The organism is Acinetobacter sp. WC-743 (assembly GCF_000335555.1).
GTDB classification, from domain to species: Bacteria; Pseudomonadota; Gammaproteobacteria; order Pseudomonadales; family Moraxellaceae; genus Acinetobacter; species Acinetobacter bereziniae.
This window is the reverse complement of sequence record NZ_AMFQ01000046.1, coordinates 1-57,671: the sequence shown is the minus strand read 5'-3', so window position 1 is coordinate 57,671 and position 57,671 is coordinate 1. Positions and strand designations below refer to the sequence as shown.

Annotated in this window: 55 protein-coding genes and 1 pseudogene (1 of these 56 running past the window's edge); 35 read left to right on the top strand and 21 right to left on the bottom strand. The window is 35.5% G+C overall.

Going from position 1 to position 57,671, the window contains the following annotated elements:
* The 3 genes from ACINWC743_RS06810 to fabR all read right to left on the bottom strand — a co-directional run.
* On the bottom strand, positions 1-594 hold the 5' portion of the coding sequence (locus ACINWC743_RS06810; RefSeq protein ID WP_004831423.1) for an AI-2E family transporter. The gene continues 423 nt to the left of window position 1, outside the view; 594 of the gene's 1,017 nt are visible here — the first part of the coding sequence; its start codon is at positions 592-594; its stop codon lies off the left edge, out of view.
* Between the two features lie 261 nt (positions 595-855).
* Complete coding sequence (gene dapB, locus ACINWC743_RS06805) at positions 856-1,680, bottom strand: 4-hydroxy-tetrahydrodipicolinate reductase (RefSeq protein ID WP_035300531.1); 825 nt, start codon at positions 1,678-1,680, stop codon at positions 856-858.
* A 43-nt stretch (positions 1,681-1,723) separates the two neighbouring features.
* Positions 1,724-2,419 carry an HTH-type transcriptional repressor FabR gene (gene fabR, locus ACINWC743_RS06800; protein WP_005029927.1) on the bottom strand — a complete coding sequence of 232 codons (696 nt, stop codon included), beginning with the start codon at positions 2,417-2,419 and terminating at the stop codon, positions 1,724-1,726.
* 140 nt (positions 2,420-2,559) lie between these two features.
* Here fabR and ACINWC743_RS06795 point away from each other — a divergent pair, with 140 nt between their 5' ends.
* The 4 genes from ACINWC743_RS06795 (at position 2,560) to ACINWC743_RS06780 (ending at position 5,939) form a co-directional block, all read left to right on the top strand.
* Entirely contained in the window at positions 2,560-3,627 is a 1,068-nt protein-coding gene (locus tag ACINWC743_RS06795) for a ferredoxin reductase (protein WP_005029926.1), read from the top strand.
* Between the two features lie 12 nt (positions 3,628-3,639).
* Positions 3,640-4,734 (top strand): fatty acid desaturase family protein, encoded by a 1,095-nt coding sequence (locus ACINWC743_RS06790; protein WP_009584869.1) that lies wholly within the window; start codon positions 3,640-3,642, stop codon positions 4,732-4,734.
* A 98-nt stretch (positions 4,735-4,832) separates the two neighbouring features.
* Positions 4,833-5,474 (top strand): SMI1/KNR4 family protein, encoded by a 642-nt coding sequence (locus tag ACINWC743_RS06785; RefSeq protein WP_009584886.1) that lies wholly within the window; start codon positions 4,833-4,835, stop codon positions 5,472-5,474.
* Between the two features lie 36 nt (positions 5,475-5,510).
* A complete protein-coding gene (locus tag ACINWC743_RS06780; RefSeq protein WP_005029923.1) occupies positions 5,511-5,939 on the top strand; it encodes a hypothetical protein in 429 nt (142 codons plus the stop codon).
* Positions 5,940-5,965: 26 nt separating this feature from the next.
* Here the strand turns inward: ACINWC743_RS06780 and ACINWC743_RS06775 are convergent, their stop codons facing one another.
* The 3 genes from ACINWC743_RS06775 to ACINWC743_RS06765 form a co-directional block, all read right to left on the bottom strand.
* Complete coding sequence (locus ACINWC743_RS06775) at positions 5,966-6,733, bottom strand: sulfite exporter TauE/SafE family protein (RefSeq protein WP_009584887.1); 768 nt, start codon at positions 6,731-6,733, stop codon at positions 5,966-5,968.
* 142 nt (positions 6,734-6,875) lie between these two features.
* Positions 6,876-9,080 carry a TonB-dependent receptor family protein gene (locus tag ACINWC743_RS06770; protein WP_009584834.1) on the bottom strand — a complete coding sequence of 735 codons (2,205 nt, stop codon included), beginning with the start codon at positions 9,078-9,080 and terminating at the stop codon, positions 6,876-6,878.
* A gap of 218 nt (positions 9,081-9,298) precedes the next feature.
* Positions 9,299-10,003: an SIMPL domain-containing protein gene (locus ACINWC743_RS06765; RefSeq protein ID WP_004831412.1), complete on the bottom strand. Its 705-nt coding sequence runs from the start codon at positions 10,001-10,003 to the stop codon at positions 9,299-9,301.
* Positions 10,004-10,505: 502 nt separating this feature from the next.
* On the opposite strand from ACINWC743_RS06765, the gene ACINWC743_RS06760 reads away from it, so the two are divergent.
* Positions 10,506-11,879 carry a diaminobutyrate--2-oxoglutarate transaminase gene (locus ACINWC743_RS06760; RefSeq protein ID WP_004831411.1) on the top strand — a complete coding sequence of 458 codons (1,374 nt, stop codon included), beginning with the start codon at positions 10,506-10,508 and terminating at the stop codon, positions 11,877-11,879.
* Between the two features lie 3 nt (positions 11,880-11,882).
* On the top strand, positions 11,883-13,415 hold the full coding sequence (locus ACINWC743_RS06755; RefSeq protein WP_009584847.1) for a pyridoxal phosphate-dependent decarboxylase family protein: 1,533 nt from the start codon (positions 11,883-11,885) through the stop codon (positions 13,413-13,415).
* A 421-nt stretch (positions 13,416-13,836) separates the two neighbouring features.
* Here ACINWC743_RS06755 and ACINWC743_RS06750 read toward each other — a convergent pair whose 3' ends face one another.
* From ACINWC743_RS06750 to mutS, 4 genes are all read right to left on the bottom strand, one after another.
* On the bottom strand, positions 13,837-14,556 hold the full coding sequence (locus tag ACINWC743_RS06750) for a D-Ala-D-Ala carboxypeptidase family metallohydrolase (RefSeq protein WP_004831408.1): 720 nt from the start codon (positions 14,554-14,556) through the stop codon (positions 13,837-13,839).
* A 140-nt stretch (positions 14,557-14,696) separates the two neighbouring features.
* A complete protein-coding gene (gene fdxA, locus ACINWC743_RS06745; protein ID WP_004831407.1) occupies positions 14,697-15,020 on the bottom strand; it encodes a ferredoxin FdxA in 324 nt (107 codons plus the stop codon).
* A 339-nt stretch (positions 15,021-15,359) separates the two neighbouring features.
* Positions 15,360-15,896 carry a GNAT family N-acetyltransferase gene (locus ACINWC743_RS06740; protein WP_049044730.1) on the bottom strand — a complete coding sequence of 179 codons (537 nt, stop codon included), beginning with the start codon at positions 15,894-15,896 and terminating at the stop codon, positions 15,360-15,362.
* Between the two features lie 141 nt (positions 15,897-16,037).
* Positions 16,038-18,692, bottom strand: coding sequence for a DNA mismatch repair protein MutS (mutS, locus tag ACINWC743_RS06735; RefSeq protein WP_009584902.1), 2,655 nt, complete (start codon positions 18,690-18,692; stop codon positions 16,038-16,040).
* A 452-nt stretch (positions 18,693-19,144) separates the two neighbouring features.
* Here mutS and dctA point away from each other — a divergent pair, with 452 nt between their 5' ends.
* The 8 genes from dctA (at position 19,145) to ACINWC743_RS06695 (ending at position 28,469) form a co-directional block, all read left to right on the top strand.
* The gene (dctA, locus tag ACINWC743_RS06730) at positions 19,145-20,473 is read left to right on the top strand and encodes a C4-dicarboxylate transporter DctA (protein WP_009584901.1); all 1,329 of its coding nucleotides are present in this window, start codon (positions 19,145-19,147) and stop codon (positions 20,471-20,473) included.
* Between the two features lie 493 nt (positions 20,474-20,966).
* Positions 20,967-21,956: an acyl-CoA desaturase gene (locus tag ACINWC743_RS06725; RefSeq protein ID WP_009584894.1), complete on the top strand. Its 990-nt coding sequence runs from the start codon at positions 20,967-20,969 to the stop codon at positions 21,954-21,956.
* Complete coding sequence (locus ACINWC743_RS06720; RefSeq protein WP_009584889.1) at positions 21,953-23,227, top strand: NAD(P)/FAD-dependent oxidoreductase; 1,275 nt, start codon at positions 21,953-21,955, stop codon at positions 23,225-23,227. The genes ACINWC743_RS06725 and ACINWC743_RS06720 overlap by 4 nt, the downstream gene beginning before the upstream one ends.
* Positions 23,228-23,235: 8 nt before the next feature.
* The gene (locus ACINWC743_RS06715) at positions 23,236-24,030 is read left to right on the top strand and encodes a DUF1365 domain-containing protein (RefSeq protein ID WP_009584853.1); all 795 of its coding nucleotides are present in this window, start codon (positions 23,236-23,238) and stop codon (positions 24,028-24,030) included.
* Positions 24,027-25,223: an SAM-dependent methyltransferase gene (locus tag ACINWC743_RS06710; protein ID WP_009584841.1), complete on the top strand. Its 1,197-nt coding sequence runs from the start codon at positions 24,027-24,029 to the stop codon at positions 25,221-25,223. Before ACINWC743_RS06715 ends, ACINWC743_RS06710 begins: the two co-directional genes overlap by 4 nt.
* A gap of 38 nt (positions 25,224-25,261) precedes the next feature.
* Positions 25,262-26,041 (top strand): DUF1295 domain-containing protein, encoded by a 780-nt coding sequence (locus ACINWC743_RS06705; protein ID WP_009584906.1) that lies wholly within the window; start codon positions 25,262-25,264, stop codon positions 26,039-26,041.
* 8 nt (positions 26,042-26,049) lie between these two features.
* Positions 26,050-27,099 (top strand): SAM-dependent methyltransferase, encoded by a 1,050-nt coding sequence (locus ACINWC743_RS06700; protein ID WP_009584899.1) that lies wholly within the window; start codon positions 26,050-26,052, stop codon positions 27,097-27,099.
* A 47-nt stretch (positions 27,100-27,146) separates the two neighbouring features.
* On the top strand, positions 27,147-28,469 hold the full coding sequence (locus tag ACINWC743_RS06695) for a sensor histidine kinase (protein ID WP_009584880.1): 1,323 nt from the start codon (positions 27,147-27,149) through the stop codon (positions 28,467-28,469).
* Here the strand turns inward: ACINWC743_RS06695 and ACINWC743_RS06690 are convergent.
* The 5 genes and pseudogenes from ACINWC743_RS06690 to ACINWC743_RS23515 all read right to left on the bottom strand — a co-directional run bounded on the left by ACINWC743_RS06690 (position 28,462) and on the right by ACINWC743_RS23515 (position 31,453).
* The gene (locus tag ACINWC743_RS06690) at positions 28,462-29,160 is read right to left on the bottom strand and encodes a response regulator transcription factor (protein WP_004831333.1); all 699 of its coding nucleotides are present in this window, start codon (positions 29,158-29,160) and stop codon (positions 28,462-28,464) included. The genes ACINWC743_RS06695 and ACINWC743_RS06690 overlap by 8 nt on opposite strands.
* Positions 29,161-29,178: 18 nt before the next feature.
* Positions 29,179-29,682 carry a chalcone isomerase family protein gene (locus ACINWC743_RS06685; protein ID WP_009584891.1) on the bottom strand — a complete coding sequence of 168 codons (504 nt, stop codon included), beginning with the start codon at positions 29,680-29,682 and terminating at the stop codon, positions 29,179-29,181.
* Positions 29,652-30,230 carry a hypothetical protein gene (locus tag ACINWC743_RS06680; protein ID WP_004831331.1) on the bottom strand — a complete coding sequence of 193 codons (579 nt, stop codon included), beginning with the start codon at positions 30,228-30,230 and terminating at the stop codon, positions 29,652-29,654. Before ACINWC743_RS06680 ends, ACINWC743_RS06685 begins: the two co-directional genes overlap by 31 nt.
* A 173-nt stretch (positions 30,231-30,403) precedes the next feature.
* A pseudogene (locus tag ACINWC743_RS06675) lies at positions 30,404-30,834 on the bottom strand (DDE-type integrase/transposase/recombinase); the annotation flags it as partial.
* Between the two features lie 415 nt (positions 30,835-31,249).
* Positions 31,250-31,453, bottom strand: a complete 204-nt coding sequence (locus ACINWC743_RS23515; protein WP_052012576.1) for a hypothetical protein — start codon at positions 31,451-31,453, stop codon at positions 31,250-31,252.
* Between the two features lie 419 nt (positions 31,454-31,872).
* On the opposite strand from ACINWC743_RS23515, the gene fimA reads away from it, so the two are divergent.
* The 6 genes from fimA to ACINWC743_RS06640 are packed head-to-tail and all read left to right on the top strand — an operon-like array spanning position 31,873 to position 37,930.
* Complete coding sequence (gene fimA, locus ACINWC743_RS06665) at positions 31,873-32,421, top strand: type 1 fimbrial major subunit FimA (protein ID WP_009584851.1); 549 nt, start codon at positions 31,873-31,875, stop codon at positions 32,419-32,421.
* A 52-nt stretch (positions 32,422-32,473) separates the two neighbouring features.
* The gene (locus tag ACINWC743_RS06660) at positions 32,474-32,944 is read left to right on the top strand and encodes a hypothetical protein (RefSeq protein ID WP_009584897.1); all 471 of its coding nucleotides are present in this window, start codon (positions 32,474-32,476) and stop codon (positions 32,942-32,944) included.
* Between the two features lie 20 nt (positions 32,945-32,964).
* Positions 32,965-33,669, top strand: coding sequence for a fimbria/pilus periplasmic chaperone (locus tag ACINWC743_RS06655; RefSeq protein WP_009584905.1), 705 nt, complete (start codon positions 32,965-32,967; stop codon positions 33,667-33,669).
* A gap of 24 nt (positions 33,670-33,693) precedes the next feature.
* On the top strand, positions 33,694-36,306 hold the full coding sequence (locus ACINWC743_RS06650) for a fimbria/pilus outer membrane usher protein (RefSeq protein WP_035300525.1): 2,613 nt from the start codon (positions 33,694-33,696) through the stop codon (positions 36,304-36,306).
* A gap of 13 nt (positions 36,307-36,319) precedes the next feature.
* Positions 36,320-37,351: a fimbrial protein gene (locus ACINWC743_RS06645; RefSeq protein WP_009584868.1), complete on the top strand. Its 1,032-nt coding sequence runs from the start codon at positions 36,320-36,322 to the stop codon at positions 37,349-37,351.
* A 15-nt stretch (positions 37,352-37,366) separates the two neighbouring features.
* Positions 37,367-37,930: a fimbrial protein gene (locus ACINWC743_RS06640; protein WP_009584904.1), complete on the top strand. Its 564-nt coding sequence runs from the start codon at positions 37,367-37,369 to the stop codon at positions 37,928-37,930.
* Between the two features lie 595 nt (positions 37,931-38,525).
* Here the strand turns inward: ACINWC743_RS06640 and ACINWC743_RS06635 are convergent.
* Entirely contained in the window at positions 38,526-39,275 is a 750-nt protein-coding gene (locus ACINWC743_RS06635; RefSeq protein WP_009584865.1) for a hypothetical protein, read from the bottom strand.
* Positions 39,276-39,515: 240 nt separating this feature from the next.
* Positions 39,516-40,337, bottom strand: coding sequence for a LysR family transcriptional regulator (locus tag ACINWC743_RS06630; protein WP_009584863.1), 822 nt, complete (start codon positions 40,335-40,337; stop codon positions 39,516-39,518).
* 774 nt (positions 40,338-41,111) lie between these two features.
* Between ACINWC743_RS06630 and ACINWC743_RS06625 the strand changes: the two genes are divergently transcribed.
* The 11 genes from ACINWC743_RS06625 (at position 41,112) to ACINWC743_RS06575 (ending at position 49,957) form a co-directional block, all read left to right on the top strand.
* Positions 41,112-41,591: a hemerythrin domain-containing protein gene (locus ACINWC743_RS06625; protein WP_009584881.1), complete on the top strand. Its 480-nt coding sequence runs from the start codon at positions 41,112-41,114 to the stop codon at positions 41,589-41,591.
* Between the two features lie 368 nt (positions 41,592-41,959).
* Positions 41,960-42,610 (top strand): paraquat-inducible protein A, encoded by a 651-nt coding sequence (locus ACINWC743_RS06620; protein WP_004831328.1) that lies wholly within the window; start codon positions 41,960-41,962, stop codon positions 42,608-42,610.
* Complete coding sequence (locus ACINWC743_RS06615) at positions 42,607-43,386, top strand: paraquat-inducible protein A (RefSeq protein ID WP_004831327.1); 780 nt, start codon at positions 42,607-42,609, stop codon at positions 43,384-43,386. The genes ACINWC743_RS06620 and ACINWC743_RS06615 overlap by 4 nt, the downstream gene beginning before the upstream one ends.
* Positions 43,387-43,430: 44 nt before the next feature.
* Positions 43,431-45,083 (top strand): intermembrane transport protein PqiB, encoded by a 1,653-nt coding sequence (locus ACINWC743_RS06610; RefSeq protein ID WP_004831326.1) that lies wholly within the window; start codon positions 43,431-43,433, stop codon positions 45,081-45,083.
* Complete coding sequence (locus ACINWC743_RS06605; RefSeq protein WP_009584835.1) at positions 45,080-45,775, top strand: PqiC family protein; 696 nt, start codon at positions 45,080-45,082, stop codon at positions 45,773-45,775. The genes ACINWC743_RS06610 and ACINWC743_RS06605 overlap by 4 nt, the downstream gene beginning before the upstream one ends.
* A 559-nt stretch (positions 45,776-46,334) precedes the next feature.
* Entirely contained in the window at positions 46,335-46,721 is a 387-nt protein-coding gene (locus tag ACINWC743_RS06600) for a VOC family protein (protein WP_009584882.1), read from the top strand.
* 109 nt (positions 46,722-46,830) lie between these two features.
* Positions 46,831-47,367 carry a GNAT family N-acetyltransferase gene (locus ACINWC743_RS06595; protein ID WP_009584862.1) on the top strand — a complete coding sequence of 179 codons (537 nt, stop codon included), beginning with the start codon at positions 46,831-46,833 and terminating at the stop codon, positions 47,365-47,367.
* Between the two features lie 5 nt (positions 47,368-47,372).
* The gene (locus tag ACINWC743_RS06590) at positions 47,373-47,642 is read left to right on the top strand and encodes a hypothetical protein (protein ID WP_009584857.1); all 270 of its coding nucleotides are present in this window, start codon (positions 47,373-47,375) and stop codon (positions 47,640-47,642) included.
* The gene (locus tag ACINWC743_RS25260) at positions 47,624-47,755 is read left to right on the top strand and encodes a pyridoxine 5'-phosphate oxidase C-terminal domain-containing protein (protein WP_080633148.1); all 132 of its coding nucleotides are present in this window, start codon (positions 47,624-47,626) and stop codon (positions 47,753-47,755) included. Before ACINWC743_RS06590 ends, ACINWC743_RS25260 begins: the two co-directional genes overlap by 19 nt.
* 351 nt (positions 47,756-48,106) lie before the next feature.
* Entirely contained in the window at positions 48,107-48,646 is a 540-nt protein-coding gene (locus ACINWC743_RS06585; protein ID WP_009584877.1) for a type 1 glutamine amidotransferase domain-containing protein, read from the top strand.
* A gap of 822 nt (positions 48,647-49,468) precedes the next feature.
* Positions 49,469-49,957, top strand: coding sequence for a pyridoxamine 5'-phosphate oxidase family protein (locus ACINWC743_RS06575; protein WP_009584908.1), 489 nt, complete (start codon positions 49,469-49,471; stop codon positions 49,955-49,957).
* Positions 49,958-50,000: 43 nt separating this feature from the next.
* Here the strand turns inward: ACINWC743_RS06575 and ACINWC743_RS06570 are convergent, their stop codons facing one another.
* On the bottom strand, positions 50,001-50,468 hold the full coding sequence (locus tag ACINWC743_RS06570; protein WP_004831317.1) for a BLUF domain-containing protein: 468 nt from the start codon (positions 50,466-50,468) through the stop codon (positions 50,001-50,003).
* Positions 50,469-50,507: 39 nt separating this feature from the next.
* A complete protein-coding gene (locus tag ACINWC743_RS06565; protein ID WP_004831316.1) occupies positions 50,508-50,957 on the bottom strand; it encodes a BLUF domain-containing protein in 450 nt (149 codons plus the stop codon).
* Between the two features lie 1,035 nt (positions 50,958-51,992).
* On the opposite strand from ACINWC743_RS06565, the gene ACINWC743_RS23790 reads away from it, so the two are divergent.
* The 3 genes from ACINWC743_RS23790 to ACINWC743_RS06545 all read left to right on the top strand — a co-directional run bounded on the left by ACINWC743_RS23790 (position 51,993) and on the right by ACINWC743_RS06545 (position 53,742).
* Positions 51,993-52,151 carry a DUF1328 domain-containing protein gene (locus ACINWC743_RS23790; RefSeq protein WP_004831314.1) on the top strand — a complete coding sequence of 53 codons (159 nt, stop codon included), beginning with the start codon at positions 51,993-51,995 and terminating at the stop codon, positions 52,149-52,151.
* Between the two features lie 102 nt (positions 52,152-52,253).
* Entirely contained in the window at positions 52,254-52,523 is a 270-nt protein-coding gene (locus tag ACINWC743_RS06550; RefSeq protein ID WP_004831313.1) for a hypothetical protein, read from the top strand.
* Between the two features lie 655 nt (positions 52,524-53,178).
* Positions 53,179-53,742: a TetR/AcrR family transcriptional regulator gene (locus ACINWC743_RS06545; protein ID WP_004831312.1), complete on the top strand. Its 564-nt coding sequence runs from the start codon at positions 53,179-53,181 to the stop codon at positions 53,740-53,742.
* 23 nt (positions 53,743-53,765) lie between these two features.
* Here the strand turns inward: ACINWC743_RS06545 and ACINWC743_RS06540 are convergent, their stop codons facing one another.
* Positions 53,766-54,983: a multidrug effflux MFS transporter gene (locus tag ACINWC743_RS06540; protein WP_009584900.1), complete on the bottom strand. Its 1,218-nt coding sequence runs from the start codon at positions 54,981-54,983 to the stop codon at positions 53,766-53,768.
* 361 nt (positions 54,984-55,344) lie between these two features.
* Positions 55,345-56,163 (bottom strand): sulfite exporter TauE/SafE family protein, encoded by an 819-nt coding sequence (locus ACINWC743_RS06535; RefSeq protein WP_009584871.1) that lies wholly within the window; start codon positions 56,161-56,163, stop codon positions 55,345-55,347.
* A gap of 95 nt (positions 56,164-56,258) precedes the next feature.
* Between ACINWC743_RS06535 and ACINWC743_RS06530 the strand changes: the two genes are divergently transcribed.
* Positions 56,259-57,032: an AraC family transcriptional regulator gene (locus tag ACINWC743_RS06530; protein ID WP_009584907.1), complete on the top strand. Its 774-nt coding sequence runs from the start codon at positions 56,259-56,261 to the stop codon at positions 57,030-57,032.
* Positions 57,033-57,671 lie beyond the last annotated feature (639 nt).

Here is a 57,671-nt window from a genome sequence, read left to right as displayed (position 1 = left end):
ATTCTTAAAAGAGCTGGAAAGATTTTCAATCCGAGTGATCATGGCTCGTTTAAATGCAGGTTGGTCAGGTTGCGGATGTAGGCGATTTAATGAAACCAGTATTCCGACAATCATCCCGATGAGCATCGTGGCTAAGTTATGTAAAAAACCAGTTCCAGTATTTTTTAAAGTTGATAAATTATCTTTAATTAGATCAAAAGTTTGGTCTTTTAATTCAGTTAAAGAATAGGGAATAAAACTTGGGAAATACTGGGCAACTTCAAGTTGCAGTTTTTGTAGTGTTTGATCTACTTGATCGCTAATGGCATGGATTCCAGCACCTTGCAAATCATGTTGCACAAAACTGATAAGGCCGGTGATGCTCAATACAATCAGAGAAATAATAATGATCGCGAGTACAATACTGATGGTCAGTCGTGCTCGTTGACCATCAATATATTTTTCCGTGACCGTACCTAGACTGTTAATGATTTCAAAAACAACAAATCCTGCAAAAAAAGATGCGAGTAAATGTAGTGGAATGAGTAAAGACAAAAAGATCAGCATAAGCAAATAACTTGCAATAATGCTTTGACGATCATTTAACATTTTCATGTGAATTTGGCTCAATTATACAATTGATGTATGGGTCATAAAAACCGCAACTAAATTTAAACCGCTCTAGCTTTGGACGACAACAACTATTTTTATATATGAATCTTAATTCTATGTGAAATATTTTGCATCAATATTGAATGAAATATATTCTTTCACTATTGCTAAGTAATTAAAGTTATTCCGGCATAAAGATTTAAATGGCTTGAGTTCTCAATGAAAGCTCTAGATGGAAATTAAAAGTGAGTTGGCATTGAAATGCTAATCTGGATGAAAATGGATGACATCTTGCATATCATATAAACCAGATGGTTGAGTCATGCTCCACACTGCTGCGCGAACAGCACCCGTAGCAAAATTCATGCGATTGGTTGCAATATGTTTGATTTCAACTTGCTCACCATGACCAAAAAAAATCGTGCTGTGTTCACCCACGATATCTCCTCCCCGAATTGCTTGTAAACCAATACTTTGTGGATCTCGTTCAGCTTGATTGCCCGAGCGTTGATAAACGGCTAAATCAGAGAGAGATGTCTGCCTTACTTCGGAAATTGCATCAGCGTACATCAAGGCTGTCCCTGATGGGGCATCTATTTTATGGCGGTGGTGGGCTTCAATTATCTCAGCTTCAAAATCATGCCCGAGTAATTGTGCTGCTACACGTACCAAGTCGACTGATAAATTGACGCCTATGGAATAATTACCTGAATGTACAACAGTGATTGTTTGAGCTGCTTCTACAATACGCTGATTCAATGCTTCAGATAGACCTGTAATACCAATAATGATTGGTTTGTTTGCTTGTTGACAGGTTTCAAGGTGATGATACAAAGCTTCAGCTGTGGTGAAATCAATCACCACATCACAATTTTGAATAACTGCTGCTAAGTCTTCAGTAATGATGACATCTAAGGAGTCTCTATTGAAATATGTACCGAGTTCTTGACCAATACATGGACTTCCGGCTCTGCCTGTCGCAACCGTAATGTGTAATCCAGCTTGAATAGATGCTTGAACGAGCATTTGTCCCATTCTACCTGTCACACCAAGTATACCTACGCGGATATTCTGTTGATTTTTGCTCATTATTGGATGCTTATAATAGTATGAGGTCGTTGAAGTAAAGGGATTATTTAATTTGTGCTTCATCCAGATGACGAGAGCCTTCAAGTAACATCCGAATCATAATCATGGTTTGCTCCGCAACTTCCTTGCGTTCAGCGGCTGGCAAATCAATCACGTTCGCACCCATATTAAAGACCAACTGTGTAATGGCTTTAGCCACTAAATCAGGATGAGTCAGTTTACTGTGATTAATTCGCTCAATTCGAATCAAGTCTTCCTGTAATTCTTGTTGGAAGTAATTTAACTGTTTTTCAACAGCCAATTTATATTGTTTTGATCCAGTATAGCCTTCACGCAGTAATAAGCTTAGATTACCTTCATCGGCATCTAATTGTTCAATAAAAACTTCTACAGAACTACGAATAATACTGCTTTGTCTTACGGCCTTGATGCGTGCTTCATGCAAAATTTGACGCAATACCACACCTGAACGATCAATTAATTCAATCGCCAATTCATCGATGTCTTTAAAGTGTCGATAAAAGCTATTCGGCGCAATCCCAGCTTCACGAGCAACTTCTCTTAAGCTCAGTGAAGAAATACTTTTTTGTGGACCAATTAAATTTAATGCTGCTTGGAATAATTCTTCTTTGGTAATGGTTGCTTTGCGTCCAACGGTACGTACAGAAACTTTTTCAAGCTCATGAATTTGATCTTGAACAGAAGAGGCGTTCTGAGGTAATGCTGACGTTGGATTCATAAATTATCAAATCTTTAAAATATTTTTCATTATAGCGGTTGCGATTACATAAGTGAAATGTCTAGATACAATACGGTTATATATACAAATATATATACATGTGTATAATAATTAAAATTCACTCAGATGGTGAGCTCAACATGCACGCTATTGAAAAGCAAAAATCTCCTGTAACGTCTATATTTGATATGGTATTGGGGAATGATACTGCCAATTTTTGGCTACAAAAAATTAATCCTTTGTGGTCTGTTCAACAAGCATTAGGGGAAATTGTTGAAAAGAAACAATCAGCTGCAGACACTGTAAGTCTAAAAATTAAAACGAATCGTCATTTTAAAATGGGGCAGGCAGGTCAACATCATCCAGTCGTGGTTGAAGTCAACGGTCGACGCTATGAGCGTACATATAGTCTGACACAACTGGATCAACAACATGTCTTGCTTACTGTAAAAAAAGTTGAAAAAGGTGTTGTTAGTCAATGGTTGATTGATCATATCCAAATCGGTGACATCATTGAGTTTGGTCAACCTTATGGCGATATGCTGCTTCCTGAAACGGTACATCCACTGATTTTATTGGCAGCGGGCAGTGGCATCACACCGATGTACAGTTTGATTCAGGCTTTATTATCGAAACATCAAATGGATCAACAGCCTGTACATCTACTGTATTGGGTTAAAAAGCAAAGTGATGTGGTGTTTCAGCAATATTTTGAACAATTGTCACAGCAATATCCGCAATTTAAATTCGATGTATTTTATACACAAGAAGCACCAGCGGATACACGTTTGAATACAGAGTATCTCTACCTGATTAAAAACTTAGAACTGAGTACAGTCTATGCCTGTGGACCATCAGGTTTTGTCGCAACAGCAGAACAGTTGTTTGAAAATGCCAAACAATTTAGAAGTGAGGCATTTAGTTTAAGCCCTGTAAAATCAGATGATACAGGCTTTGTAAATGTTACTTTAACTAAATCCAATAAAGTGATAGCAATTCCAAAAGGGCAGGCAATTTTAGTCGGTCTAGAACAGCAAAATGTTAAACCAGAGCATGGCTGTCGAATGGGAATCTGCAATAAATGTGCATGCAATAAAGTGCAGGGCGCAACGCAAAACTTGGTAAATGGTCAAGAGAATGCGGAACCAAATAATTTACTGAGAATCTGTGTAAATACAGCTCAGACTGATTTAGTGATTGATATTTAAGCGAGTTTTACCATGAATATGCCAGTTAAAATTCAATATTTTAAAAATACCAAAAATCGTGAACTGAGTCAGACTGAGTTGGATGAACTTGCACGAGAGTTGGATGCGATTAAGCAAGAAGTGCTGGATGATATTGGCGAGAAAGATGCCAAATACATTAAAAAAGTATATGCCGCTATTCGTTATAGCAGTATTTTAGGACGCGCCTGTTTGTTTGCAGGTTGGTTCCCACCCGCGTGGTTATTAGGGACAGGTTTACTCAGCTTTGCAAAGATCATGGAAAATATGGAACTTGGTCATAATGTCATGCATGGGCAATATGATTGGATGAATGATCCACGTTTTAAAGGAACAACTTACGAATGGGATATTGTGGGGACGTCTGACAATTGGCGTCAAACCCATAACTATAAACATCATACCTATACCAATATTAAAGGCATGGATGATGACATTGGTTATGGCTTGCTACGCCTGTTTCCAGAACAACGTTGGAAGCCGGGTTTTCTGCTTCAGCCTTTATACGCAATTCCTTTCTGCTTATTGTTTCAGTGGGGGGTTGCGATCCAAAACCTGGAAATCGGAAGATTAATCTATAAGCGAAAAACATGGGCGCAATTTAAAGAAGAATGGAAACCAACACAGAAAAAAATCGGTAAGCAGTTTTTTAAAGATTACCTATTTTTTCCTTTGATTGCTGGTCCAGCTGCTTTGCCAGTATTTACTGGTAATTTAGTGGCAAATGGTATTCGTAATATTTGGACATTTAGTATCATTTTTTGTGGTCACTTTACCAAAGATGTTGAAGTTTTTCCTAAGACTGTTTTACAGGATGAAAGCCGTGGTCATTGGTATATGCGTCAGATTCGGGGTTCTTCAAATCTCACAGGGTCTGAAGCATTCCATATTTTAACAGGGCATTTGAGCCATCAGATTGAGCATCATTTATTTCCAGAAGTACCTGCGCGCCGTTATCGTAAAATGGCACCTAAAGTGGAAGCCGTATGTAAAAAATATGGTTTGAACTACAACAATGCCAGTTTGCTTAAGCAGTATGGTCAGGTACTCGGACGTATCGTGAAATATGCTTTTCCATTTAAAAAATAATGAATGCTTTAATATGAAAGCCACTTTTGAGTGGCTTTTTTATTGTCATTGTTTGATTTTTTTGAGTAAACTCTAGTCAAAGGTTATTTCTGCGAATAATGAAAATGATTCAAAAACAATTAGAAGATATACAAAGCTGGTTAGAACAGCATGCGCCACAAATTGCCAAGCAATCATTGAATCCTGCGGCAAACAGTGTCGAGATTGAAGGCTTTGAACATCAGATTTCAAGAACATTGCCAGAAGGTTTTAAAGCACTCTACCGTTGGCATAATGGTATGAATGAAGAAGAGAACCTTGGAAGTTTGTTTTATGGTATGGCGTTTTTATCTCTTGCCACAATTGAAAATAGACGACTAGAGCTTGCAGATCTTGTGGATGAGCTTTTTGTGTTAGAACATGCCGATCCGCAAATTAACCCAAGTAATGCTTATCATCGAGATTGGATTCAGTTTGCACATGACGGTGGAAGAACTGGTTTATATTTGGACTTAGCACCGACAGCTTTAGGTGTCAGTGGGCAGGTCATTTTTATTGATCATGATTATAACGTGGGGATTTTGGTTGCCAATTCGATTGATGACTTACTCCAACAGTTTTGTCAGGATTTACAAGCTGACTTATATCAGTTGAATGAAGAGGCATTAGAAGATGAAAATGAATTTCTAGAAACTGATCCAACGATTGATATCATTAATTGGCATATGAGTGAACGATGGGCACGCCCTGATTTTGAGTAAGTTTTAATTGTGTTGTAAGCACTGTGAGAGAGGTGAATGATTAAATTTCCTAAACTTCAAGATTTCCAGTATGTGTCTGAATTCCAGCATTGGTTTGCCAGCATTGAAAATCAATGGGTTGATGTATTGATTCCAAATGAATATGCCGAGATATTTCCTGAGCAACAGTTTGACTTTTTAAAACTTGCTGAACCTTTGGTTACAGACTTGGTGCAATTTGGAGAACAGTATATTCAGCAATTTTCTGCCTTGGATTTAAGCAATGGTGAATTAAACTCAATCCGATATCATGCATTTAATCATATCTCTTGTATTGAACTTTGTTATATCTTTGAACAAGATCCAAATTTTTTATGGAGTGTCGCCTTTGAACAAAACCCTCAAAGGGGGGATAGGCTTGATGTCGAGTGTTCAAGTTTAGATTATGGCTATAACGCTATTATTTTACATCGGGAACCGATCTAAACGCAGATCTGAATGGTTGGTTTGGATTAAAGAAATAAATCATATCCCATCCGTCCAATTAGAAAGATCAAAAGAATCAGAAAGAAAATTCGAATAAAACCACTCCCATATTTAAAGGCGAGGGCGGTTCCTGCGAGAGAGCCGAGTACATTACATACGGCTAAAATAATTCCTGCCATCCATAAAATATGCCCTGCGGGAATAAAGAAAAACATTGCGGAAATATTGGTGGCAACATTGACCAATTTTGCAGAAGCTGAGGCATTTAGAAAATCAAAAGCAAATACTTTAACAAACAAAAACAGCAAGAAGCTACCTGTACCTGGTCCAAAAATTCCATCATAAAAACCAATCAATGCACCAAAAAATAGACCAAGTGCAATTTCTTTTTTTCCAGTTTGTAAAACTGTGTGGATCTTACCTAAATCTTTTTTGGCAAAAGTGTAGATTGCAATCAAGATAAGCAAAAAGAATACGATATAGCGCATCAATTCTTTTGGAATTAAGGAAACAGACATCGCACCGAAGAATGAAAATATAAATGCTGCCAACATGGTCGGCAAGATAAGTTTCCAATTGATAGTCACTTTCTTAAAGTAAGCAAATGCAGATGACACTGTACCTGCCATAGCAATAATTTTATTGGTTCCAAAAACAGTGGCTAAACTTCGAGTCGGAAAAGCATGCATTAACGCAGGTAGGAGTACTAATCCACCACCACCCACGGCAGCATCAATTAAACCCGCGCAAAACGCAAAGAACCCCAAACTCAGCAGTATTGTTTCGTATTCCATTACAGAAGTTCTAACTTTTTTTAAGAAAACAATCATAAAAGATATTCGAATAAAAGTAATTAAAAAAGCACAAATCTCATGTTTTGAGATTTGTGCTTAAATTAAAAACAATTTGAAATTCTAAACTGATTTGCCAACCTGATTAGAAATTAACTGAAGTTTGCAAATAGAAAGTGCGTGGTTGCCCTACATACTTTCCACCTGTTGAATCAGAGGAACGAGTAAAATATTCTTTATCAAATACATTTTTAATACCAGCTGCGATTTTTAAACCATAAAAATCTTGACCAAAATCATAGCCTGTACGCACAGCAAAAGTCGAATATCCAGGTATGTTCCCGATACGACCATCTGCACTTTCTACAGTTTGATAAATATTACCTGAGCCAGGTGCATGTTGTTTAGATTGAGCAAACATATCAGCATTGACTGACCATTTTTCAAATGTATAGCCCAGACCTAAATTCCCTACATGACGTGAATAGTAAGGGAGATCTTTGCCTTCAAATTTGCCAGCCTCTGAGACAGCTTTGGTAAAGGTATAATTACTATAGACTTTCAGACCTTCAAGCATGTCATAGAGATGCCCAAAATCGTAATTTAAGCCCAACTCTATACCTTTATGACTGGTTGCACCAAGATTGGTCCAGATCCCTGTACCAATATTATCAGGACGTTCTAATATCAGTTCTTTGTCAAAGTCCAAGTAGAATACAGTGAGTTCTGCGTTTAAACCATTGCCAAGGTATTTGGTACCAATTTCATAGTTATTAGATTTTTCGGGGTGTAATCCATCTAGTGTCGTAACGGCTTGTCCTGCATCAACTTTTGCTAACTGATTATATTGTTGAGGACCAAAGGAAACAGCTGCATTGGCAAAGATATTCCATTGATCATTGAAATTGTATTGCAATGCTAAGCTTGGTAGAAATTCATCCGATTTGATTTTTGGATGTACTGTATTGATGAATTTTCCACTTTGATAAGCGCTATAATCATTATGTGTTTTAATCGATTCAAAACGTACACCCGGGGTAATGGTGAATGCGCCTAATCCAAAACGGTTATCTATATAGAGTGCATGGGCTTTGGTTCCACCTTCACTGATTGTATTGGCTAAACGTTCGCCTGGTATACCTGTTGCCGTGTTATATGGTGTTGTACGACCTGAAAATTCAGAACTGTCTTCTTGTAAATAACGATAGCCTACAGTCACCTCATTATTCATATTACCCAAGCTATAGGCACGTGAATAACGTGGCTCAATTCCAAAGTATTTATAATCACGTGGAGAGTTGCTAATTCGACTATTTGCAGTACCTTCAATGGCAGACTCTAGATCACTGGTACGGAAAGAATCGACGTAATAGCCTAACACTTCAAAATTATTCAGTTCGTCTTTATGGCTATATTTCACAGAAACATCAGAACGTCGACCTGCAAAATAATTTCGAAATTGATTGGATTGGTAAGGATTTTTTGCATAGTCAGCGGTGGTTAAACCCTCAGGCATTTCACCGCGACCTTCATAATGATGCAGATTGACCGCCAAAGCATCTTGGTCATTAAACTGATATGAAGATTTCAACATCACATCATCAATATCAATGTCATTATTGGCTTCACGATAACCATTCCCTTTGGTTCCAGAATAGAGTAAGGCAAGCCCTAAACCATTCTCCATTGTTCCGCCAACAAATAGGTTTGGGCTGTACTTCAGTTGGTCTGTTCCTGTAGCAAACTCAGTTGTTAAGCCAACTGAACCTGATAATTTCTCAGGAATTGCACGCGTATTGAAGTTGATGATGCCTCCGACATTTTGAGGTCCGAAGCGAACTGTACCTGCACCACGAACGACATCAATAGATTCAATATTACCCATTGACACAGGTGCCATAGATAATTGTGGTTGTCCATAAGGTGCAAAGGATAATGGAACACCATCCATCAAAACTGTAGAGCGTGGCGAGAGACGAGAGGTGAGACCGCGTACACCTAAATTGAGTGATACATCACTTCCACCAGTACCATTACTGTCTTGAACTTGCACACCAGGAACTTGCTTTAGTGCATCACGAATGGAGGTCACCGCAGATTCATCCATTTTTTTACGATCAACAATGCTACGTGCACCAGCATGTTTATGCACTTTTTCAGCATTGGCCTCTTCAAGCCAATTTCCTTCAGCTTGGACGGTAATTGTTTTAAGGGCTTTAGGCGTATCTTCTTGGATATCCTCTGCATAAGATGCTACGGATATAAAACTGAATGAAACTGCAATCGCAAGACTCAGAGGGCTTGGTTTGAACGCTGAGTGACAGCGTGTGTTGTGAATCGAAATATTCATATGCGCTTAAAAATTTGGAATTGTGCGTATCTTAATCTGTTCAATATTATTTTTAAATCATGATGATTATCATTTAAAACTATGGTTTGGTTAAAATAAGTGGAATTTGTAATAAACAATCAAATTGTTAGGCATAAAGACTTAAAAACCGTGCCTAAGCACGGTTTCTATCAATCTGATTTTTTCTATGAATCTGATTTAAAGTTAAATCAACGAGATTATTTAAACTGGATAGAACCATTGGCATTTACTGTGATCTTCGACTCACCAGCAGCCATATTTTGTCCACCAGCATCGGCAGCTTCAAACTTAGCCATAGATGCACGTGCGGCATAAATCGGTTGTGGATAAGAGTTGCTGGTATTGATGTTGATATTCACCAAGTTATAAGACGATTTGTTCCATGCTTGCGTTAAAATTTGCGCACGTTGCTGGAAGTTTTTCGAAGCTTCAACCATTAATTCATTTTCAACTTTTTTACGTTGTTCATCAGACACTGTGAAATTAATTGACTGGGTTTGGAAGCTGTTTTGCAATTCATTGATTAGTTGGCTTGCTGCTTTAAAGTCTTTACTTTCGATTTGGATTTCAGCACGACCACGCCAATCTTTTAACTTTTGATTGTCATTGTCATATACAGGATAGGTGGTTTGTGAACCTGTTTCGACTTTAACTTGTGGATATTTTTTAGAGATCGCAATGGCTTGATTCATTAATTGAGTGATTTGTGCGGAAAGCTCGGCAGGCTGTTTGTTGGTTTTTTCAATAAACAGTACGGCATGCATTTCATCATTAGACACTTGACGTGTCGCATCTGCTTGAACATTTACGATGTTGTAGTTTAGCGGATCATTATCAGCTGCCATTGTCATTGTGCTCAGTGTAGTTCCCAGAAGTAAAGTGGTTAAGGCTAAGTAACGCATAAGTCATCCTTAAAAATTGTTTGATTAAATTTTATGACCAAAAGATATATTGTATAAATTGAATCTGTTTTTGATGATAATGGTAGTTTGTGGAAAAACTATGGCGGATTTTGTGGTGCATTTGTAATAATTTACATAGAAATTGCAATAATGTTTTATTTAAAAATTTTTTAAAATGAATTATTTACGCACTTATAGAATATTGGATTTGTATAAGATCGTGTCTTATAGGTAAAGTGATTTTAATTGTCTACTTTTCTTTGCTTTGTCACATAGTATGATAATAATACTTGAACTGGATTGAGCTAAATGTTTTTTTCGATAAATGGAGAGTAGATAAGTACATAAAAGTTATTTATTTTCTTGTAAAAAACTGTATTATCGCGCTCCTAGTTATGAATATTAAAAGCTCTCTAACTAGATTTCTATAAAGCACCGAGTCAAAGGACCACAAGTCACCCGACTTATTTCTTTCAACCCATATCAGAGATGGTAATTCGATATGAGCGTTACTTCTGTAAATCCTGCTGCCACTTCCACAAACGAATACTACTTGACTCGCCAAAGTCAGATGGAATCGAATGTTCGTAGTTATCCACGTAAATTACCGTTAGCGATAGCGGAAGCACATGGTTGTTGGGTTACCGATGTTGAAGGTACAAAGTACCTCGATTGTTTAGCTGGGGCAGGAACATTGGCTTTAGGCCATAACCATCCTGCGGTGATTAAAAGTATTCAAGACACTTTAGCAAGTGGTTTACCTTTACATACTTTAGATTTAACAACGCCTTTAAAAGATGCTTTTACTGAAGCACTACTTGAACAACTCCCAGGTGGAAAAGAAGAGTATTGTCTACAGTTCTGTGGTCCATCTGGTGCAGATGGTACAGAAGCAGCGATTAAGTTGGCAAAAACATATACTGGTCGTAGTACTGTGATCAGTTTCTCTGGTGGTTACCATGGTATGACACATGGTGCACTAGCGATGACAGGTAACTTATCTGCTAAAAATGCGGTGAATGGCTTAATGCCAGGCGTACAATTTATGCCATATCCGCATGAATACCGTTGTCCACTAGGGATCGGCGGTGAAGCAGGTGTAGATGCTCTTACCTATTATTTCGAGAACTTCATTGAAGATGTCGAAAGCGGTGTGACCAAACCTGCTGCTGTAATCCTTGAAGCGATTCAAGGTGAAGGTGGTGTTGTGTCTGCACCTGCAAAATGGTTGCAAAAAATCCGTGAAGTGACTGAACGTCATAATATCGTGTTGATTTTAGACGAAGTCCAAGCTGGCTTTGCACGTTCAGGTAAAATGTTTGCCTTTGAACATGCAGGTATTGAACCTGATGTTGTGGTGATGTCAAAAGCAGTGGGTGGTAGCCTACCATTGGCTGTATTAGGGATTAAACGTAAGTTTGATGCTTGGCAGCCAGCAGGTCATACGGGGACTTTCCGTGGTAACCAACTTGCTATGGGTACTGGTCTTGCAACGATTAAAACAATCAAAGAGCAAAATCTGGCGAAAAATGCACAAGAACGTGGTGATTTCTTACAAGCTGAATTGAAAAAATTAGCCCAAGAATTCCCATGTATCGGTAATGTTCGTGGTCGCGGTTTGATGATCGGTGTTGAAATTGTGGATGAGCGTAAGCAAGCAGATCATATGGGTTCGCTTCCTGCTGATTCACAATTGGCAGCTGCAATTCAAACAGCATGTTTTAACAATAAACTATTGTTAGAAAAAGGCGGTCGCAGTGGTACGGTGATCCGTCTACTTTGTCCGTTGATCATTACTCAAGAAGAGTGTGAAGATGCAATTGCGCGCTTTAAGAAAGCTGTTGCAGAAGCTCTTGTTGCAGTTCGAGGCGCTTGATTTATGGTAGATTTTGCAGAACATCGTAAAGCGTTACTCTGCAATGATGCTCAATCTATTGCTGACTATGAGTCAGCAATGGCTGAGGCGACTAAAGCAGTCGCAGCATGGTTGCAAAACGATAAAATGTACACAGGCGGAAGTATCAAAGAACTTCGTGAAGCGATTTCTTTTGCGCCGTCTAAACAAGGTTTAGGACTTCACCAGTCGCTTGAGCGTATGGTTGAACTTTTCCTTAATAAAAGTTTAAAAGTACATCACCCACATTCTTTAGCACATTTGCACTGTCCAACGATGGTGACCAGTCAAATTGCTGAAGTGTTGATTAATGCCACAAACCAGTCAATGGACTCTTGGGATCAAAGCCCAGCAGGCTCATTGATGGAAGTTCAATTAATCGATTGGTTGCGTCAAAAAGTAGGTTATGGTTCAGGTCAAGCAGGGGTGTTCACTTCTGGCGGTACACAGTCTAATTTGATGGGTGTACTGTTGGCGCGTGACTGGTGCATTGCCAAGAATTGGAAAGATGAGGATGGTCGTCCTTGGTCTGTTCAACGTGACGGTGTTCCAAACGAAGCGATGCGTAATGTCAAAGTGATTTGCTCTGAAAATGCACATTTCTCTGTTCAAAAGAACATGGCGATGATGGGCATGGGCTTTCAGTCGGTTGTGACTGTACCAGTCAATGAAAATGCACAGATGGATGTCGATGCACTAGAAAAAACTATGGCGCATTTACAGGCTGAAGGCAAAATTGTTGCTTGTGTTGTTGCGACTGCTGGGACAACCGACGCTGGTGCGATTGATCCATTGAAAAAAATCCGCGCAATCACCAATAAATATGGCGCGTGGATGCATATCGACGCAGCATGGGGTGGTGCACTGATCTTATCAAATGATTACCGTTCAATGCTTGATGGCATTGAATTGTCTGATTCGATCACCTTAGACTTCCATAAGCACTATTTCCAAAGCATTTCATGTGGCGCGTTCTTGTTGAAAGATGAAGCGAACTATCGTTTCATGCATTATGAAGCTGAATATTTAAATTCGGCTTATGATGAAGAACATGGCGTACCAAACCTTGTTTCGAAGTCTCTACAAACAACGCGTCGTTTCGATGCGTTAAAATTGTGGATGACCATCGAAAACCTAGGTGAAGAGCTTTATGGTTCAATGATTGATCATGGCGTTAAACTTACTCGCGAAGTGGCAGATTACATCAATGCTACTGCTGGTTTGGAAATGCTGGTTGATCCACAATTTGCATCGGTGTTGTTCCGTGTCGTTCCAGAGAATTACCCTGTGGAATTACTGGATACATTGAATCAAAACGTTGCAGATGAATTATTTGCACGTGGTGAAGCAAATATTGGTGTGACTAAAGTGGGGCAGGTGCAATCTTTGAAAATGACCACTTTAAGCCCAGTTGCAACTTTAGATAACGTGAAGAATCTTCTTGCTTTGGTATTGGACGAAGCAGATCGTATCAAAGCAGCAATCGCTGATGGTACATATACGCCTGCAATTGACTAGGTTTAAACTATGTTGATTGAAATGAAATAGACTTTGTTTATTTCAAAAAACGCCCGATGAATTTCATTGGGCGTTTTTTATTTAAAGGTGTTTTGATCTAAAATATAGTCAACCTGTCAAAGAACTCAGACGCAAGAATATAATCTCTTTTGATTAAATCAATTCCCTGTAAGAATAAATTATTTGCTTGTAAAGAAGCTTGCAATGCCACACCTTGCATTCAAAGTTTAAATACCTCCACCCAACGGCGACATCCATGTCACCCCACGGTAGGGTAACCATCTAGAACCTAAAAGCACAAAAAACGAATTGATCACCTAGTTTTTAAAGTTCATACAGAAACATAAGCTTCATTTATGATCAAATACTTGGTCATAAAAAAAAGAGATCTTATCGATCTCTTTTTAAATTGAACTTTGACTTAAAAATTACACATTGAGCTATTACGGGTCAAGTCAGGTCCCCAAGTACGATAACCTTGAGTATCAATATGGATTTGTCCTGAAGCATATAGACCTAAGCCCATGTTTAAGCTTTGACCGTACTGTGACCAAAATTGACACAGTTTAAACTTGGTGTGTTCAATATAAGCATAATCTTCAGGTTGAGGGTTTTCAGGACCTATACGAAAGTCGATGGCTGAATTAAATAAATGACGTGAAGAGCCAGCGCCACCCGCACATTGATTCAATGGTAGGTCACGATAAACTGAAGTAACCGTAAAGTCTGTTAAAACTTTGGATGCAACCAGATATTTGAACACTTTCAATGTCGGTAATTGATTATTCCATAGCTCTCGACTTGGAATCATATATTCTGATTTACCGCATTTTTCCCAATCCCGTGCAGTTTTAAATAATTCAAAACTTGGAATAATATTTCCTGCATTGTTTTGTTCAAGAAAACGTTCATAACCACGCGCACGAGACTGGTTGTCACCATACATTAACCATTGACGATAAGAGGCGGGCATGGTTTTTTGTGGGATGGGTCGTTCAATCGTAATTTTTTCTTCAGGAATATAAATACGTTGACCATGCGGTGTGCTAATTGTTGGATTCTTTTGAGGGGAAGATGTACATCCGGCCAGAATCATTGTAGTAACACCGACAGCAAGTAGACCTTTCAAAATAAATTTCATTCTCAATATTAGCTAAAGCAAGTAACGGAGTATTCTAGTCTAGTTTAGGTTGGGTATTATGAATAAATTGCAAATAAATGTATAAATTACATATTTAAATGCAAAAAAGATCAGCCTAAGCTGATCTTTTAGAACAATACTTATTTTTCTAAATACTGTAATTTGTCTGGCTTACCATTCCATTCTTCACGATCTTCGGGTTGATCGCCAATTTGGGTAATGTTCGGCCATTTTTGTGCAAGTTCAGCGTTTAATTCAATAAAGACTTCTTGACCTTCAGGTAATTCATCTTCTGAGAAAATTGCATTTGCAGGGCACTCAGGTTCACATAATGCACAGTCAATACATTCGTCTGGGCTAATCACAAGGAAATTAGGACCTTCATAAAAACAGTCTACTGGACATACTTCTACGCAGTCTTGATATTTACACTTAATACAATTTTCAGTGACAACAAAGGTCATGGCGTCAGCTACCTAAAAATATGGTTCTAATTAATAATGGTGTATTTTAGGGAAAACGCGACAAAGTAACAATTGCTTTTATTGATATTTAATATAGAAGAACCTGCTGAATCAATTTTTTTTATAGTAAGAAGGTTTATTTTGTGATGTATTTCTCATTTATGTGAGTATGAGTAATAATTATAGAGAAAGTATAGTTAAAAAAATGCTAAGCATATTAAAAATAGGGCATAACTGTAATATTGAAAAAACACAAAAATTATTTTATTGCTTGAAAAATAAACCGAACATGCTGTCTGTTTAGACTGAATGATCGTTGACTATATTTCTCTATATGGACTATTCGCTGAGATTATAGATTAAATGGATATCCTCGGGTTCCAAAGACCATAGTTGATGATCAGGCTTTTCTAAAAGCTTTGCGCCTTGCTTGAGATAAAAATCGACTGTACGTTGAGTGGGAGTTGCTGAAATATAGAGTTGTTTTGCACCTAACTGTTTTGCAGATTTAATGGCTGTTTGCATCAACTGACTGCCAATGCCATGACTTTGATGGTGGGCATCTACATAAAAATATTGCAGTAGCTTCGCTTGAGGATAATCAGTAATTTTTTGATTTGATACGACCTGAACTGCGATGAGTTGATTTGACGGAGTAAAGCCACCTATGCAAATTGCACCTTGTTGGCAAAGATGTTTGATCAAAGGTGGGTCATTTTCTAGATGATACTGATCCCAACACAGAACATCATAAAAGCAGTCAATACGCTGAAGTTGTTGGCTGTGTTGTAGATACATATGTGTGATTAACTCTTTTCGATCAATCTGTTGCCAAATTAAATCAATCTCAGCGTATTGTAATGGTCTAAAGGAAATCTTAATTTTACAGCCCTCAAATCGGTTTTAATGACTTTTTATACATCAAAACTTTATGTTTTTGAATTTAGATAATCGGTTTACTTGTAATACATTTTTCCAGAACCCTCTTAAACAATAAACAGGTCCTGGGATATTGGTCTATGACTTTAAAGCAGCTTTCAGTGCATACAATTGTTCAAGTGCTTGGCGAGGAGTTAAATCATCTAGGTCGATATTTGCCAAAGTATCGAGCACTGGAGAAGGTTTAATAATTTCAATGACTTTTTCAATTTCAATAATCTGCTCCTGTGTTTCAGGTTCAGGTTGGTCAACATTGGCAAATAGATCATTTTGTACAACGGATTGCAATTGTTGCTGTTGTTGCTTCTCTAAAATTTTTAAGCGTTTTTGTGCTTCTTTAATCACCCCAGCAGGAATCCCTGCAAGTTTTGCAACTTGTAAACCATGGCTTTGACTGGCAGGACCTTGCTGTACTTTATGCAATAAAATCAAATTACCATTCAATTCTTTAGCAGTGACGTGATAATTATCAATTGCGACTTCTTTTGATAATTCGGTTAATTCAAAATAATGGGTTGCGAATAAACATAAGCATTTGATGCGTTTAGTTAAGTCGAGTACACATGCCCAAGCCAGTGACAAACCATCATAAGTACTTGTACCCCGACCAACCTCATCCATCAGCACTAAAGACTGATTGGTGGCATGGTGCAAAATTTGAGAGGTCTCAGTCATTTCAACCATGAAGGTAGATTTACCTGTAGACAAATCATCTGCAGAACCAATACGGGTAAAGATACGATCTATAGGTCCTAGTTTTGCAGCTTTTGCAGGAACGAAACTACCGCAATAGGCAAGTAGACTGATTAATGCGGTTTGACGCATAAAGGTCGATTTACCCCCCATATTTGGTCCAGTAATGATCGCCATACGATGATTAAAATCAAGCTGGGTATCATTTGGCGTAAATGGTGCTTTACTTAATGATTCGACCACGGGATGACGACCAGCAGTAATTTTAATGCCGATATCGGGGCTATATTCTGGTCGATTCCAATTGTTTAAACGTGCTTGATGCGCAAAGTTAGCCAATAGGTCAATATGTGCAATGGATGCACTCATCATTTGCAAATTGGCAATGTCTGCTCTTAATTCATCTAACAACATTTCAAAGAGTAGCTTTTCTCTAGCCAATGCTCGAGATTCACTGGAAAGCACTTTGTCTTCAAAGGATTTTAACTCTGGGGTAATGTAACGCTCAGCATTTTTCAAGGTTTGGCGACGTATATAATGTTCAGGTGCTTGTTCTGCCTGAGCACGGGTGAGTTCAATATAGTAGCCACTCACACGGTTATAGCCAATTTTTAAGGTATTGATACCCGTTGTTTCACGTTCTTTAATTTCCAGATCAATTAAAAATTGCCCTGCATGATCCCGGATTTTACGAAGTTCATCTAATTCAGTATCAAAGCCTTCTGCAATGACATTGCCATCACGCAATAAAACAGGAGGGTGTTCAACAATGGCTGACATTAAACGTTGGTGTAATCCATTAAAATCACCCAATTCTTCATTTAATTGTCCAATTAATTTAGATTGTTGAGTATTGAGAATGGGTTGCAGGGCATGCCTTAAAAATGGGATTTGGGCGCATGCCTGACGCAGTTGTACCAAATCACGTGGACGAGCACTTCCAAGAGCGACTCGACTTAAAACACGCTCAATATCTCCAATTTCTTTAAGCACTAAACGTACAGGCGCTTCATGATAACCTTTGAGCAATGTATCTGTGGCGTCTAGACGCTCATCGAGTATTTGTGTATCGCGTATGGGTTGCATCAGCGTACGTGCAAGCAATCGGCTGCCCATTGCAGTTTGGCAATCATTGATCAAACTAAATAATGATGTTCCATGTTCAAAGAGTGGATCAATAATTTCTAAATTACGACGTGTGACAGGATCGAGCGCAATGAAATCAGAACTTTGTTCTAACTTAATTGAACGAATATGCGGTAATGCCGTTTTTTGGGTTTCTTTCGCATAATGAAGTAAGGCAGCAGCTGCGGCTTTAGCCAGCGGTAAATGATCAATCCCAAAGCCAGAAAGTGTGGAAACAGCAAACTGATCACATAAGGTTTTTTGTGCATTATTTAAATTAAAATCAACATTAGGGCGTTTGGTGATTGGACACTCAATTTGTTTTTTTATTTGCTCAATAATATTCGGGTCGACAATGTCTTCATCGACTAGAATTTCACTTGGCATTAATCGTGCCAGTTCAATCGCTAAATTTTCAGATTTAAAATCTTGCTGCTGTACTTTAAAAATACCTGCACTTAGGTCAAGTAAGGCGATACCGATTTGATTTTGCTGAAAGCATAAGGCAACAAGATTGGAGGATTGTGTTGCCGTCAATAAGGCATCATCAGTTAACGTTCCTGGTGTAATGATTCTGACTACGCCGCGTTCAACAGGTCCTTTTCCTGTGACTTCACCAATTTGCTCACAGATCACCACCGCTTCGCCTTTTTTGACTAGACGAGCCAAGTAGCCTTCAGCTGCATGATAAGGTACACCCGCCATTGGAATAGGTTCGCCGTTGGCTTTCCCACGGTGCGTAAGCGTGATTCCAAGCAGTTTGGCAGCTTTTTTTGCATCATCAAAGAACAGTTCGTAAAAGTCGCCCATGCGATAGAACATTAATGAATGTGGATGTTGCATTTTTACTTTTAAATATTGCTGCATCATTGGGGTGTGAGATGATAAGTCAGCCGTTATTTCTGTGTTATTCATGTACATGAAATCCCTGAATTTAAGCAAAAAATATAAATCTAAAAAAGCCTGGCCGTCTAACCGAATCCAATTTTTCTGAGTGAATGTGAACTAATCAAAGCGGAAGTATACCTTGAAGTGTACTTGTGATTGTTGAAATTAAATCAACAAAGGGGAGACGATTAGCTCAATTTCTCTAAGCTCCATCTTAGCAAATTGAGGAGGATTAATAAAAAATAATCCTGAGATGAGTGAGGAAATAAACAGCAAAAAGAAAGATGGCGCTATCTGCACGGGTCATTAATAAAATGAGAAAGAAGATGCTGTAAACAAGGGGGGAAGAATATTAGTCAAGTTAAAAAGTTGGCTATTTTTGGTAATTTGTAATCTAAATTTGAAAGAACTCAAAAGGGCTTATTTGAGTTGGCATCCATTTTGCTTTTCTTAATTTAGTCCTATCATTGAGCTAATTTATGAAATTAATTAGAAATTCTTTATTTACCCAAGTCATTATTGCTTTATTTTTGGGATGTTTATTTGGGTATTTTTCTCCAGAAATTGCTAAGAATTTCCAAGTTTTAGGTACAGGATTTGTCAAATTAGTTAAAATGCTTATTGCTCCACTTATATTTTGCGTGATTGTTTTAGGTATATATGGTGCTGGCGATTTAAAGAAAGCAGGTAAGGTTGGTGCAAAGACTTTAATTTATTTCGAGGTCATGACCTCAATTGCACTTGTACTAGGGCTCATTGTTGCATATATCTTTAAACCTGGTCATGGAATGAATGTAGATTTATCAACATTAGATGCATCACAGTTGGAAAAATATAATGAGAATATTCATGCTGTTACTGGAGTATCAGATTTTTTCTTAAACATGATTCCTCAAACTGCTGTAGGAGCATTTACAGGGAATGATGTTCTTCAAGTTGTTGTTTTCGCTATTCTGTTCGGTGTTGCATTATCAATGCTTCCTAAAGATACTAAGGTTCCAGTGGCATCTTTGATTGATAAGATTTCTCAAGTTATTTTTAAAATAATGGCGCTTATTGTGAAATTGGCACCTATAGGCGTTTTTGGTGCAATCGCTTTTACTGTAGCTCAATTCGGAATTGCAACGCTTGTTAATCTAGGCTATTTGATACTCATTTACTATATGACCGTTATTTTCTTTGTCGTTGTCATACTTGGACTCATATTAAAATTATTAGGGTATAACATTTTTAAATTCATAAGATACTTTAAAGAAGAAATTTTGATTGTCTGTGGGACATCATCATCTGATTCGGTGTTACCACAAGTCATGTATAAATTAAAAAAACTCGGTATTAAAGACACAACTGTAAGTCTTGTTATTCCATCTGGATACTCTTTTAATCTTGATGGATTTTCAATCTACTTGACACTTGCTGTTGTCTTTATTGCACAGGCTACTGGCGTTCATCTATCAATTTCAGACTTACTCATCATCTTGCTTATAACTTTGTTTACTTCAAAAGGTGCGCATGGTATTCCTGCATCAGCAATTGTTGTTTTAGCTGCTACGTTATCCAGCTTTCCAATTATACCTGCAATTGGTTTAGTGCTGATTCTTTCAATAGATTGGGTGATCGGAATTATTCGAGCAGTCAGTAACTTAATTGGCAACTGTGTTGCTACCTTAGTCATTGGCTCTTGGGAAAAAGATGTAGATGTTCAACAGGTACAACGTATGCTAAATGATCCTAATTGGGCTAAGTCTGAGCTAGTTCAAACACCACCCCAATTAAAACCTATTGATGAAAAATCCATAATATATTGATGATTCGATGAAAAGAATGCCAATAAAGTTGATTGGCATTCTTGAAATAGCAAATTACTTTAGGTAAAAGCCATTTCCTGATCATTTCTTATTTTTTCTGAATATTTATTCAAAATTATCTTTCTATGTTTGATTTCACTCACCCAATTTAATTGAACCTTAACTTTGACGTTGGTTGACCTTAACGATCTGTTTAGCACATAAATCGATTATTTTGAGGGGAGATTACCTTTGACTTTAGTGATGAGAATCAGACAATACATTTTTAAATACTTTATATAAGCCAAGTATGGGCATGGCAACGTTATGTGCAAACTAATTAAGATATTGCTATAACAATAGAATGAAAATAAATGGAGTTATTGACCGATATAGTCATCTACATTAACGTTTTAGTGTCATGAAAAAAAATATTCACTTCACATAAATTTCATTTCGGGTTGATTAAACTTCTTTATATAAAATCCAATGATTAGAAAATTAGGATACCTCTATGTTGAATCGTGTTAGGCAGTGGATAGACAGTTGGTCCCGTCCGATTCAGGTACAGACCAGTTCTCCAGAAAGCAAGAAAATTCAATGGGTACGCATTATTCCTTTTATTATTCTGCATGTTGCCTGTCTCGGTATATTTTATGTCGGGGTATCTTGGTTTGCTGTCACTTTCATGTTGCTATTTTATCTGATAAGAATGTTTTCAATTACTGCATTTTTCCATCGATATTTGTCACATAAAACGTTCCAAACCTCACGAATAGTTCAATTTGTTTTTGTGTTGATTGGAACGATGAGTGCTCAACGTGGACCTTTGTGGTGGGCTGCGCATCATCGTTATCATCATCGGTTTACGGATACAGAACATGATCCACATTCATCGACCTATGGTTTTTGGTATAGCCATTTAGGCTGGTTTTTAAATGATTATAATTTTGCCACGCGTAAAGAAGTGGTCAAAGATTGGCTGAAATATCCTGAACTGGTGTGGTTAGATCGTTTTAGCTTGATCATTGTGCTGCTAACCGCAGTGTCAATTTATGCTTTGGGTGAGTGGCTTGCCGTTGTCTATCCATCGCTTGCCACATCAGGTCTACAACTATTGGTCTGGGGCTTTGTTGTTTCAACAGTTTTATTAATTCATGCCACTTTATGTATTAATTCACTCGCACATTTATATGGCAGTCGAGATTTTGAAACAGAAGATCAAAGTCGAAACAACTTATTTTTATCGATCATTACTTTAGGTGAGGGATGGCATAACAACCATCATTATTATGCTGGGAGCGCTAGGCAAGGTTTTTATTGGTGGCAAATTGATATCACTTATTATCTTTTAAAAATGATGTCTTGGATCGGTTTAGTCTGGGGATTGAAACCAATACCAGCACGAGTCTATGAATTTAGTAAAATTGCTCAATCAGCAACTAAAGTAAATATCTTCATTAAAACAAACACCAATAAAAGTTCAACTGGGGAATCTTCATGAAAATTGCGATTATTGGGTCAGGAATTTCTGGACTGTATGCTGCATGGAAACTTTCAAAACATCATCAGGTCACTATATTTGAGAAAAATACGTATTTTGGTGGGCATACTGATACACATGATATGATCATTGATGAGCAAAAACTCGCTATTGATAGTGGTTTTATTGTATTCAATCATTATAATTATCCATTATTTAGCCAGATGATCGCTGAGTTAGGTGTAAAAGCACAAAACAGTGATATGAGTTTTTCGGTCAATAATCTAATTACGGGTTTACAATATAACCCTTCAAAAAAAATTTCTTTACTAAGTAGGCCACAAAATTTTTTTAAATCAAAATTTAGAGCCATGCTTTCTGATCTTTTTAAATTTTATTCAGCAAATAAAACTGTCGTGGTGAATGATCTTGAGATCAATTTAAGTATTGAAGATTATCTAAATCAAAATGGATATTCCGAGGCTTTTCGCCAAGAGCATTTATATCCAATGTGTGGGGCATTATGGTCATGTCCGATTGATCAAGTAGGAAAAATTCCTTATAAATTTGTGGTGAGTTTTTTTCAACACCATCGAATGCTTCAGCTTAAAGATCGCCCTCAATGGCAAACTATCATTGGTGGTTCAGCTCGTTATGTCGAAGCCATTCAACAGCAGTCTGCAAATATTGAGTTTAAAAAACAAGCAGTAATCAGTGTATCTCGTTTGACGGATCAAGTGATTGTTCAAACAGAGTATGAGACACAAAAATTTGATTGGGTGGTTTTTGCAAGTCATGCAGATGACAGTCTAAAGTTATTAAATGATCCATCTGAATTAGAGCAGGAGGTGTTGTCCAAATTTTCCTATCAAGACAATAAAATGGTGGTGCATCATGATCTGACAATTATGCCCAAGTCGAAATCTCAATGGGCGAGTTGGCATGTACATATTACTGAAGATCAATCAAATTTTGATACGCAAAATATCAAGCCAAGAGTTCATTACACATTTAGCTACTGGATGAACAAATTACAAAACTTGTCCTGCCAAACACAAATTTTCGCTACATTGAATCCAAATTTTGACATTAAACCAGAGCTGATTTTAGTTGAGCGCGAGTATCGTCATCCTGTATTTGATGTATCAGCCATAGGAGCGCAAGGACGCTGGTCTGAGATTAATGGACAAAATCGAACATCATTTTGTGGTGCCTATTGGGGATGGGGGTTTCACGAGGATGGTGTACGTAGTGCAGCTCAAGTTGTGAAGCATATAGAAAAGCTAATCTAGGAGTTCTCATGTTGCTGACTGAATTAGCTATAGCTCCCGCCTCGATCCGGCATCGACGCTATTTACCTAAGTTCCATCAATTTGAAGCAAAGTTAAATTATTTATGGTTTGACCCAGATCAAATCCACTATTTTACCGAGCAATCTTATTTATGGTCATCACAACGTTGGAATTTACTCAAACTTGATCCGAATGATTTTTTAATAGAAGAATATGGAACAATTCGGCAAAAAATTGAAAAAATATTATTAAAACAAGCCAATAGTCTACTAGGTTTAGATACACAGATTCGAGTTTTAGCCTTGCCGAGAACTTTAGGTTATCGATTTAACTCAGTGGTATTCTTTTTCATTTTTGATGCCAGTGAAAAGCCGCTATTTATTCTAAGTGAAATCACCAACACGCCATGGGAAGAACGTAAAGTATATGTACACGACTGTCGTGACAAAGCTGTACAACATTCTCAATTTAACAGCTATAAATTCGAGTTTAAAAAATCATTTCATGTTTCTCCTTTTATGCCAATGGACATCAATTACAAATGGAGTTTTAATTTCTCTGCGCAACAAAATGTGATTCATATGCAGCTTTTTCAACAAGATGTACTGCAATTTGATGCAACTATGCGATTTTCACTAACCCCCATCACAGTTTCTTCACAACAGCATCGATATGCTATTCATAGTGTCTTTGAACCTTTCAAAATGATGGCGGGAATTTATCTAAATGCTTTTCGTTTATGGAAGAAAAAGGTCCCATTTTATCGGCATCCCAATAAACAAAAAGGAAAAACAAAGCGATGAAAGCACTTATTTCCAGTGAACAAGATTCTCTACCTTTGATTTTACAAAGTTTGTTAAAACTCCGTCATGGTCAAATTATATTTAGCGGGGTGTGGAATGGTTTTGTCGGTGACAGTATTGAGTTAGTAGCAGTAGTTCAGGTTCATGATAAAAAATTGGTGGACTTGATCTTCAAGTATGGTGTGCTAGGCGCAGCTGAAGGCTATATTCGTGGTTATTGGAGTACCAATCATTTGGTTGAATTGATTCAAATTTTGGCACGTAACCGTGATCTTTTGGATCAATTAAATCAAAATATTATTGCTCAAGCGAGCCAATTTTTTTTAAAAGCTTGGTATAAAAAGCGTAAAAACTCGATCAAGGGGAGTCGTAAAAATATCGCAGATCATTATGACCTGAGTAATGATTTCTTTAAATTATTTCTTGATCCATCAATGATGTATTCGAGTGCCGTGTTTAAAGATGCTGAAATGACTTTGGAGCAAGCCTCAGAGTATAAAAAAGATTTGATCTGCCAAAAACTACAACTCAAACCCATGGATCATTTGGTCGAAATTGGAAGTGGATGGGGCGGTTTTGCACTTTATGCTGCACAAAATTATGGCTGTAAGGTAACAACGATTACGATTTCACAAGCACAATATGATGAAGCCGTGGCGCGTATTGAAGCAGCAGGCTTAGCACATCGGGTAGAGGTGCAACTAAAAGATTATCGCTTGCTTGACGGTAAATTCGACAAATTGGTTTCAATTGAAATGATTGAAGCGGTAGGTGAACAATATTTATCTACTTATTTTAAACAATGTCGTAATTTATTGAAACCAAAAGGATTGGGGTTAATTCAAGCCATTACCATTGAAGACGCACGCTATAAAAAAGCGTTAAAAACTGTTGATTATATTAAACGGTATATTTTCCCTGGTAGTTTTATTCCATGTATCAGTGTATTAACGCAAACGGCATCCGAACAAAAATTACGTTTAAAACATTTGGAAGATATTGGTCAAAGTTATGCACAAACATTGCATCTTTGGCGGAAAAATTTTTTAGCTGCTCGTGAACAAGTTCTTGAACTTGGATTTGATGAAAATTTTATTCGAATGTGGGACTTCTATTTATGTTATTGCGAAGGAGGATTCAAAGAGGGCGTAATCAGTGATGTACATATGTTGTTTGAAGCAAATATTTATTAACTTCTAAGCATTCATTGATATATCAAGGAGTAAGCAAAATGTTTTTGAAATTGTTTTTACTTGATGTTGTGATTATGCTGCTCTGTTGGCTCATCGTAAGCTATAACAATCGTGCGGGTTTAGTCGATGTAGCATGGAGTTTCTGTATTGCATTGAATGTGATGTTAGCGGCTTTTTTGCTGGATACAGCACCTCTAAGTGTGCGTATCTTTATTGGACTTTCAAGCAGCATTTGGTTTTTACGCCTGACGTGGCATTTATTTCGCCGTTACTGGCATGAAACAGAAGAAGACCGTCGTTATGCCAATATGCGCCGTGCTATGGGGCAATTCAAACATTTGGGATTCTTGGCTTTTTTTATGTTTCAAGCAGGACTCGCGCTTTTGTTTTCTTATCCCATGCTATCGTTACTCAGTTCCCCAAAAACACAGTGGAATGAATGGATCTATTGGGCACAGATTGCAGCCGCACTGGTGATGTTACTGGCTTTTATTGGTGAAAGCACTGCCGATCAGCAGCTATATCGTTTTAAACAGAATCCAAATAATCAAGGTCAAACCATGGATCAAGGATTATGGAAATATTCGCGTCATCCGAATTATTTTTTTGAATGGTTACATTGGTTTGCCTATCCTATTCTAGGATTAGCGGCTGGGCTTTATCTGCTATGGATTTATCCATTACTGATGTGGGTATTTTTATATTACATCACGGGTATTCCGTTTAGCGAACAGCAAGCATTACGTCATCGTGGTCAAAATTACCGAGATTATCAAAAACGAACCTCAATGTTTATTCCGTGGCAACCTAAAGAGTAGATCAAAATATGGATTATATTATTCAACAATCTTTAAAGCTGGTCGAAAGTGGGCTGATCCCAGATCAAGCTATACGTGCGGTGATCCGAAGTTTAAGTAAAAAGCGTTTAATTCAAGAAGGACGTTATGATCCTGAATTGGGTAGTCAGCGTTACATGGATGTTGTGAACATGCTTAAACGTAGTGAAATTGCGATTGAAACTGAAAAAGCTAACGAGCAGCATTATGAACTTCCCACTGCATTTTTTCAGTCTGTACTAGGAAAGCACTTAAAATATAGTGCGAGTCTATTCACAGATGCACAAACCAGTCTAGACGAAGCTGAAGCGTTGGCTTTAGCATGTTATTGCGAGCGAGCAAAATTAAAAGATGGTCAACACATTTTGGAAATCGGTTGTGGTTGGGGATCCTTAAGTTTATGGATGGCTGAGCATTATCCGAATGCCTCCATTACGGTGGTATCAAACTCAGCAACGCAACGTGAATATATTCAGGAACAAGCTAAATTACGGCAGTACAATCATTTAAAAGTGATCACCTGTGATGTCAATGTATTAGAACTTGAATCCAGTGCATATGATCGTGTGGTATCGGTGGAAATGTTTGAGCATGTGCGTAATTACCAAAAGTTATTTGAAAAAATAAATCTCTGGCTCAAACCTGATGGATTATTGTGGTGTCACATTTTTTGTCATCGGTTTTTACATTATCCATTTGAAATTAAAAATGAATATGATTGGATGTCGAAATACTTTTTTAGTGGTGGACTTATGCCATCTGCATCGACTTTCTTACATTTTCAAGATCACTTACAATTAGAACAGCATTGGCAATGGTCAGGTAAACAATATGAAAGAACAGCAAATGCTTGGCTTGAAAATATGGACCGACAACATCAAAGTTTAAAACCATTATTTGAACAAACCTATGGTAAAGATGCAGCAATATGGTGGCAACGTTGGCGAATCTTTTTTATGGCTTGTGCTGAACTTTTTGGTTTTGAACAGGGACAAGAATGGGTTATTGGTCATTTTTTGTTTTGCAAGAAAGTCTTATAACCTGAATTGAATGTGTTGTTTATTGGGGCACACAAGGGAGCATATTTATGCTGAGACTATTTAAGGGCAAGCGTGCCCATCCCTTGGGTGAAGTCTTTAATCGATATTACTGGTTACAAATCGGATTGATTGCTTTATCGATCGTGATTGGTATTACATGTAGTGCGTGGGTGATTAAAGGCACTTTGTTGAAAACTGCACTAGAACAGGAAATGGAACATTATTGGATGCGTGTAGAGCGTAATCCAAATGCAGATTTGCCTGATACTAAAAATTTATATGGATATCGCTGGACTAAGGCAGCGCCAAATAGTTTTCAGAACATGCATTTAACACCAGGCGTTGGCCGTCATTTTGTGGATGGCAAGGAGCGTATGACTGTTTATGGTGAGCGTAATGGACAGCATGTGCTTTTAGTTTTTGGTGAAAGTAATGTCAATAAACTGATTTGGTTGTTTGGATTGGCACCTCTCATGTTAAGTTTGTTTGTGCTTTATAGCGTACTTTGGTGGTGGAACCGTCGTGCACGTCGTTATTTTTCTCCAATCACTAGACTTGCCAATGCTTTAGAAAATATTGACTGGGATCACCAGAACAAAGGGGCATCACCATTTAAGGATATTAGTACTGATGCAAATATGGAAGCAGAATATTTAAAACAAGCGTTAGAGAAATACCATCAAGTTTTGAGTGAATTTATTCATCGTGAGCGTGAATTTAGTCGTGATGTTAGTCATGAATTACGAACACCTTTAACTGTCCTTAAAGGTAATGTTCAGCTTTGCCAAGCTCGTTATGGAGATAATAAAGTCTTTGTTCGTTTGAGCAATACCATAGAGGATATGCAGTTACTGGTTGATACTTTATTGGCAATTGCTCGTAATACGACAAACACACTTATACCAGAACACAGCTCAATATTTAAAATCTTACAAGAATTACAAACTGATCTTGAAAGTGTGGGGCAAGTGAAAGGAATACAAATTAATCTTTATCAGGGGATAGCAGAACAGACACGACAGTTGTATCCCTCTATGACAAAAATGGTTTTCGGCAATATTTTACGGAATGCCTTAAATTATTCCCAAGGATCAGAAATCGATATCATCATACAAAAAAACAAAGTTCTGATTGCTGATAACGGTATAGGTATTCATTTACTCAATGATAATAAAGTACAGGATTTATCTAGCCCTCAATTAAGGTTGCAAACTAAAGGACACGGTATTGGACTCCAACTGGTGCAAAAGCTGTGTAAACAATTAGGCTGGCGTGTAGAGTTATTTGATCGCCTCTATTATTTGAGTATTCACAATGATATAGCGTTAATACCATCGACAGGACTGGTCGTTGTGGTTTATCTTAATTAAATGAATCAGGTTCAAGAGAAATTTTTAAGCCAACACCTGACACGGTATGAATTAATTTTTGATTAAAGGGCTTATCCACCATTTTTCGTAAGTTATAAATATGGCTACGTAGTGCATCACTTTCAGGTTCTTCATCTCCCCAAAGTTCTATGATAATTTCTTGTTTGGTCATAACTTTGGGAGAATTCCTCATCAATAATTTTAATAATTTAAATTGAATAGGTGGAAGTTCTATATTTTTTCCGGCACGGTGAATTGTCTGTTGTGAACTATCTAAGATCAGATCATGAATTTGTAATTTGCTATTCGAGACCTCTCCTATAGATCTTTTGATCAATGCTCGAACACGCATAACCAACTCGTTAAAGTCGAAAGGCTTAATCAAGTAATCATCGGTTCCTGAAGAAAAACCTTTAATTTTGTCATCCAATGTGTCACGTGCTGTTAGCATAAGCACAGGGATATCTAGACCTTGTTCAGTCCTTAACCAGTGGCAAAGATCGAAACCACAACCATCAGGTAAATTGATATCCAATAAAAGAATATGATAAGGATGATTTTTCAATAAATTACGTGCTGTATCTAAGTTACGTGCATGATCAATGACAAAATCATGTGCTTCTAAAAATTCACAGAGTGTAGAGGCTAATTCGTAATGGTCTTCCACCATAAGGATAAAATATTTTGTCATTACAATAACTTTATGTTGTTAATTTAAGAGTTGTTGCTTCAATTTAGCATTAAATGGCGCCGAACCTAACCAAATTTTAAAATATTGATTGGCTTGATCATTTTGGATATGACCTAATATTTTTCCATTCAGTGAAAGCGTTAATATGTGGGATGAATGGACGTAACTTAAGGTATATAAATCCCCATTTTTAACTGGTTTATAAAGCTGTGTAATTTGGTTTAAAGCCGATGTTTCTTTAAAATCAGGAATATTTTTCTTTAAAAAATGAGTGGCTGCACGTTTGAAAGCCCATTCAGGAATATTCTGGTTGTATAAAAAATTCATTTGAATACTTTGATTTTCCCAAGTCTGTTTACAAGATTCTGCAAAGTAGCTTGCCTGACCAATCTGTTTTGTACCAACTAAAATCGCACCATTTCCACACTGTTTAAATGTTGCTGCTTGAACATTTGAAATACTGATGGATAAACTTGCTACAGATATAATCATTACGGTGATTTTTTGAATGTTAATACCCATGAATATAAGCCTCCGAAATAAGGTAACTGGCGAAACAAACCATTTGCTGGATCCCAAAAGTCTTGTTGGAAAATAATTTGTTGATCTTTGTTGACTTTGATTTCGCTGATGCCATAAGACGCCATCGTTTTATTCACACCAAAAATTTTGAAATCATAAGCCATAAACCAATGAATATATGCAGAATCTCGGTGATAGGTCGTGTTTAATAATTTGACTGTAACATTGCTAACTCGTTTATTCATGCCTTTAAAATGTTCAATCAAATTTTGTCGCGATGAAAATTGAGAAAGAGTGTCATTGATATAGAGTTGATCTGCGTATAACGAACTTGCCTTATCGATGAATTCAGCTGTACCTAAGGTATTGAAGGTGGATGTAAAGCGGGTGCCAATATCTAATGCTTGAGTATCGGTCAATGGAATACCAACTACATTATTTCTAGCTTTACCATAATCTGCGGAGTAACTAGGAATACTTTTGCATCCAGATACACAAAGAAGTGTGAAGATGGAGGCAAATATTTTTTTTGAGTTTTTCACGTTCATTATCCATTTGGAGTCTTATCTAATACTGTAGATAAGTAGTTGTGAACGGGATGTGAAGTCAGATAGGAAAATTATCGGTAATACTCCCATTTTTAATTGATTTTATAAGTAGAAAGGCAAAGTCCTTATGATTGTTTAAATTTAGGTGGTTTACCATCAACTGACATATGTGGTCATTCATGATTATAAAAGTGTTGCCATATTGTTGTATAGTCTTCGACTTCTTCAAGCTCTCGAAATAAATATTGATTCAAACATTCATATCTCACCGTCCTGTTGAAGCGTTCGACATAAGCATTCTGTTATGGATGACCAGATTGGATAAATACATGCTCAATTCCATGTTGAGTGCACCATGCTTGCATTAAATCACTCACATACTCGGGTCCATTATCACTACGGATACGCTTTGGCTTACCTCGCCATGCAATTAATTAATCTAATCCCCTCAGTACTCGTTGAGCTGGCAAAGAAAAATCAATCAATATATCCAATGCTTCACGGTTATAATCATCAATAACATTGTGAATTCGGTAGCTGCGACCATCACTCAGTTGGTCATGCATAAAGTCCATTGCAACGATTCATTTGGTGCTGATGGAACCATAAACTTGTTTATCGAATTTATATGGAGCTCGAGCTTAACCTACGAATTAAACCAAACAAACGCATTCATAGGAAAAATATTAAGCGAAATAGCGATTGAATAAAGATTTAGAAAGATTTTTTTATTCGAACATTTTATATAATAATGTACGAGATTTTTAAATTTTTTAAGATAAATTTTCTTCAAATCATAGGTATTTTTTATTTGTTAAAGGTTTTTAATATTGATGTGATCTTAAAAGATATTCTGAGATTTTATAAGTAAAGTGTCTAAGATGTTAAACGTGGTTTTTTTGCTGTTTTGTAATTTAAATATGATGGTGTGGAAGTGGTTGCTATTGTTGGTCTTGATTTTTTATTAAATATTTTAAATTAATTTAATTTATAAATTTTTAAAATATTAGCAATTAAAATTATTCATTTCTACACATGCATTCTCCATACATATTGTATAAAAAAAAAGCAGGTTTGCCTTTTAAGAAAGCTTCATTTTTATTGATAAAGTACGTCTTTATTTCTTTTTTATCTAATATTATCAATTGATTATCATTTATATCTAGTATTGTTCCATTAACTTCTTTAGAAATAGTTTCAGATTCATTTCTTTTTTTACTCACTAAAAAAAAACCTCATCACCAATTTTTAATTTGATCTTTGAAGATGGTTTTAATAATCCACATTTTTTACAAAGCCACTCCTTATTATTAAATGAAATATTTACTTGGTACATTAAATTTCTCCTTTTATATTATCGTTTCATGTAATTTTGATTAAGAGAAGTGAATTTTTTTCTATTTTTTAAATTCCATTATGGAATAATATTCTTAATTTTTATTATAAGACCGTGTTTTTAATGTGATTAATTAAATATTTTATTTTGTATTTAATTTTCTTTATTAAATAAAAATTGAAATATGAAAAAACCTCATTAATTGGAATGAATATTAATCCATTTATTATTTTTTTTATAATTTATAGAATGAAAAAACATTGTGTGACAATGGTCTCAAAATTTAATTTTCATAGGATATTAATCATGAAAAAAATTAGTCTTATTGCTTTTGCTTTAGTTGCCTCATCTACTTCATTTGCTGCGACTGTACCTGGTGGTGAAATTCATTTTACTGGTGATTTGGTAAATGCTGCATGTGCGGTAAGTGCAGGGTCTGATGGGCAGACTGTTCCTTTGGGTCAACACCGTGTGGCAAGTTTTAAGAAAGCGGGTGATACAACAAGTCCTGTCCCATTTAAAATTGAATTGGTTGATTGTGAAGCAGCTTTAGTTACTAAAGGTGTTTCTATTGCATTTAAAGGTCCTACAGTTGCGACAAATCCAAAATTGTTGTCTGTAGGTGCTGGTACTAGTAATGATGTTGCTGCTAAGGGGGTTGGTATTCAAATTGCGGATAGTTCTTCTACACCATTAGCACTTGATGGTACTGGTTTTACTAAAGAGACACTAATCAATGACGGTACAAATACTTTCCAGTTCACGGCACGCTACGTATCAACGGTTGATGCTGGTGTTGGGCTTACAGCTGGTAAAGCAAATGCAGATGCAACTTTTATTGTGAACTATAACTAAGCATACACTCAAATTACGATTTGAATGTATTCGTTTAAATGGGTTTTTTCACATGAAAAGATATTTAGTTGTATTGATCGGGATGTGTTTGTCTTTAAATGCTTTCGCAAATAGCTATGTATTTGGTGGAAGGACTCATTTTAATGGTGTTTTGGTTGGGTCTGGTTGTCTGTTTGTACAGGAAGGTGATTTAAAACAGAGTGATCGGAATGGTGGTGGACCTATTTTAAAGTTAAATGTGAGAAATTGTCCTTCATCGGTCTATTACAACCTTGTCATAGTAATGAAATATGTAAGTAAAAGTGCACATGTTTCTGTTTCTCAGGTGATGAGTGGTGAGCAGATTGGTTTAATGTATCGTAATGAATTAAATCATTCGGTTGGATTGATTGGGTACCCAGATAAAAACTCAATAATAAAGGATGATGCAGGTGATAAGGGTGTGGAATTGCCATTATCTAATGCAAAGAGTCAGATGTCTCAAGATGAGACTAATGTTTTGATTTCTGTCATTTATCCATAGGTTGTTTTGGAGTTTTTTATATGAATTTAAATGTATTTAAAGGCGGTATGCTGGTTGTGGCTTTATCGTGCATAACTTCGTATGCATGTGCAGAAGCTAATAAAAAAAGTGGTGGGATTTCTTTGGGTTCTACACGAGTGATTTATCCATTAAGCGCTAAGCAGGTTTCTTTATCTGTGATTAATCATAGTGATAAAGAACGTTATTTGATTAATTCTTGGGTGGAAACAAAAACAGAAGAAAAAACCAATGATTTTATTTTAACGCCACCTTTATTTGTAGCTGAACCCTTAGCAGAGAATACGTTAAGAATTGTGAATTTGGCAAAAAACCTACCGCAGGATCGTGAGTCTGTTTTTTGGTTAAACGTTAAGTCGATTCCAGCTGTAGATAAAGAGCTTCTTGCGGAAAAGAATATTTTGCAACTTGCGGTATTGTCTCGCATCAAGTTATTTGTTCGTCCTGAAAAATTAAAGATCGCTCCAGAAGAGGCTTTAACAAAGGTTAAATTTATAAAAACTGCAGAGGGTGTGGAAGTTGATAATCAGTCGCCTTATCACATTTCTTTTGTCAACTTGGAATTAAATACAAACAAATTAAACAGTGTAATGGCGGCACCGTTTCAGAAAACCAGAATTTCAAAAATAGTGGGTACTAAATTGACCTATCAAACCGTGAATGACTACGGTGGTGTGACAGAAAAAGTAGAAGTTAATTTGAATTAATATGAGTTGTATAGGTGCTTTGTAATGATGCCAGTTAAATCAATGCGTACAAAAAAGAAAGCATTATCGATGTGTTTTGCATCGATAATGCTTATAAATGTTGTATGCGTGGATTACGTGTATGCAGAGAAGATTTTCAATCCTGCTTTTTTAACGGATAGTCTGTCAAATACACAAGTCGCAGATTTATCAAAATTAGAAAGCTCTCAACAGCAATTGCCGGGTGTTTATCGAGTTGAACTTTATGCCAATGAACAATATGTTTTAACACGTGATGTTCAATTTGTTGAAAAGCAACATACGCAGGATCAAACAGGTCTAGCACCCTGCCTAGATGTAAAATTATTAGAGCGTATAGGGGTGAATATTGAGGGATATCCGCAATTACTAACAGCAGAAAATCAGCAATGTTTAGATATTACTAAACTGATAGAAGGGGCGGGTAGCCGCTTCGAATTTGATAAACAAAAGCTTTATCTTAATTTGCCACAAGTCTCATTAAAAAATCAAATTCAAGGTTATGTTTCACCTGAACAATGGGATCATGGCATCAATGCGATGTTCCTAAATTACCGTATGTCTGGGTATAATAATTTAGATTCAACAGCTAAAAGTAAGGGTTTATTTGTCAATGTTGATACTGGAGCAAATTTAGGTTCATGGCAGTTACGTAATTCTGGTAATTTTAATTATAACTCGAGAAATAATGCCAGTAAACATGAATGGATTAATCTAAATACCTATTTGCAGAAATCATTAATTCCTATCAAGAGTCAACTTAGAATTGGTGATGGAATAAGCGAAGGAACTATTTTTGATAGCTTTGGTTATCGAGGTGTTGAATTATCGACGGCCAATGCGATGTATCCAGACAGTCAACAAGGTTATGCACCGAGTGTACGTGGAATAGCAAAAAGCAATGCTAAAGTGATAATCCGACAAAATAATAATATCATTTATCAGATCAATGTCGCATCAGGTCCTTTTCTCATTCAAGACTTAAACCCTGCTTATGGTAGTGGTGATTTACATGTCTCGGTTGAAGAAAGTGATGGCAGTATTCAGTCTTATCTTGTGCCTTATTCGAGCTTGCCTGTTTTACAGAGGGAGGGGAGGACGCATTATAGTATTTTGGCTGGTGATTATCGGGATGGTTTACCAAGTAGTAAAGACAGTAAGACGGTTGTACAAGCGGCAGCAGTACATGGGTTGAAACGAGGTCTCTCAGTTTATGCTGGATCGCAACTCTCTAAGAATTACCAAAGTGCTTTGCTCGGTTTTGGAAGCAATATGGGGAAATATGGCGCTTTTTCATTTGATTTAACTCATGCAAACAGTACGTTGATTGACGATTCAAAGCATAGTGGAGAGTCAATACGCTTTTTATATTCTAAATCTTTACTACGATCTGGTACGAGTTTTCAACTCTTGGGGTACCGCTATTCAACCCGTGGTTTCTATACGCTCAATGATGTCTTCTATGGGCAAATGAGTGATCGCTATGGAGAGGGGGAAACCCAGGATGGTAACTCTGCAAATGTTGGTATTGCAAATAATGGGTATGATCTCAATCATCCTAAAAAAGGTCGTTTACAAGCCAATATTTCTCATTCATTGGGTCGTTATGGTTCTCTTTATTTTGCTGCAAATCAGCAAAGTTATTGGGGGAAATCACAAAAAGATGAATGGTTTCAAGCGGGTTACAATGGTGCATGGAATGGTGTCAGTTATTCGCTAAGTATGAGTCGTAATATATTTTCACAAGCGGATAAAGCTAATATGGTTTACACGGCTAATATCGCTTTTCCATTAGATCGTTTACGTTCTAAAGCAAATTTCCGTAATGACGTATTGGGTAATACCTATGCAACAATGTCAACAACTCAAAACTCGGAAGGAAATAATTCTTATCAGGCTGGCATCAACGGTACTTTATTAAAGGGTCGAAATTTGAGTTATAGCATTCGGCAAGGCTATGTTACCGATCAAAGCTCTGCTGGGGTGGTGAGTGTCAATTATAACGGCGCTTACTCTAATGTCGGAGCGGCTTATAGTTATGATGGTAATAATAATAGCTTTAGTTATAGTGCTGTGGGTGGCATGTTGTTACATAAAGATGGTTTAACCTTTGGTCAACTTCTTGGTGATACCAGTATTTTAGTTAAGGCTCCTGGCGCTAAAGGGGTAAGAGTTGAGAATTATAATGGTGTCAAAACAGATTGGCGTGGCTATGCGATATTACCTTATGCATCTGAATACCGTTTAAATCGTGTAGCACTAGATTCGAATAGTTTTGATTCAAATTTTGACATCAGTAGTAATGTAAATAATGTCATACCAATACGTGGTGCAATTAGCCGTGCAACTTTTGAAACCAGTATTGGCATTCGTGCGCTAATTAATATTACGTACAAAGGACAGCCAATTCCTTATGCCAGTATTGTGACTGAAGCTAATCGGAAATCATCAGGTATGGCTACTGAACAGGGAAGAGTATACATGACAGGGTTACCACTTAAAGGAAAACTTGAGGTGACCTGGGGAGATGCAACAGAACAAAATTGTGTCGCAAATTATGATATGGGTATAGCTGATTCAAGCTTTGCAGTACAACAGTTTGATGTTGAATGTAGATAACAGGAGAATATTGATGAAAAACCAATTATTTGCTTCGGCATTACTATTGTTTACTACTGTTGATATTTATGCAGGTTGGTGGAGAACAGAACAGAAAGGGACTATATATGCGGACTTCGGTACCTATACTTTTACTGATCCGAGTCAAAATCAGGCTGGAAGTACATTTGGAAAAACATTGAATGTAAATATTAATGGAGATAGTTATTACACGAATTGTAATAACGGAACAAACTTAAATGGGTCAGAAATTGAGATTTATATGACATCAGACTATGTCAATGGTCTTCCAATAAATATTGGTGGAAAGCAATACACTCAAGTGAATGACTATTTACAGGCTTCAGTGTCTTATTCATATAGTAATCAGGTGCTCCCTGTACCATCTGTGAATCGATATTTTGGTTATACTGCAGAGAGATGCTATGTAAGAAGTTCTCATGTTGGTAATACAAATTTTAGCCTAACCATGCGAATTTCTAAGCCTTTTATGGGGTTTAGTAATGTTGATGTTCCTGTGGCAAATTTTTATACAGGGGATAATGCCTCACCTGCTGGCTCAGGAAAAGCCAATGGTGCAAAGCAAATATTGCATTTAAGAGGAAAAGTCATGGTTCCGCAAAGCTGTGAGATTAATGGTGATCAGGAGTCTATCCATGATTTTGGAGATATTGGGAGTTATGCTTTTAAGCGTGCAGGTGTAGGTAATCAAATTCAAGGAATTAGCAAAGCAAATATCAGTTTATTAATCAAATGCAATAGTTTTGTAGCAGTCAATGCACCAATGACGCTCCGTGTCCAAGCCGATAATGTAGGAGGTCCTGCCAATGATATGATAGTGTCCAACAATCCTGATGTCGGTTTTAAAATATCTGATCAAAATGATAGATTGCTGATTCCCAATAATACCAATAGTAAAATTCAATTTAATAATACCAATCCCGCCAATATTGTGCTGAAAGCCTGGCCAGTAAGCGTAACAGGTGCCGAGCCTAAGCCTGGTGCTTTCCAAGCTCGAGGCTATTTCCGAATTGACTTTGACTAAGTAAGGAGGTAGACAATGAGTTTTATTAAAAATAAATATTATCTTATAGTTTATATGTTTATGATAAATTTTAGTTTATATAATTATGCTCATGCTGCATTAGGCACCTACAACTTTACTTTAAAAGGTAACGTCACACTTGTAACTTGTGGTGTAGATTCGGGAACGGCGGATAAATCAATAGATATGGGGAAAATGTCAATACGAAACTTGAAAAAGCCTGGTGATAAAAGTCCACGTATGCCAATCCCATTTAATTTAATTCAATGTCCACCCAATGCACAGGTCACATTTAGTTTTGTTGGTGAACAGAACTCAATCGATAAACAACTATTGGCTTTAAGTAATGCGAATGCAACAACAACTGCAAAACATGTCGCAATTGAAATCACTGATGCGAAACATAATCGAGTGCCGATTAGCTTGTCTGGAGGTACTTTGAATAAAAGTCCAATATTTTTAGCTGACAACAATGGAAATCTTTCAGTGGTATTTTATGCCAATTATATTGCGACTGATGGTGCTGCAACAGCTGGTATTGCCAATGCTAATGTTGAATTCAGAATCGATTATCAATAGTGGTCTATTAACAATTTTTTGAATACATAAAAATGGATGATGGGAACAATAAATAAGGCTTTTATCTAATATTTCGTTTATGTAGTTTAAATTTAAGTTTAATTGATTGGGATAAGGCATGGATGCTGATATAACTGTAAGAGCATATAATTTTCTTTTTAAACCAAATGATATGGTTGTAATTTGTGCTATAAATCATGAGTTACGGAGTAAGCAGAAAATTATAGATAGAAAATTAAATATACGTTCAGAAGAAAATAATGACAAAATGAAATATGTCTAAGCCATTACAGATTCTTAAATATTAGATAATATATAAGTCAATGTTATATTTGGGGTGTTAACAGGTTTTTTAAATTGATTAATTTAAAGTGAAATTATCATCTATGTCTTTGGGTATAAATTAATAAAAATATAAAATCATAGATATCTTTATATAAAAAATATTTTTTTTGATTTGTATGCTAATACTTATTTAAAATAGATCTATTTCGGTATTCAAAATTTAAAAAAACGAACTTTGATTTATAGTGCATAGTGCAATGCCCAAATGGTAAAAAACTACTTTCGAAAGAGGTTTTATAATTTACTGTCATTAAATTTTAAGCTTTTCTTTTAAGGTTTTGATTGTTTTTTGATCATTTTGTGATTTTGTTTGGTTTGTTATAATAATATAATTTTCTAAAATAGAATATCGAACCTCTATGGGTAGTAAGTGGTTGATATTATTGATTTGTTCAAATATTGCTTCATTAGGAATAGTTAAACTGCTATGGAGTTTCCTTTGAATTAGATTTTTTTGATACATAGGGAATTTTAGAAAAATATAAAGAATAGAAGAGTATAGTTTTAAATCACATAGATTTTTATTATCTAATGCTGCAAAGTGGAATAAATTGGATAATGTTGCAGCTACAACCTCTGGATATAAATCATAAGTTTTTATATTTAGTGGGTGGGTTTTTATTTGATTGAAATCTATATTATTTAAATTATTTAATTGTTGATATCTTTGTAGTGTAGGATGTATTTCTTTTAAAAAATGAAGTAATTTTCTGTTTGATGTGATTGTTTTTATGATGTAAAAGTTGTTAATTATGAGTGTGTCAATAACTAATCCTTTTATAATTTTAAAAGATTCAATTTCACTCCACTCTAAAAAAAATTTTTTAAAGTGATCGGAGTAAAATATTCCTTCATTGTTAAGTGTTATATTTTTTTCATTAAAAGGAATAATATTTAGATTTAGAACTAGTGAAAATTTTTCATTGCAATTATATGTTGAAAAAAAATTATTGAGATAATATTTTTTATTGGTGTATTGGTTTAATTTTTTACTTTTCATAGGGGTCCTAGGCTGAGTTTAAATGTATTTCTGTTGATGAATTAATTTGTGTATTGAGGATTCTATCGAATGACTTATATCTATTTTATATTAAAATGGTTTTTAATTAAGCGATTTATTATATATTTTATTCATGAGGTTTTGTAATGGATTTAGTTTTGTGGTTTTAAAGCGGGTAATATTATATTTAAAATTAAAATCTCTTTAATTTTTTTTTTTGAGATTTTAATTTTAGAGGATTTATATGTTTTTTAAATTTTCTAACGAAATCTTCAACTCATTTGTCAACCAGTCTTTAAATAACATTTTTCGAGGATCCTCGCTGATACTATCATGAGATATTAAATAATAAGAAAAGTCATCATGATAAGGTGTAGTGGCTGAAACTAAAGTATTGTTTTTTAATTCATTTTCTATCATAAAACCTGAGGTTGCTGTGATCGCATTTCCTGATACTGCTGCTTCAATACACAGATACAAATATTCAAGCTCAATTTTTTTGTGACCTATCACTAATTCCTTCGTTTCGCTCCTACTTAATAAATTATTCCATAAGTTAGGTATTGAACTAGAAATTGCAATATTATTCCTACTACTATTAGGATTTTTAACGATGAACATAATGTCATCAATTAACTTATATGTATGAAGATTTTTAGAAAACTCAATATCATTCCTTTGTATGGCAATATCTATATTGTATTTTTTAAAGTCAGGAACATCTTGATGAGTAAGTATAGTGATATCAAAATCAAAACCTAAATCATCAAATATATTTAATTTTGGTATTAACCATTTCATGCAAAAAGTTGGCTCACAAGAAAGTACTAAATTTGTTTTATTTTGAATATTTCTATTTTTTAAATCTACTAGACATATATCTAACTTATTAAAGGCATCTTGACAACTGTTAAATAAATTTAAGCCTTCTTCTAGATTCCTAATTTGTTTGCTAACAGCTCCTTGAGTTACAAATAGTTTTTTTGATGCGATAGTTACACTGCCATACATGGCGGCATAATAAAAAAATTTAAAAGAGTTAAGTGAAAATCTCTCGATCATTTTGAACCTATTTTATTGGCAGAATATATATTCTAAATTAATTATTATTTATAATAATATTATATAAGAGCGTAAAGCAATGTTTTAACTAATAAAAAAACTCATGGTTAATTATGAGTATATGGAATTTTCTATTTTATTTATAGTCTTATATAATATTTTTAATAGGTTTAATATTTGTATATAGTGTTTCATTGATTATGTGTTGTAAATTGTATTTTTTAATTATTTATTAATTTGGTTCATTTAAATTTATTTATTGGCTAATTGTTTCTCATTTTTAGGAATTATTATTATACGATGATTTTTTAATTGATAATGAGAATATTTTTTATTTATAGTGGTTTTTTTAGATGGGGGTTTTCTAGAAATATAAAAATTAATAATATATTGGAAAGTATGATTAATTTTATTTGCGATACCTGTGGTCAAGAATTTTATGTATTTGCATGCCTTTATTGAAAAATATGAATCTAATCATGTATTGTTTATTATTTAACTGTTGGAGAGGGCTGCAATGTTTTAATTTTGTAGTATTTTAAATTTAATTTTTTAATGTTGTATATTGGGAATCAATTATATGATTGTTTTAATTGAAATAAATTTAATGTAAATAAAATAAAATAGTAGGATGATTTTGAAAACGAAAACTTTACAATAGTTTATAAAAATTACAGTGCTATACAGTTGAATTGCTTTTTACTAACAAATTTCAACAACATTTTTTTAAACCATTAAGAATAATTGATATGAATTATTGGAAAAGGATAGTAAATGATGAATGCTAAAGTAAATAATAATATTTTTGATGAATTGAGAAGAAGTCATGATAAGCAAAGAAAATATGCTGAACAACTCATTCAAACCTCAGGGGATACTGAAGAAAGAAGAAATTTATTTGATGCTCTGAAAAATGAACTTTTTGCCCATGCTGTTGCTGAAGATCGATATTTTTATATTCCTTTAATGATGACAGATCCTGGTTTGAATATCACCAGACATGCACTTTCTGAACATCATGAAATGGATGAATTGTTAGAGCAACTTACTGAAACAAAATTTAGTCATCCAAGTTGGTTAACAACTGCAAAAAAACTTTCAGAAATTGTTCACCATCATTTAAAAGAGGAAGAACATAGTTTTTTCCAACAAGCAGGTAAAATATTGGGTGAAAAAGAGAAAAAAGATTTGGCTAAACAATATGCAGCTGAATATCAAAAGTACTTAAACAAAGATAAAGATAGCCTTGTGTAAAAGGCTATCTTTTATTTAGTTTTTAAGGGGAAAATTTTTTGAAAGCTTTTTATCTATGCTTAATGATCAATTTACTGATGGATTAATACTATATCAGTGTTTTTAGGTTTGCAATCGTATAACAATAGAAGTAACAGAATGATTGTTCAGAGTTTTACTTTTTACTCCTGATTTGAAAAAAAACTAAGTCTCAATAGTCTAAAAAAACATTATTTTAATCATTGATGTTGTCTTGCCTGAATTGAATGTTAATTTGTTTAAAAATTGTGTAGTTAAGAGAAACAATGATTGAGATGTTAAAAATAAAATGTATAACATAGATGAACTGTTCTTCTAAATGAAACAATCAATCGAACGGATGTCAGCTTATGGCGAATAAAAATAATCAGCCTTTAGCATCGGCACAACCTCTTCACTTAAATGAGTTGGTCGGTTGTGAAGAATGTGATGCGATTTATCGTAAAGTTGACTTATTACCGAATGAGCGTGCTTATTGCACATGTTGTGGTGCAGAGTTATATCGACGCAGCCGACCTTTTTCGTCATTGCTTGCTTTAGTCATTACAGCACTGATTGTATTTGTTATTGCCAATAGCTTCCCTATCGTGATTGTGGAGTTACAAGGGAATACCTCACAAACCACGCTGATTGGAGCTGCATGGACCATGTTTCATATTGAGCGTCCTTTTGTCGGGGCACTGATTCTCATGACTACATTTATTGTTCCATTGATTGAGTTGTTATTGTTGAGTTATGTCTTAAGTTGTGTAGGTTTGTTTAAATACCGACCTCACTATCTCAGATTGGCACTGAAAACTTTATTTTTATTTAGAACATGGGGGATGGTGGAAGTCTTTTTAATTGGTGTATTGGTCACCTTAGTTAAATTGGTTGGAATGGTGACGGTAATTCCGGGTGTGGCACTTTGGGCGTTTACGATCCTAAGTATTCTTTTGGTTTATATTGCTTCGGTGAAGATCAAAGATCTTTGGGATGAAGTCGATCGGAGCTTAACATGACACAAAAGAATCATCATGATGATGAGATTAGTTCAGTGCTAGAGCATCTTTCTGATGTTGATTTACAAGTCAAAAGCGATGTGCGCGCAAAGGATGTTGGATTAATACAATGCCATTGTTGTGGCTTACTAAATTCTGTTGGCTCAAGCATAGACGAACATTCTGAACTAAAGTGTTCAAGATGCAAAAGTGCATTACACTCGCGTAAACCGCAAAGTTTAAATCGAACTTTTGCTTTAGTCATTGCCGCAGCAATTTTATATATTCCAGCCAATGTAATGCCGATGACAGTAACGGATTCTTTATTGGGACGTCAGCAAGATACCATTATCAGTGGGGTGATCTACTTTTGGCAAAATGGAGATTATCTAGTGTCTGTGGTCATATTCATGGCAAGTATTTTCATTCCAATTTTAAAATTATTAATTTTGATTTTTTTATTGGTCGCCGTGTATATGCAATCATCTTCAAGATGGCATTTTTCACCTGAACATTGTGCACTGTTATATCGAATTGTTGAATTTATTGGGCGCTGGTCGATGATTGATGTTTTTGTGGTGGCTTTATTGACAGCTCTTATTCAAATCCAATCCTTAGCGACCATCTTGGCTGGACCCGGAGCTGTGGCTTTTGGTGCAGTCGTTGTTTTAACCATGTTTGCTTCATTGAGCTTTGATCCAAGACTGATCTGGGATAATTATTTCAAAGCGCACAAGGCGAATTCTCAACAACCCCAACAGATGAACACAGTTGTTATTCATCAACTGAAAAGTTAAAACGAAACCATATCCTTATGATTAAATGCTAAAGAATGATCACTATGCCAGACAATACGCCAAACAACCAAGATTCTACACCAAGCCCAAGTGAGACCACGGAGAATGGTGTATTTCTCGCTGAACCTGAAAAGAAGAAAGCGCGTTGGCGACCTGCGCTGATTTGGCTAGTTCCATTCATCGCACTTTTGATCGCATTGTCACTTGCTGCTAAAGCCATACTGGATACAGGTCCAACGATTGAAGTGTCATTTCGTACTGCAGAAGGTTTGGTCGCAGGCAAAACCACAGTGCGTTATAAACAGGTTGATATCGGTTTAGTCCGTCAAATTGATCTTTCTGATGATCGTTCACACGTGATTGCCAAAATTGAATTACGTAAAGATGCCAGTAATTTTGCTGCTAAGGATTCACGCTTTTGGGTGGTTAGACCTCGTGTAGGGACAGGGGGCATTTCTGGAATTGATACATTATTGTCTGGCGCTTACATTGAAGTGGATGGTGGCAAGGCGGAACAAAAGCAGGAGACTTTCACTGGGCTTGAAGTTCCACCTGTTGTAGCCTCTGATATTCCCGGCAAAGTTTTTTTCTTAAAGGCGCAAGATCTCGGCTCGCTTGATATTGGCGCACCGATTTACTATCGCAAAATAAATGTCGGGCAGATTACGGCTTATAAATTGGCAAATGATGGGAAAAGTGTCGAATTACAAACTTTTATACAATCACCTTATGATAAGTTCGTAACTACAGATGCACGCTTTTGGCAAGCTAGTGGGGTAGATGTTTCTTTAAATGCTTCAGGCTTTAATTTAGATACACAATCCCTTGCCAGTATTGTTGCTGGAGGGATTGCCTTTGGTTATCCAGAAAATTCAGCGGGCAGTATCGCACCGAATCATAGTTATTTTACTTTATCAGACTCTCGTAAAGAGGCAATGAAAGAACCTGATGGTAAGCCACGTCCAATTATTATGTACTTTGATCATTCATTACGAGGTCTAACTGCAGGTGCACCTATTGATTTTATGGGTATCGAAATTGGCAATGTAAAAGCCATTAATGTTGAGTTTGATCCATCTTATACCCAGTTGCGTATGCGTGTAGATGCGACCATTTATCCATCTCGCTTGGCGCATGGTAAAGAGCTTGATCCTGATGGTGAAATTTTCAAAAACTTTATCGCAAATGGTTGGCGTGCACAGATGCGTACAGGCAACTTGCTAACTGGTCAAAATTATATTGCCTTTGATAAGTTTCCAAAAGCCAAAGCCGCAACTTTGAAAATGCGTGTAGATGGGCGAGCTGAGGTTCCAACCACTGCGACGGAATTAAGTGGTTTACAAGCTCAAGTGTCACAAATTGCGGATAAGTTGAGTAAGTTCCCACTCGATGAAATTGGACAAGATGTACGAAAAACATTCAGCAATATGAATAAGACCATTGAATCTACAGATAAACTGGTTAAACAGTTGGATGATAAAGTTGCACCAAACTTACAAGCAACATTGAATGATGTACGTAAGACAATGCAATCTAGTGAATCGATTTTATCCAGTGATGCGCCAATGCAGCAGGATGTACGTAAAGCTTTGCAACAAATGACCCGAGCTGCTGCTTCATTACAATTAATGGCTGATTATATTGAACAACACCCAGAATCATTAATCCGTGGTAAAAAAGCAGAGGCTAATAAATGAAAAAAATAGATAAAAAATTATTCGATGCTGCTTTGACTATGAGATACGCTGGCGCTTTATCTACAGCGATATTGTTATCTGCATGTTCAAGCTCGCCAGTACCGAACTACTATAGTTTAACGACTCAAGTATCTCCTTTAGCCAACTCAAAGGTTACTGTCATTGAGGTATTGCCTGTAGGATTGCCTGATCGTATCAATCGTGCTCCTATCGTGATTCAGGATATTACGGGTAAATCTCAAATTTTAGATAATGAGCGGTGGACTTCAACTTTAGGAGCGGAACTTCGCGATAATTTATCTGCAGGTTTGCAACAAAAACTGGGGGCAGTGGATCGTTATAATAGCGGGATGGTGGGTGGAAAAATTTCTTATCGGATTGCCACTGATTATTCACGTTTCGATATTGTTCATTCGACAAATCAACCGAATGAAAAAATAGAAGTGTCTGTAGCTTGGATTGTGAAGCGTAATGATCCTACGATTACTTTAGATCAAAACTCAACCCAAAATCAGCAATTGGCATGCCGTATGAGTTTTGCTCAAGACGTAACAGGCAATCATAAACAAATGCAAGATATCGTCACTACAGCCAACACTGCTTTAAACCGAGTCGTAGATGCTGTGGCACTTTCGATCGTATCGTTGGATTTAAAAAAAATAGCGCGTGTTGATGGTGTGACTTGTACTTAATCTCACTGCACAAATGCAAATAGCTGTCATTGTGCTATTCAAGTTTATGGATTGATCTATATCCGATAGGCTGCGTTCATACGGCTTTTTTAAACTTTAAATCAATATAAAATCCCCGCATCTTGCCTTCTTCATCATGGAGAAGGCACTTTGAATATTCATTATTTAACCGAATTCTTGCGTTACAAACAAAGCAGTGCTTTGTTTTAACTCATATAACTCTAATCAACATGGAGACATCCATGTCGCCTCGCAATAGCAAGACTATTTGGGAATCAAAAATACAAAAAAATGATTAAGCAAAACTTTTTAAAATTCATATAAAAAGCATAAAATTGATTGAAGATGAATTGATTGAAGATGAGTCGCTTGTCTGAAAAATTAGACGGTTTGACTATATCGACTTTGCATTGATTTAGACAGTTTAACATTGGATGCGGCAAAGAATCGGTCCACATTCATGGTCTTGAAACGATGTTGAGTATGAAAAAATACATTAAATTTCATTTAAAAAGCTGATAAATTGGTTATTTATGATCAATCGATTTGAAGGCATTCTATGGAAATTTCACATTTAGATCATTTGGTCTTAACAGTTGCGGATATTGAGAGAACTTGTGTTTTTTATCATCACGTCTTAAATTTTGAAATTATTACATTTGGAAATAACAGAAAAGCGTTAAAGTTTGGTCAGCAAAAAATAAATCTGCATCAAGCAGGTAAGGAGTTTGAGCCAAAAGCCAAACATCCAACTCCGGGCTCTGCTGATTTATGCTTTATCACAGCTACACCCTTGAATGAGGTGATCACACATTTAGCGCATCAACAGGTAGAAATTCAAGAAGGTCCAGTTCGGCGTACGGGCGCCGTAGGAAATATCATGTCAGTATATATTCGTGATCCAGATGAAAATTTAATAGAAATTTCAAATTATATAACCGAATAAATGAGACACAAAAATAGCGGTGTAAGCATGATCACCATCGATATTTTTTAATACGGCAATCGCTTGTTTTGAGCAAGAGATATTTTCAATTATAGAAATTGGAATAGATATGCAAACAATAATAACCACCGCGAGACAAAGCTTTGTGCTTCGTAAAGCAAAGGCTCAAGATTTACCTGAGGTGTTAGATATCTTTGATGGCGTTGTTGCGTGGCTCGTCTCCATTGGAAATGCCCAACAATGGGGAGAAGTGCCGTGGTCGACTTCAGCCAGACAGATTGATCGTGTCTCAGAAGCACTTGCTTTGCCTGATGCTTGGGTTGTTGAAACACAAGATGGTAGTGTTTGTGCTGTTATTGTTATGGGGGATGCTATGCCTTATGTTCCGCTTGCAGCTCAGCCAGAATGTTATGTACGTTTACTTATCGTAAAACGGGGGCAGCAGTATAAGGGAATAGGGCGTCAATTATTGGCTTTTGCAGATCAGCAAGCTAAAGAAAAGGGAATCCATCATCTACGGCTTGATTGTTATGCGGGCGGTAATGGAAATCTAGTCAAGTTTTATCAATCCTGTGGTTATCAATCTACATTGAGTTTTAATGATGAAGGGTGGTCAGGACAAGTGTTAGAGCGTAACTTAGGATAAAAGCTATGAATAATCCTAAAGTCAGTCTAACGATTTGGTGGGAGCATGTGGCACATCAAATCAGAATACAGGGATTCTGTTCGCTAATTGATCCTCAACTTGCAGATTCCTATTGGGAAAAACGGGTTCATGACGCTCAAGTGGTGTCTTATATTTTTGATCAAAGCCAAGAAATTGAATCACTCGAAGCCATGCAACAAAAATTTCTTGATGAAAAAAGTAAATATGATCGTCATAATCTGCTTCGTCCTGAGACATGGGGGGATTTATCATAAAACCCATACAGATCGAATTTTTAGAGTTTAAAGAAACACGTCTACATTTAAGGACACAATATTCTCTCAATTCGACAGATCAATTATGGGTGAAAAATTTTTTACAACCATAAGGCATTTGGAATAGCTTGAAGGCGTACAATATTTTAATATTCATAAAACGCAATAAAGTAATCTATATAATTGATTATTTTATAAAAAATTAAACACAATCTTTAACATCAAAGCGCGCAAAACTCTCATTTCAAAAAGGGTAAATGAACTTTTAAGATTGAATACATTCATCAGACTTGAGTGTACTGTCCTTTTGGATTTGTGTAAAAAGGTCTAAATTAAATCAACAGATATAACAAATCTTACAACAATGCATTTCAACAATTAACAAGAAGGTGTTTAAACAAGTACATCCGAAAGCCAATTTTTTGTTAGCTTAAAAACATACATATATATTGGTGGAGTAAGAAATGTCAAAAAAAGTATTATTTATCACTTCAAACTCTGGTGTAGAGCATGATGAACTCAAAAAGCCATTAGACTTTTTAACAGCTAAAGGAATTGAGTGTATTCATGCCGCAGTTGAATTAAAAGATGTACAGACCGTTCTTCATGATGATGAAAAATCTGCATCCTATTCACCAAATGCAACTTTAGAAAAATTAGATCCAAATGACTACGATCTACTGGTCATTCCAGGCGGAACGGTGAATGCAGATCAATTAAGAATTGATGAAAATGCACTAAAAATTATCCAATCATTCACAGACAATAAAAAACCCATTGCGGCTATATGTCATGGTCCTTGGGCTTTCATTAATGCTGAGCGAATTAGAGACAAAAATTTAACTTCATATAAAAGTATACGTTTAGATTTAGAGAATGCAGGTGCAAACTGGGTTGACGAGCAAGTACATCGTTGTAACACTCATGGATGGGTTTTGATCACTTCACGTAATCCCGATGATATCCCTGCTTTTAATCAAGCTATATTAAACGAGCTTGAATAATTTTTTGATTTTGAACGATTTAGAAATAAACTGAGTGCTTTGTCTTACTTTTACCAAGATCGGGTACTCAGTTTTTTAAATATATATGATTGTTATGGTTTTTTTAATCGATGTGTGATCTTAATCTGTGATGCTTTAGCTATTTTGTCAAAGCAACTGAGTAATCAGAGTTTTTAAACTAAATTTACATATTCGGCTTGTATTGTAACTCCTTTTTAATACTATAAATCAACATAAGTTCCGACCTTTATCCTAATGTTGGCACAACTTTCAATACCTCTTTAATTCGATGAACATGATTATTTTAAGATTTATGAAAGATAACTATTAAAAAAATAAGATAAAAAATATTAATTGAAAAAATAAATTACATAATTTTAATAAATAAAAATATTAAGCTGAATCTGATTTAGGTTATAGTTTGAATTATTTTAAATTTAGAGAATATGCCATTGTGTATTTATGAAATTGTACTTCAAGATGAGAAATTTCAGTTACACAAACTTGTTAAGGTTAAGGACACTATTTACAATCCCATTCATAAAAACGAATCATTCATGTGGTTTTGGATTTATTCGGATACATCTGAATTTTTTTATTTTGATTTGTGGAATGAATTGGATCATGCGGAAATAGGTCAATATATTAGATATAAAAAAAATATTTTTAAAGTTGTGAGTATTAATAATAACAAAAAGATAAATTATTCATAAATCATGATCTTTAACTATCATGATTAAACATTTAATAAACATAAAGGAACTGTTTTGTTTTGCCGGTTGGTAGATATTTAAGATTCAAGTTTATAAAGGGAATAGCAACGTGGAAAATTTAAATCAAGATTATGAACAGATTAATGCATTAATAAAAGATATTCGATTTGTGATGGTCACATTTATCACTGAAGAAGGGCATTTACATTCAGTGCCTATGACCACACAAAATACTGATTTTAATGGTGTCGTGTGGTTTATTGGCGCTAAAAACTCAGAATTAGTTAAAAATATAGCAACTCGTCAGCAGGTTAATCTCGGGTATAGTCATATTTCAAATAATGATTACGTGTCAATTAACGCTATTGCAGAGTGTGTGCATGATCCAGAGATTCTTGAGCAATTATGGTCGCCAGCCTATGAAGCATTTTTTGAGCAAGGGAAAAATGATCCTAATATCCAATTGATTCGTGTCGTTTGTAATGGGGCACAATATTGGAAAGGCAATGGGAAGTTGGTGACCTTATTCAAACTCGCCAAAGCATCTATCACCAGTGAAACTGAGCAACTGGGTAGCAGCCAATCTGTGAAGCTTTAAATGCTTGGTAGATTAGACGAACGAATGTTCGTCTAATCTAAGTTTATAGAAAAGTTGATACGCCGCGTTGATTTAGCCCCACCTTTTTACGCATACGAGTTTGCTTTTCGCTCAGAAGTTCTTTTAAGAATATATCTAAATTATCTTCATTGAGCGCAGTTGGCGTGAATAATTCATATCCCATTTGATTGAAGAATATATCAATTTTCGAACACTTCTGAACATATTTCATTGACCAGTTCTTAAAGTAAACTTTGTCAATTTGCTTGATTTTGAACTCAACAATATCGTGATGTCTAAGGTCATTCTTTATCTGCTGAAATAAAGTTTGAACGATCGCTTTATCACCTTCAAGACACTGAAAGAAGTAATTATTGGCATAATATAAAACACCAAAAATCTGATTGTTGCTATTAAACTCTCTAGCAGTGTTTAAGATATTATTCAGATCTTCAAGTAAATCAGAAGTCAATTGATTGCGAGAACTCGCATAACACAATCGAATCAACATATGCGTTTTCTCAAGTCATTTTGAGAAGAAAACACTGGATCACTCATTGACATCAAAGTTATAAGGTTCAACATCATACTCTCCAGCTAAAAGATCAATAAAAGAAGGAATCGTCTCGCTTGAGAGAAGAAAGGGATTAAAATCATCCCGGTGATTTTCTAGAAAGAAGTCTCCAAGCCTTTTGTTGACTGGAGCAAATTTCATATTCCAATGTTTAAATAATCCAATGTCACATTTTTCATAGTATAAAATTTCACAATTTTGATGACGTTGGTCTTTCAAAATTTGATTGTAAAAAAGATCATCTACTTTACTTTTACGTCCTTCTAAACATTGAACAAAATATCCATGCCCATAGTAAAGAACGCCTGTAATTTCATTACGAGAATTAAAATCCACAGCTGAATTCAAAATCTCTATGAGATCATTTTTGACATCAGGATGAATACTCGTAGCTTTACTTGCATATAAAACTCTCACAAATTCCATTGGTAGTCTTCCATCATAAAATTTACTCCGAACTCGGTGCTAACGCTTTAATTTTATTAATAAGCTTTATGTTTTCACATAGGAAGATTAGTACTGATGATTACCATACAGGGTTTCTAAATTGAAAGCGAACATATTGGAAGAATTTATTAAAAAATATGAAATGTAACGTTTTTTTATTGCTGTTTGAGTGATTTGTTAAGTTAAATTGATGGACATTTATTTTGTTAAAAATAAAGATTTGAAAATAAAAGAAAAATTATAATTTTTATTAAAATAAATTGATTAAAAAATATACAAATGTAAGATATTTCTCACAATCATGTAAGCTGTGGATTATACCGCCTGTTTTTCATTTATTTATACTGCCTACATACACCACAAGTGTTCATTATTATAAAGCTGAATAATTATTTAAGTTGTTTGTCGCTAACACTTAAATTAAAAAAGCATTTATTAAATTAATGAACATAATAAAAATTGTTGTGTATTGGGGTAGCCCTCCTCCTTAGCCGGTTTACTAAGGAGGAGGGGTTTTTCTAAGCTATAAAATATGAGGGAATGAAATGTTAATTTTAAAAAATTTATTTATTTTTGTTGTCTCAATATTCGCTATTTCCTTGCTTATTATTATTTTTGATAGATTGGGAATGAACAAGTATGTAAATTTATTTACAGCAGCGCTAATTTATGGGGCGTTCATTACCATTTATTTTCAAAAAATATTTTTAAGTCTATCTTTCTTTTTTGGGTTTTATACCCTGTTATTTATGATTAGTTATTCGATTGATGTGTTAATCATGCTATTCATTTCATGTGCTGTATTGTTTTCAATTAAATTTGTCATGCCTAAATTGAAGAATGCAGAGATTGATCACATTTTTAGTTTTAATAAGTTATATAAAAAATGATTCTTTGAAAATTATTTTTTATATAAAAGTATTGAAGCGTTAAATGCCGATATAAACATGTATTGGTATCAAGTTCTTTAAATATTAATGTGAAAGTAAAAGATTAATTTATGGAGTAGTACATATGTTTCGTTGGGCAATCATTTTTGCAGTCATTGCACTTGTGGCAAGTTTACTTGGATTTGGCGGTGTAGCTGGGCTTTCTAAAGACTTTGCAGTTATTCTTTTAGTTGTAGCGGTCATACTGACCATTATTGGTTTTATTTCTAGAGGAAAAATGTAAGTGCCTTCTTCAATTTCAATAGAGTCTTGCTGGCTCTATTGACGATTGGTGGAAATGCAAAAAAATTATCGAATACATTGAATATTAAACATTGGATCAATTATGAAAAATATCAACTATTCATATGTTTTAGAACAGATTTATAACTTTCTGTTGCTTACACCTGATTTCAAAAGTAAGACTAATTTTGAAAAAGTTGTTGAATATTTCAAAGTACTTAATCAAGGTGTAGATGATGATTTTATTTTCGAAATTCCTGATAAAGTTGTTGGTCAGTTTGGAAATAAAAAAATGATCAATATTATCAACGCGCCTGAGATTGATCATAAGAATAAATTTTTGGATTGGGTGGATCAGCAAATCAATGCATAGCGTTCTATAAGATTGCAGAAGGGGAATTGTTCCTTAAACGTTTTAATCTAATTTGCCAGTCAACTGATTGTCTAGTCAACTATATGCTCTCCATTCCTACTAACTCAAAAAGTTAACCTAGAACACTCATTTTATGGACATGATGTTTAAACAAATAAGTACGATAAAATCAGATTGATACAATAGACTCATCATCGACGCACTGAGTATAAATAACGGATTATACATAGATATCAATTTCATAAAATGCTCGTTCTCAAGATCATTATTTTTATAAATTTTAGTTATGAAGAAATGTTGAAATCAAAGTTAAATTTTATTAATATCGTAGTTGCGATAGATTCTCATCTATCCTTTCGCGAAAAAAAGTTGGCAGCCCGGAAAGACGGGCACTATTTTTACCTGCAAGTTTTTATGCCGATTTACAAAATGAGGTTAAATCATCTTTAAACTTAATTTTGATTTGATATCGGCTAAAGAACTCATCAAAAGACCAGTATCAAAAAGAAGTCTCATAAAATATAACGATTTGAATTGATTTTATTTTTTTAAATTATATAAACTTTTGTCATTTGACTACATCAATAGGTAGGCTTGGGTTACATTTGCTTTACATGCTATTATTCAACGATTCGCAATAAAGGTTTTTGTTTTCGTGACTGCTATCAAAATTCAAAAAGCCGCCTTGGAACGTTTTGCAAAGCAAGGGTTTAGTGCAACTTCGATGAACGAAATTGCAACGGATGTCGGTATAAAAAAGCCATCAATTTATGCGCATTTTAAAAATAAAGATGATTTGTATTTAAGTTTAATTCCCATCATGGTTGAGCATGAACTGAATTATGCAAAACAAATATTGATCGGTGGCGAGGAAGTATTTCAACAATTCAATCTGTATTTGTGTAGTATTGATCAGCGATTTGATCAATCATTTGATGTGCAATTTTGGGTCAATGCTTTGTTGAATCCACCAAAACATATTTATGCTGAGGTAATCGAACCCATGCACTTATTTATGGAACATTTAGAGCAAATTTTTATGCAGGCTCTGAAAGATCTACCTGAAAATCAGTTAGATCATGTGACTTTGGCTCGAATGTATATGAGCTTTGTGGATGCCTTACAGAGTGAATTAATTTATGGTGGTAAACAAAAATACCAACTTCGTTTAACCGCAATACTCAATGTATTGGATGTATTGAAAAACACCTGCAAATAAATGAGTGTTTTTCAATAGTTCAATCAAGTGGTTTTTTCATATTTACTCATTTTGTTTGCATAAAGGCTAAGTGCGAACATCAACAAACCGCAGAGCAGGAGTGTAAGAGGTAAAACTGAAATGTGCTCAGGCATCAGACTGGCAAGGAATCCAATCATTGCCCCTAAGGCATATTGTATTAGTCCCATAAATGATGATGCGACTCCAGTTAAATGGCGCTCTGCTTGTTGCATTGCCAAAGCGGTCAAATTTCCAAATAAGAAGCCTGTTGACCAAATCGCTAAGCCTAAGGTCAAAATATATTCTATTAATGTCGGCTGCCCAAACAAGCTACTGAGGCATAACCCTATACTGGCAAGTGAAAAAATACCCAAACCTAATTTTAATATTTTATAAGCAGACCAAAACTGATTCAGCAGCCAAATTGAAATTTGCCCTGTAATGATAAAACAAAAGGCGTTAAATGCGAAAAGATAGCTGAAATGACTGCTATTGAGCTGATAATGCTGAAGAAAAATATAGGGCGAGTTGCTAATGTAAAAGAAGAATCCGCCAAATAAAAAGCCACTTGCAAGAGTAAAGTATAAATAAGCGTGATTGCTACAGAGCGAACGATAACTGTTGAATATATTTTTAAAATCCAATGCTTGTCTTTTTTCAGGAGGGCATGTTTCTGGCAATGATCTGATACTCCAAAGCAGTAGAATCGTGCCTAGACCGGCTAAAGTATAGAATATGATCTGCCATGAGTTATGCTGAATTAAATAGCTGCCGACAATGGGTGCAACAATAGGTGTCACCATCATGACTTGCATTAAAATTGAAAAATTCTTTGCAGCTTCCTGTTCATTACAAAGATCACTGATAATCGCACGTGGTGTAACCAAACCTGCCGCAGCACCTAGTGCTTGTAAAAAACGAGCTGTCAACAAAATTTCCAATGAGCTTGCAAAACTTGCAATCAATGAACCGATGATAAAGATCAATACGCCAATGATTAAAGGTAATTTACGTCCAAAACGCTCTAATAAGGGACCATAAATACCTTGACCAATGGCTAAACCAATTAAAAATATGGATAAAGTTTGCTGCATTTCATTCAGATTGACACTGAGACTTTTGGCAATTTCAGGAAATGCAGGTAAATAAATATCGATCGCTAACGCATCTAATGCAGTCAGCATCGCAAGCAGCACAATAAGAGCAAAACCAATTTTTTGATGGCGTAAATTTAGATTCATAATGATTGATCTGTGAAATTACCTAACGTTAGGTAGGTTAATTAATTTATTTTAACTTTACAAGCTGAAGTTTGCTATTTATTCGTTGAAATAATGCCATTTAAGTTTTTTTAAAACAGGGGAATAGTGGTGAAATTTCCTATTATCATAATGATATTGCTGATTTTTTGGATAACTGAATTATCACAATGTCTATTCCATTATTTGCGTCATTGTTTGTAGAGTAGAATGACACTTATTGTTTTTATACCATCGTTAGAATGTGATTACTCTTAAGTTGATGAAGATCCTAATTTATTCAGGATCTTATCAGTTGAAAATGTTGATTTTGACTTAAGAACGAGCAGACAAACTTATCTCATTAAGTCAGTAAAATACTGAATAGGACCAAAGTTAACAAGACAATATAACCGCGTTCATGGGCTGTATTGGATAATTTACTTGACAAACCAAAGGTGAGTTTCATCCCTATAAAGCCTCCAAGGATTAAACATATTAATGCTGGATAATAGAAATATCCCCAAAAATGTATCCCTAAGAGAGGTGGTTGTATCCATTGAGTTATGATTAAGGTTAAGCAACCCGCAAGTGCAACAGGCATACTGAGAGGATTAGCCAGAGCGACAGCGCTAGACATATCTAAGCCACAACGGCGAAATAAAGGAACGGTCATCACACTTCCGCCAACACCGAGTGCAGCTGCAATACCACCTATGAATATGCCACCCAGACGCTGTTCTTTGGCGTTTAAGACACGTGTAGAAATTTGCTGAAATTGCTGTGATTTGAGTTGTCGTGAGAGACAGTCCAGAATTGTCATTGATAAATAGACTACAAATGCCCATTTTAAATAAATAGATGCTATATAGAGCGATAAAAAAGTCCCGATTACTGCACCTATCCCTATCCAATAGGCAATCGGAAAAAGATATTTTCGCTGTATATTACCTCGTTTGAACTGTTGATATGAGGCAAGCCCAGAGTTGATAACCATCAATAATAATGAAGTTGCAACAGCACTCTTGAACGCCATCGTATACGCCAATGAATCAGATACTTCATGCAGGCGAATGGTGGAATAGACCAATGGAACGACGACGAAACCGCCTGCAAAACCAAATAAAATGGTAAGTATACCGCTTAGAATGCCTGCACCCAGTAGAATAAAATAGAGTTCCATAATCAGAATCTTAAAAAATAATTCAGATTTTAGAGCTTTATAAAATAGACAAGTTTGTTATATTCAGCTTTCAATTACTTAATTCAGACATATGTATGAAGCAAATTTCTATTCATAGCATTGAGCATCTAGAGCATAAAATCATTGCCATTGAAACCCAATATGCTGAATTTTATAGACTTGCACAACATAGTCATCAACGTGCCCAACTGCTGTATGGCGCAGAAGGTGTGATGCATGTTGAAACACCTCAAGGCAATTGGATTATTCCGCCTGAAAGAGCAGTATGGATTCCCCCAGAAGTTCCACATCAGCTGACTTTGTTTAATGTGAAAACATGTAGTATCTATATACGTCCTGAATATTTACCTCGTCCTTCAACACAATGTGAAGTCTTGGCAATTTCTCCTCTACTGAGACAGCTACTTTTAAAAGCGCCCCAACTTAATCCACCTTTCTGCAAACGTGATGAATTGATTTTTGATTTGATTTTAAGTGAGCTTGAATTGTCTGAGGTGATCGATTTACATTTAGCCTTACCTGAAAACCCAGCGATGCTGAAGATTTGTAGAGCATTTATTCAGCGCCCGAATATCCACTTTTCTCCTGAAGACTTTGCTGCACAACTTTGTGTCAGTGAACGTCATTTTAGTCGACTATTCAAAACTGAAACGGGGATGTCCTTTTCTAAATGGCGACAACATGCGTGTGTATTGTTAAGCTTAGAAAGGCTGATTCGACAGCATTCAATTCAACAGATTGCTTATGATTTTGGTTTTAAAAATCCTGCTGCATTTAGCACCATGTTTCATCGCGTTTTGGGAATGAGCCCAAGTCGATATATTCAGCGTAATGATTTTGCAGATTAGGATGCAATAATATCGATCTGTTGCAAAAAAGATATGATTTAAAGCTTTAATTGTTACGCTTTATAGCTAAAGTATAATTAGATCTGCGTAGAGGATGCTTCACTTTGCTTAACGCATTCTTGTGCTGTAAACAAAGGGGTGCGTTGTTATTGCTCATATACTCCTGCTCAACAAGCTGACATCAATACCACCTGACGATAGAAAAGTAATTTATGATTAAAATGCAAAATAAAGAGTCACCAAAATCTTCTAAAAATTTGTTTAAAAGATATAAAATTTATTGGATATCAATGATTGATATCAAAGCACTTATACGATTCATCAGGTAATTTACTATAGTCAAACCGCCTGATTATTCATACAAGTAATTTGGATGATTCATTTATTTTGTACTTTTGAATCATAAACAGTTTTGCTATCACGAGGCGACATGGATGTCGCCATGTTGAGCGGGGGTATTAGGATGTACCCCTCGCTCAACGGAAGATTTTTGTTACTTTTCATCTCTGAAAAGTAAAGTATCGCCTACGCAAAACAATTTAAACTTTAGAGCTAAAGCGTGGCAGTGCAAGCTTTATATCATCAAACAATATATTGATCGCTTTAATTTTATTGATCAAGAGAAATGATATTCTACTG

Coding starts and splice junctions, on each gene's coding strand:
- dapB (WP_035300531.1), bottom strand. CDS start 1,680: ATGAGCAAAAATCAACAGAATATCCGCGTAGGTATACTTGGTGTGACA.
- fabR (WP_005029927.1), bottom strand. CDS start 2,419: ATGAATCCAACGTCAGCATTACCTCAGAACGCCTCTTCTGTTCAAGAT.
- ACINWC743_RS06795 (WP_005029926.1), top strand. CDS start 2,560: ATGCACGCTATTGAAAAGCAAAAATCTCCTGTAACGTCTATATTTGAT.
- ACINWC743_RS06790 (WP_009584869.1), top strand. CDS start 3,640: ATGAATATGCCAGTTAAAATTCAATATTTTAAAAATACCAAAAATCGT.
- ACINWC743_RS06785 (WP_009584886.1), top strand. CDS start 4,833: ATGAAAATGATTCAAAAACAATTAGAAGATATACAAAGCTGGTTAGAA.
- ACINWC743_RS06780 (WP_005029923.1), top strand. CDS start 5,511: ATGATTAAATTTCCTAAACTTCAAGATTTCCAGTATGTGTCTGAATTC.
- ACINWC743_RS06775 (WP_009584887.1), bottom strand. CDS start 6,733: ATGGAATACGAAACAATACTGCTGAGTTTGGGGTTCTTTGCGTTTTGC.
- ACINWC743_RS06770 (WP_009584834.1), bottom strand. CDS start 9,080: ATGAATATTTCGATTCACAACACACGCTGTCACTCAGCGTTCAAACCA.
- ACINWC743_RS06765 (WP_004831412.1), bottom strand. CDS start 10,003: ATGCGTTACTTAGCCTTAACCACTTTACTTCTGGGAACTACACTGAGC.
- ACINWC743_RS06760 (WP_004831411.1), top strand. CDS start 10,506: ATGAGCGTTACTTCTGTAAATCCTGCTGCCACTTCCACAAACGAATAC.
- ACINWC743_RS06755 (WP_009584847.1), top strand. CDS start 11,883: ATGGTAGATTTTGCAGAACATCGTAAAGCGTTACTCTGCAATGATGCT.
- ACINWC743_RS06750 (WP_004831408.1), bottom strand. CDS start 14,556: ATGAAATTTATTTTGAAAGGTCTACTTGCTGTCGGTGTTACTACAATG.
- fdxA (WP_004831407.1), bottom strand. CDS start 15,020: ATGACCTTTGTTGTCACTGAAAATTGTATTAAGTGTAAATATCAAGAC.
- mutS (WP_009584902.1), bottom strand. CDS start 18,692: ATGAATAACACAGAAATAACGGCTGACTTATCATCTCACACCCCAATG.
- dctA (WP_009584901.1), top strand. CDS start 19,145: ATGAAATTAATTAGAAATTCTTTATTTACCCAAGTCATTATTGCTTTA.
- ACINWC743_RS06725 (WP_009584894.1), top strand. CDS start 20,967: ATGTTGAATCGTGTTAGGCAGTGGATAGACAGTTGGTCCCGTCCGATT.
- ACINWC743_RS06720 (WP_009584889.1), top strand. CDS start 21,953: ATGAAAATTGCGATTATTGGGTCAGGAATTTCTGGACTGTATGCTGCA.
- ACINWC743_RS06715 (WP_009584853.1), top strand. CDS start 23,236: ATGTTGCTGACTGAATTAGCTATAGCTCCCGCCTCGATCCGGCATCGA.
- ACINWC743_RS06710 (WP_009584841.1), top strand. CDS start 24,027: ATGAAAGCACTTATTTCCAGTGAACAAGATTCTCTACCTTTGATTTTA.
- ACINWC743_RS06705 (WP_009584906.1), top strand. CDS start 25,262: ATGTTTTTGAAATTGTTTTTACTTGATGTTGTGATTATGCTGCTCTGT.
- ACINWC743_RS06700 (WP_009584899.1), top strand. CDS start 26,050: ATGGATTATATTATTCAACAATCTTTAAAGCTGGTCGAAAGTGGGCTG.
- ACINWC743_RS06695 (WP_009584880.1), top strand. CDS start 27,147: ATGCTGAGACTATTTAAGGGCAAGCGTGCCCATCCCTTGGGTGAAGTC.
- ACINWC743_RS06690 (WP_004831333.1), bottom strand. CDS start 29,160: ATGACAAAATATTTTATCCTTATGGTGGAAGACCATTACGAATTAGCC.
- ACINWC743_RS06685 (WP_009584891.1), bottom strand. CDS start 29,682: ATGGGTATTAACATTCAAAAAATCACCGTAATGATTATATCTGTAGCA.
- ACINWC743_RS06680 (WP_004831331.1), bottom strand. CDS start 30,230: ATGAACGTGAAAAACTCAAAAAAAATATTTGCCTCCATCTTCACACTT.
- fimA (WP_009584851.1), top strand. CDS start 31,873: ATGAAAAAAATTAGTCTTATTGCTTTTGCTTTAGTTGCCTCATCTACT.
- ACINWC743_RS06660 (WP_009584897.1), top strand. CDS start 32,474: ATGAAAAGATATTTAGTTGTATTGATCGGGATGTGTTTGTCTTTAAAT.
- ACINWC743_RS06655 (WP_009584905.1), top strand. CDS start 32,965: ATGAATTTAAATGTATTTAAAGGCGGTATGCTGGTTGTGGCTTTATCG.
- ACINWC743_RS06650 (WP_035300525.1), top strand. CDS start 33,694: ATGATGCCAGTTAAATCAATGCGTACAAAAAAGAAAGCATTATCGATG.
- ACINWC743_RS06645 (WP_009584868.1), top strand. CDS start 36,320: ATGAAAAACCAATTATTTGCTTCGGCATTACTATTGTTTACTACTGTT.
- ACINWC743_RS06640 (WP_009584904.1), top strand. CDS start 37,367: ATGAGTTTTATTAAAAATAAATATTATCTTATAGTTTATATGTTTATG.
- ACINWC743_RS06635 (WP_009584865.1), bottom strand. CDS start 39,275: ATGAAAAGTAAAAAATTAAACCAATACACCAATAAAAAATATTATCTC.
- ACINWC743_RS06630 (WP_009584863.1), bottom strand. CDS start 40,337: ATGATCGAGAGATTTTCACTTAACTCTTTTAAATTTTTTTATTATGCC.
- ACINWC743_RS06625 (WP_009584881.1), top strand. CDS start 41,112: ATGATGAATGCTAAAGTAAATAATAATATTTTTGATGAATTGAGAAGA.
- ACINWC743_RS06620 (WP_004831328.1), top strand. CDS start 41,960: ATGGCGAATAAAAATAATCAGCCTTTAGCATCGGCACAACCTCTTCAC.
- ACINWC743_RS06615 (WP_004831327.1), top strand. CDS start 42,607: ATGACACAAAAGAATCATCATGATGATGAGATTAGTTCAGTGCTAGAG.
- ACINWC743_RS06610 (WP_004831326.1), top strand. CDS start 43,431: ATGCCAGACAATACGCCAAACAACCAAGATTCTACACCAAGCCCAAGT.
- ACINWC743_RS06605 (WP_009584835.1), top strand. CDS start 45,080: ATGAAAAAAATAGATAAAAAATTATTCGATGCTGCTTTGACTATGAGA.
- ACINWC743_RS06600 (WP_009584882.1), top strand. CDS start 46,335: ATGGAAATTTCACATTTAGATCATTTGGTCTTAACAGTTGCGGATATT.
- ACINWC743_RS06595 (WP_009584862.1), top strand. CDS start 46,831: ATGCAAACAATAATAACCACCGCGAGACAAAGCTTTGTGCTTCGTAAA.
- ACINWC743_RS06590 (WP_009584857.1), top strand. CDS start 47,373: ATGAATAATCCTAAAGTCAGTCTAACGATTTGGTGGGAGCATGTGGCA.
- ACINWC743_RS25260 (WP_080633148.1), top strand. CDS start 47,624: ATGGGGGGATTTATCATAAAACCCATACAGATCGAATTTTTAGAGTTT.
- ACINWC743_RS06585 (WP_009584877.1), top strand. CDS start 48,107: ATGTCAAAAAAAGTATTATTTATCACTTCAAACTCTGGTGTAGAGCAT.
- ACINWC743_RS06570 (WP_004831317.1), bottom strand. CDS start 50,468: ATGTTGATTCGATTGTGTTATGCGAGTTCTCGCAATCAATTGACTTCT.
- ACINWC743_RS06565 (WP_004831316.1), bottom strand. CDS start 50,957: ATGGAATTTGTGAGAGTTTTATATGCAAGTAAAGCTACGAGTATTCAT.
- ACINWC743_RS23790 (WP_004831314.1), top strand. CDS start 51,993: ATGTTTCGTTGGGCAATCATTTTTGCAGTCATTGCACTTGTGGCAAGT.
- ACINWC743_RS06550 (WP_004831313.1), top strand. CDS start 52,254: ATGAAAAATATCAACTATTCATATGTTTTAGAACAGATTTATAACTTT.
- ACINWC743_RS06540 (WP_009584900.1), bottom strand. CDS start 54,983: ATGAATCTAAATTTACGCCATCAAAAAATTGGTTTTGCTCTTATTGTG.
- ACINWC743_RS06535 (WP_009584871.1), bottom strand. CDS start 56,163: ATGGAACTCTATTTTATTCTACTGGGTGCAGGCATTCTAAGCGGTATA.
- ACINWC743_RS06530 (WP_009584907.1), top strand. CDS start 56,259: ATGAAGCAAATTTCTATTCATAGCATTGAGCATCTAGAGCATAAAATC.